Raw genomic sequence first — 55,881 nt, forward strand, 5'->3', positions numbered from 1 at the left:
CGGATCCGGAACGCACACGCCGGAATCCAGGGTCCTCCCCCGGCACCACCCGAACCAGTCTCGCCATCGTCCAGCCTCCTTCATCTGCGTGAGACCGAGGATGCCGATACTGGCGACAATGCGGAAGGGAGTGGCGTGCGGGCGCCCTCGCGTGCTATCCCACACACGCGATGCCCAGTCCCCTTGACAACGAAGGCGAGTCATGGTCTCCTCTATTCATTCAATAGAACCCTGCGTTTCACCAGACGAAACATACAAGGGGAATCGTGTCGGCACGATCACCCCGTGAGGAGCTCGCAATGAAGCAGTCCCGCCGCACGACGCTCACCCTGGCCACGGTCCTCACTCTCGGCGCGGGACTCCTCGTATCCGCGGGTCCGGCGACCGCCGCCTCCGACCCGGGCCTGGTGGTGAGCGACGCCTGGAACGTGACCTCCCCATCGACGTTTCCGGAACTCGGCGGCGGCGTCCTCCCCGCCTATCGCCCAGCCATCACCCAAGCTCCGAACGGCGACCTTCTCGTCGGTTTCAACACCACGACAGATGCTCAGCCGGGCGGACAGCTCCGTTTGATCCGGTCGACAGATGAAGGCGCGACCTGGAGCGCATCCGAGGTCCTTGCCGAACCGACGCTCTTCCCGGGCGGGAGCATCCATCTGCAGCGCGGCATGACCACCCTGGACGACGGCACGATCCTGCTCCCCTACAACGACTCCGTCAACAACGTGACCTACACCGACCGTGAAGCAGCTCTCTTCGTCGCCCGGTCGACCGACAACGGCGTGACCTGGGACGGCACCGACGATCCGATCGCCCTGCCCGTCCCCTTCAGAGAACTGTGGGGAGGCGGAGGGCGGATCCTCGAGCTCCAGGACGGCACGCTCGTGCAGAGCGTCTGGGGCATCCGCGAACTCACACCCGACTGGGCGACGGATCCCGACCGGTACGAAGCGGGTGTGTTGATCTCCCACGACGGGGGCGAAACCTGGCCCGACTATCGTCAGGTACTGAAGGACCCGCATTCACCGCCTTACGACGCATGGGGGTCGCTTTTCCCCGGCGGAGCGAACGAGAGCACCATCGAACTGCTTCCCGACGGCACACTTCAGTCCTTCGTGAGGTTCGAGACGGCGGTGGGCGGAGCCGTGGGCCGTTTCTACATGTCCCGGTCCGTCGATGGGGGTCAGACCTGGAGTCGCGCGGTGACGAGCACCATGGTCGGGTCGACGCTCTCTGCGACGAGCTCTCCGTGCACAGCGCACCTCGACGGCAGCGCGTCGAAACTCATCCTCGGCTACCGCGGCCCCGGCAGCATCGCCACCGTGAGCGTCTCTTTCGACGAGGGGACGACATTCGCATCGCCTGTCAGACTCAGGGATCCCAACACGGGCGGGACGACCTCGCAGTCCGCCGAACCCGACTATCAGCACCTCGCTGACGGACGCATCCTCACGGTGTTCCAGCTTCAGACCGGGACTGCGCCGTTCCGCCTCGTCGCGAACATCCTCGAGGACACGGACGACCCGAACGAGTGCCAGGCTCAGGCGACCGCAGCCGCGGCCGCCGCGACGTCGACCCCCACGATCGTCGTCCAGCGCGAAGACCGCGACAGCTGGTTCCTGCCCATGTCGAATGTGCGTGCAGCACACCCGGCGACGAGGACGGTGGCCCAGGTGATCGCCGCACACGCGCAGCAGCTCGTATGCCTCCCGACGGACTCACTCGTCCTGAAGGACGCCGGCGGAAGTGTGCTCTCGCCGTCGTCGACGCTGGCGCAGGCCGGCGTCGAGCACGGGGACACACTCACCCTGTCCGGGACGCCCGGCGGAGCGAACGGCTTCGAGTTCGGATACACCGAACTCGACATCGCTCCGACCGACCGCCACATCGCGAACTGGGACGATGCGTGCGCGCCTGCCCGCATGGCCTTCGACTACCGGAACCGCAGCCTGGGCCTGAAGCTGCTTCCGCCGGTGGGCGAGGTGGCCACCGCGATCGAACTCAGAGACGAGGATGCGTCGAGCAGGCTGGATGCGTCGAGCTACACCCTCCTGACCAGCACAGACAACGTGACCTACACTCCGGTCACCGGGTGGACGCTCGTGTCGCGATTGGAGTCCGGTCGACTCATCCATCGCTTCGAGGGACTGGCGGTGAGCGCTCCCTACCTCAAGATCGCGCAGAAATTCTCAGACAGCAGCTTCAGTTTCGTCCTCGCCAACCCTCGCAACGACGTCAGCGTCGAGTTCGCGCCCTAAGCGACAGCCGCCGAACCCGGCGGCTGTCCACAGAGTTCGGCGACGAACGAAGAAACCCCCGCCTGAGCGGGGGTTTTCTTTATGCTGGGGTACCTGGACTCGAACCAAGAATAACGGAACCAGAAACCGTCGTGTTGCCAATTACACCATACCCCAAGGGCGAAACCAGGGCCTCGCACCGAGAATCAAGCCTACCCGAGCGGCGGCGGATCACCAAAACCGCCGGCGCGCGCCGCCGCCCGGGCGCGTCGCGCCTCAGTCCGCGAGGAACGCGGAAAGAGCACGCAGGCGACGCAGCGATTCGTCCTTGCCGAGCAGCTCCATCGACTCGAACAGCGGCGGCGAGACCCGACGCCCGGTGATCGCGACACGCGGCGGACCGTAGGCGACCCGCGGCTTCAGCTCGAGCTTCTCGACCAGCTCGGCAGCCAGCGCCTCCTGGATCTTGTCGGGGGTGAACTCCGCCAACGGCTCGAGCGCGCGGACACAGGCATCCAGCACCTCGGCGCCATTCGCCGGCAGACCCTTGAGCGCATCCTCGGCGTATGAGACCTCGTCGGCGAACAGGAAGCCGACCATTCCCGGCACCTCGCCGAGCAGCTGCACGCGCTCCTGCACGAGGGGCGCGACACGGAAGGCCATCACGAGCTGCTCGTGCGTGGGCTCGTCGAAGAGCCCCGCCGCAGCGAGGTACGGGATGGTCCGCTCGGCGAAGTCCTTCTCCCCCAGCATCCGGATGTGGTCGCCGTTGATCGACTCGGCCTTCTTCTGGTCGAAGCGAGCCGGGTTCGGGTTCACATTCACGATGTCGAACGCCGCGGTGAACTCCTCCAGCGAGAACACGTCGCGGTCGGGGCCGATCGACCAGCCGAGGAGGGCGAGGTAGTTCAGGAGCCCTTCGTGGATGAAGCCGCGATCCCGGTGCAGGAAGAGGTCGGCCTGCGGGTCGCGCTTGGAGAGCTTCTTGTTGCCGGTCTCACCGAGCACCAGCGGCATGTGCGCGAAACGCGGGACGAACGTCGTGACACCCGCCTCGATCAGTGCCGCGTACAGCGAGAGCTGACGAGCGGTCGACGGCATCAGGTCTTCGCCGCGGAGCACATGCGTGATGCCCATGAGCGCATCGTCGACGGGGTTCACGAACGTGTACAGCGGCACACCGTTCGGGCGGACGACCACGAAGTCGGGGAACGAGCCGGCGGGGAAGGTGACCTCGCCGCGGATGAGGTCGACGTACGTGAGGTCCTCATCGGGTACGCGCAGGCGAAGGGCGGGCTGACGACCCTCGGCACGGAAGGCCGCCTTCTGCTCGTCCGTGAGCTCGCGGTCGAAGTTGTCGTAGCCGAGCTGCTTGGCGCGGCCCGCGGCCTCGTTGCGGGCGTCGATCTCCTCGGCCGTCGAGTAGCTCTCGTACAGCGCGCCGGTGGCGATGAGCTTGTCGATCACGCCGCGGTAGATGTCATGACGCTCCGACTGGCGGTATGGCGCGTGCGGCCCGCCGACCTCGACGCCCTCGTCCCAGTCGATCTCGAGCCAGGTGAGCGCGTCGATCAGCTGGCGGAAGCTCTCTTCGCTGTCGCGGGCGGCATCGGTGTCTTCGATGCGGAACACCATCTTCCCGCCGTTGTGGCGGGCATAGGCCCAGTTGTAGAGGGCCGTGCGGACCATGCCGACATGCGGCAGACCGGTCGGCGAAGGGCAGAAGCGGACGCGGACATCGGCACCATCGGCCGTCGTGGTGAGGGGGTGAGGGGTAGCCATAGCCCTTCGATTCTACGGGGACGACCGCGCCGCGCCTTGCGAAGAGCGGCGGTCTTCAGGGAGCAGCACTCACTCCGACGGCGGCGCGATGTTCGAGCGGCAGCACGCCGCCGACGCTGCGCTCATCGACCACGAGCTCGAACGCGGCGCGGAAGCGCTGGCGTCCCCTCTCATCGAGTCCGCTGTACAGGGCGCCAGCTCCGGCCACTCCTCCTTCGACGGAGCGCCAGAGGGCCTCCGGCCGAGCGGACCAGACCCACTCGACCTCGGTCACGACGAGACGATGCAGACCGGCTTGTCGCAGCATCCGCTCGAAGCCGTCCGCCGTCCGCTCGAAGTCCTCGTCGGCAGGGAGCCGCTCACCCGCGAAGGGCGGGACGCCTGACCGATCGGTGATCTCGGCCCAGAGCCACGAGGGCGACAGCGTCCAGGTCGTCGCGACGACCGCTCCGCGACTGACCCGCCCTAGTTCCGCGGCAGACGAGCGAGGAGACGCGACGTGGTTCAGCACGAAGTTGGCGGCGGCGACATCGAAGGATCCGTCCGCGAACGGGAGCTCCGGCAGCCCTCCGGCGACCACCGCGATCTCGGGATGCCGCCGATGGGAGGCCGCCCGCATGCTCGGCTCCGGTTCGCACGCCGTCACGCTCCACCCCTCGCTCGCCCAGGCGGCCGCGAGGGTCCCGTCCCCCGCGCCGACATCGACCAGGCTCCGCCCTCGTGCGCCACCCAGTGCATCCCGCAGCGCGGGCAAGGTCCCGGCACACAGCGGGGCGTACGACGACGCGTACGCCTCGCCGACCCCCGCCCAGTCCTTCATCGCGTTCCGGAGCGCGCCAGCGGAGACAGCACCACGATCGCGATCACCAGTATGAACGCCGCGACACCGAGCCCCGAGTACTGGAAGTTCGACAGCACCACCCCGGCCAGGACCGACCCCGCCGCAGCGGACAGGCTCATCAGGGAGTCGCTGCGCCCTTGCCTGCGTGTGCGCAACTCGGGCGCCGATGCCTCGGTCAGCAGCGCGGCACCGGCCACCGTCGCCGCGCTCCACCCCAGACCGAGCAGGATGAGGGCGACCACGACGCCCCACGCCTCCGTGCCGGTGAAGACCGCGAAGGCGAGCGCTCCCGCGAGCAACGCCTGTCCGAGCAGGACGACCTTGAGCCGACCCCAGCGGTCCGCGAGCACGCCGAACAAGGGCGATAGCGCGTACATGCCGCCGACGTGGAGCGCGATCGTGATCCCCACCAGCGCGGAGACATCGGCCGGGGTCGCCGCCATCCCGTGGGAACCATGCGCCATATGCGACAAGTGCACAGGAGTCATCGCCATGACCGAGGCCATCACCACGTGAGAGCCGGCGATGGCGAAGATCGCGTAGCGTGCGACTCTCGGCCGGTCCACGACAGCGGTCCCCACGGCAGCGGCGGTCGCCTTCGCCAGCCGCTGCGCCGCCAGCAGTGGGTCCGGACGCAGCGCGACGATGTAGAGCAGGAGCGCCGCGCACTGGGCGACGAACGAGAACAGATAGGACCCGGTCTGCGGCGGCATCCCGACGGCCTGCCCGACGACCTCGCCTGGCCCGAGGAGCAGGGGTCCCGCGACGCCTCCGATGGTGGTCGACCACACGACGATCGAGAGATCGCGCCCGCGATGCTGTGGGGCGGCGAGATCCGTGGCCGCGAACCGTGACTGGAGGTTGCCGGCGTTGCCCGCGCCGATCATCAGGATGCCCGCGAGCAGGAGCGGGAAGACCCGCAGCGAAGCCGCGAGGATGACGACGGCGATGCCGACCAGCGCGAAGAGGTTGCCCAACGTGAGAGCACGACGACGTCCGACCCGCGCGGCGAGACGCGCGAGCGGGATGGCGCAGGCTGCCGCTCCCAGAGTGACCGAAGCCGTCGCCAGGCCCGAGAGCGCCTCGTTCCCCGAGATGTCGGCTGCCAGAAGCGCACCGAGTGAGACCGTGGCTCCAAACGCGATGCCGCCCAGCACCTGCCCGAGTGAAAGCACCAGGACCGTGCGTCGCTGGACGGCTGTCTGCTGTGCCGCCGTCAGGGCGACGTCGGTCATGACACGGGTGCGGCGTCGCGCGCGGTGTTGCGCAGGATCCCGAGTCCGGAGATCTCGACCTCGATGATGTCGCCCGCCTCGAAAGCGCCGACGCCTGCCGGGGTGCCCGTCATGATGACGTCGCCGGGAAGAAGCGTGAACACCGCGGAGGCGTACTCGATGATCGACGCCACCGAGTGGATCATGTCAGTCAACGGCGCATGCTGGCGCACCTCGCCGTTGACCCGCGTCTCGATGGTCGCCGTCGACGGGTCGAAGTCGGTCTCGATCACGGGTCCGAGCGGGCAGAAGGTGTCGAAACCCTTGGCTCGCGACCACTGACCGTCCTTGCGCTGCAGGTCGCGTGCGGTCACGTCGTTCCCGATCGTGTACCCCAGCACGTAGTCGAGAGCGTTCTCCGCCTTCACGTTCTTCGCGATCTTCCCGATCACGACGACGAGCTCGCCCTCGTACTCGGTGCGCTCGGAGAGGGTCGGGCGCACGATCGTGTCGCCGGGCCCGATCACCGCGGTGTTGGGCTTGAGGAACAGCAGGGGTTCTTCCGGAGCCACTCCCCCCATCTCGGCCGCGTGATCGTGATAGTTCTTGCCGACGCACACCACCTTCGAGCGAGGGATCACCGGCGCGAGCAGCGCGGCATCCGCGAGGGGCACCCGTGCGCCGGTGGTCTCGTATCCCGCGAACATCGGATCACCGGCGAGCACCACGAGCTCGCGCTCGTCGATGATCCCGTACATGATGGCTTCGTCGTGGCTGAACCGGGCGATCTTCATGGAATCCAGCCTAGCGAGCGCAGAAGACCCCGAGCAGATGGTCTGCTCGGGGTCTCGCCGGAAGACGGTCTCGACATGACGTCGAGCGCCGGGACGATCAGGCGTCGAGGCGCAGGAGCCAGCCGTGCTTGTCCTCGCGGCGGCCGTACTGGATGTCGGTGAGTTCCTCGCGGAGGGACAGCGCGAGCTCACCCAGCGGCTGCGGCTCGTCGAAGCCCTCGCCGACGAGTGCGCCGATCGGGGTCACGACCGCGGCCGTGCCGCACGCGAACACCTCGACGATGTCGCCCGAGGCGACGCCCTCACGCCACTCGTCGATCGAGATCGGGCGCTTCTCGACCGTGTAGCCGCGGTCCTCGGCGAGCTGCAGCAGCGAGTCGCGTGTGATGCCCTCGAGGATGCTGTCGGACTCCGGGGTCACGACACGGCCGTCCTTGAAGACGAACACGACGTTCATGCCGCCGAGCTCCTCCACGTCGCGCTTCTCGTTCAGGAAGACGACCTGGTCGCACCCCTTCGCGCTGGCCTCGGCCTGCGGCAGGAGGCTGGAGGCGTAGTTGCCGCCGGTCTTCGCCTTGCCGGTGCCGCCGCGACCCGCGCGGGCGTAGTCCTCGGAGAGCCAGATCCGGACCGGCTTCACACCGCCGGTGAAGTAGGCGCCGGCGGGGCTCGCGATCACGTAGTAGGCGACCTTCTGCGCCGCCCGCACGCCGAGGAAGGCCTCCTTGGCGAACATGAACGGCCGCAGGTACAGGCTCTGGTCGGCGCCGGACGGGACCCAGCGGCCGTCGACGGCGATGAGCTCACGCAGCGACTGGATGAAGTACTCGGTGGGAAGCTCCGGCAGCGCCAGGCGGCGGGCGCTCGCCTGCATGCGTGCGGCGTTGCGGTCGGGACGGAACGTGTGGATCGAGCCGTCGGCGTGCCGGTAGGCCTTGATGCCCTCGAAGATCTCCTGCGCGTAGTGCAGCACGGACGCCGCGGGGTCGAGCGGGATCGGTCCGTAAGGCTGCACGCGCGGACGGTGCCATCCCCCCTTGGCGGACCAGCAGATGTCGACCATGTGGTCGGTGAACACCACACCGAAGCCCGGGCTCTCCAGCACCTCGGCGACGCGGGCCGGGGAAGCCGCGTTCAGGTTCTTCGTCACGGCGAACTCCAGGGGAGCCACGCTCGTCTCGGCGTCGATCGTCGTCATGTCGTCAATCCATTCCTCGTGGGTGGGCGCATCCTCGCGCCCTGTCAGCCTACGCCCGCCGTTCAGAGACGGGCAGTGATCGCGGAGCCGATCTCCGCAGTGGTGCGGACGCCGCTGCGGCCGGCGATGTCCGCCTCGACCGCGGCGCTCACCCGCGCCGATTCGGCGGGAAGGCCGAGGTGGTCGAGCAGCAGCGCGATCGAGAGGATCGCGGCGGTCGGGTCGGCCTTCTGCTGACCCGCGATGTCCGGTGCCGAGCCGTGCACGGGCTCGAACATCGACGGGAAGACGCCATCGGGGTTGATGTTCCCGGAGGCGGCGAGGCCGATGCCGCCCGTGACGGCGCCGGCGAGGTCGGTGAGGATGTCACCGAAGAGGTTGTCGGTCACGATCACGTCGAAGCGCGAGGGATCGGTGACCAGGAAGATCGTGGCGGCGTCGACGTGCAGATAGTCGACTGTCACCTCGGGGTGCTCGGCGGCGACCTCGTTCACGATGCGCTGCCAGATCGCGCCCGCGTGCACGAGCACGTTGGTCTTGTGCACGAGCGTGAGCTTCTTACGACGGCGCTCGGCGAGGTCGAAGGCGTAACGCACGACGCGCTCGACACCGAAGGCGGTGTTCACCGAGGTCTCGTTCGCGACCTCGTGCGGCGTACCCGTGCGGATGGCACCGCCGTTGCCGACGTACGGCCCCTCTGTCCCCTCGCGCACCACGACGAAGTCGATCGCGCCCGGGTCGGCGAGCGGACCCGGAGCACCGACGAAGAGCTTCGACGGGCGGAGGTTCACGTAGTGGTCGAGGGTGAAACGCAGCTTCAGAAGCAGCCCGCGCTCGATGTTCGCGTTCTTCAGACGCGGGTCCCCCGGGGTGCCGCCGACGGCGCCGAGGAGGATCGCGTCGTGGGCCGAGATCGCTGCGAGGTCCTCGTCCGTGAGGGTGTCTCCCGTCTCGAGGAAACGCGCCGCGCCGAGGGAGAACCGGGTCTTGTCGAAGACCACGTCGCTGTCGGCCGTGACCGCGTCGAGCACCTTCTCCGCCTCGGCGACGACCTCGGGACCGATGCCATCTCCGGGGATGACGGCCAGCTTGACGACACGCGACATGACACTCCTTGCGCACTGCACGGGATGGACCGGCCCTGGCACGCCGCGCGGCGAGCGGACCGGTCCTTCCAGAGTACTGGTCAGTGCGAGGGTGCCTTGCGCAGTGTGACGGCCGCGATCACCGCAGCGACGACCACGAGGCCCGCGCCGATCAGGGAGGTCACCATCACCCCGGAGCCGAAGGCCGCGGCCGCGGCGTCCCACAGCGCCGTCCCGAGCTGACCCGGGAGCGCCTGCGCGGCGGTGTACGCACCTGCCAGGGTCTCCCCCGCCGCATGCGCGACGTCCGCGGGCAACCCATCGGGGAGCACGAGCGCCCCGCGGTAGAACGCCGTGATGATGCCGCCGAGCACCGCTGTACCCAGCACCGCCCCGAGCTCATAGGCGGTCTCCGAGACCGCGCTCGCTGCGCCCGCCTTGGCCGCGGGGGCGCTCGACAGGATCAGTTCGTTGGAGATGGTCTCCGCCGCGCCGATGCCGATGCCCAGCACGACGAACGCCACGATGAGCGGGAGCACCCCGTGCTCGTGGGTCGTGAACGCCACGATCAGGTATCCGGCCACGGAGAACGCGAGCGCAACGGGAATCACGATGTGCGGCGGGACGCGCCGCGATACCGGGACGACCGAGAGTCCTGCGACGATCATCGCGAGCATGCCCGGCACCAGTGCGATACCCGCCATCATGGGCGACAGGCCCAGAACGAGCTGCAGATGCTGCGACACGAAGTAGAGGAAGCCGACCAGGGCGACGACGCTGAGCAGGTTCACCAGGATGGCTCCGGAGAAGGATCCGCGACGGAACAGCGCCATTTCGAGCATGGGCGTCTCGGCGCGCAGCTGGCGCCGCACGAACAGGTATCCCATCGCGAGCCCGAGCAGCGCCCATGCGCCGGCCGTGAGGCTCGGTCCGTCGACGGCGAGCGACTTGATCGCATAGACGATCGGGATCATCGTCGCCATCGACAGCACGATGCTGATGATGTCGATACGGCCAGGCCTCGGGTCGCGGCTCTCCGGAACGAGCAGGGGCGCTGCCACGAACAGCGGGATGAGCACGGGTACGGCGATGAGGAAGACGGAACCCCATGCGAAGTGCTCGAGAAGGAACCCGCCGACGATCGGTCCGAGTGCGGAACCGGCGGAGAATGCCGACGCCCACACCGCGATCGCCATGCGTCGCTGGTCCCGGTTCTGGAAGATCGAACGCAGCAGCGAGAGGGTCGAGGGCATCAGCATGGCGCCGAAGAACCCCAGGAGCGCTCGGGCCGCGATGAGCAGCCCGGCCGTCGGGGCGAACGCGGCGAGTGCCGAGACCGCCGCGAAGCCCGTGGCGCCGATGAGGAGCAGCTTGCGACGACCGAACCGGTCGCCGAGCGTGCCCATCGTCACGAGGAGTCCGGCGAGCACGAGGGGGTACACGTCGATGATCCACAGCTGCTCGGCGCCGGTGGGCGCGAGCGCGATGGAGATCTCCGGGAGCGCGAAGCTCAGCACCGTGTTGTCCACCGACACCAGCAGCACCGGCAGCATGAGGACGATGAGCGCCGCCCAGCCGCGCGCCCCGACGCGGGGAGCATCCGTCTCTGTCGTCGGGATCGACGCAGTACGGGTCATGGAACACCTCTCAGGATCGTGATGGCACGGTTAGTGAACCGTCCGGATGGTATAGTAACAGCATCCGACCCGTTCCGGCTGTGCAGAGGATCCACGATGCCCCGACCTCCCCTCGCCCGCGAGAAGGTGCTCGACGCCTTCGAAGCGATCCTCATCGCCGATGGCGAGCGGGCAGCGACGCTCGATGCGACAGCCAAAGCCGCAGGCGTGTCGAAGGGTGGGCTGCTCTACCACTTCGGGTCGAAGGAGGAGCTCGAAGCCGGTCTGGTGGAGCGCCTCGACCGTCTCACGACTCTCGACCTGGAGCGGATGGCCGCCGCCGAGGAGGGCCCCGTGTCGTACTACGTGCGAACCTCGGTGATGGAGGACGACGCTCTCGATCGTGTACTCATCGCGACGACGAGGCTCGCCCAGGGCGGCTCGATCCCTGCCGCCGACATGCTGCGCGACACGAGGCGCCGCTGGGCGGAGACGATCCGACCCCACGTGCGCGACAACGCGAGCCTCGACCTGGTGATGCTGGTCAGCGACGGCCTGTACTTCAACAACTCGCTCGACGTGCACGGGCCGGAACGTCTCGTCCCTCGCAGCCACGAGCTCGCCGATCTGATCGCCCTGGTGCTGAAGGCGACAGCCTGACCCACCGATGCGAAGGAGGGCGGGAGCATCGCGCTCCCGCCCTCCTTCGCATCGCAGTCGGTCAGACCTCGGTGATCTCGATCTGACGGAACAGGTCGGCGTCGATGGCGTCGCGGACATCGTCGAGCAGCTCATCGGAGACCGGCGAGTCGAGCGTGAGAACGCTGAGCGCCTGTGCGCCGGCCGCCTGTCGGGCGATCTGCATCCCGGCGATGTTGATGCCCGCCTCGCCAAACTTCTGCCCGTACACGGCCACGATGCCCGGCCGGTCGGTGTAGAGCATCACGACGTGGTGCTTCTCGATCGGCAGCTCCAGCGTGTGGTCGTTGATGCCGACCAGCTTCTCGGCCTGCTTCGGACCCGTCAGGGTGCCGGAGACCGAGAGCTGCGTGCCGTCGGACAGTGCGCCGGTGAGGGTGATCACGTTCCGGTACTCATCGCTCACGTCGTCCTTGAGCAGACGCACCGCGATGCCGCGCTGCTCCGCGAGCAGCGGAGCGTTCACGTAGGAGACCGTCTCGCTGACGATGTTGGTGAAGACGCCCTTGAGCGCTGCCAGCTTGAGCACGCTCACGTCGTAGTCGTTGAGCTCGCCGTGCACCTCGACGTCGAGGCTGGTGAGCGGCGACGTGGCGAGAGCGGCGAAGATCTGACCGAGCTTCTCCACGAGGGAGATGCCAGGACGCACGTAGGGGTCGATCACACCGCCCGCGACGTTGACCGCGTCGGGCACGAGGTCGCCCCCGAGGGCCAGACGCACGGAACGCGCGACCGAGACACCGGCCTTCTCCTGCGCCTCTTCGGTGCTCGCGCCGAGGTGCGGCGTGACGACGACGTTGGGCAGCTCGAGGAGCGGACGGGCCGTGCCGCCTTCCGCGGGGGGCTCGGACGTGAAGACGTCGAGCCCGGCGCCGGCGATCTCGCCAGCGACGAGCGCCGCGTGGAGGGCCTCCTCGTCGATCAGTCCGCCACGGGCGACGTTCACGACGAACGCGGTCGGCTTCATGGCCTTGAACTGCTCGGCGCCGATCATGCCGGTGGTCTCCGGCGTCTTCGGCATGTGGATCGTGAGGAAGTCGGACTCCGCGACGAGTTCGTCGAGCGAGAGCAGCTGCACGCCCAGCTGCTGCGCACGCGCGGATGTCACGTAGGGGTCGTAGGCCACCACACGCATGTCGAACGCGGCGAGGCGCGCGGCGACCAGCGCGCCGATGCGGCCGAGGCCGACGATACCCACGGTCTTCTCGAAGAGCTCGGCGCCGGTGAAGGAGCTGCGCTTCCACGCGCCGGAGGACAGCGACGCGTGCGCGGCGGGGATACGACGGGCGAGGCTCAGGATGTGACCGACCGTGAGCTCCGCGGCCGAGACGATGTTCGACGTCGGCGCATTGACCACCATGACCCCGGCGGCCGTGGCGGCCTTGATGTCGACGTTGTCGAGACCGACGCCCGCGCGGGCGACGACCTTCAGCTTCGGGGCGTGGCCCAGCGCCTCCTCGTCGATGCGGGTCGCCGAGCGGACCAGCACGGCATCGGCGTCTGCGAGAGCCGCGAACAGCGCCTCACGGTCGGTGCCGTCGACGTTGCGGACGTCGAAGTCGGGGCCGAGGGCCTCGATCGTGGCGGGAGAGAGTACTTCGGCGATGAGCACGACAGGCTTCGGCACAGTGGATCCTTCGGGGCAGCGCGGCAGGCGGGAGGGGCCGATGCGCCGCACACCATGGGGGCGCGATCGCGTCAACTCTACCCGAGCGCTCGATGCTCTCCGTGACGTGTGACCGTGTGCGACTCAGGCGCTCGGCATCGTCAGGCTCAGCGCGATCAGGCTCATCCAGAACACCGCGACGACGCCGAGACCCGCGAGGAACACCAGTGCGAGCTCGCCCACCCTGCGCCGGCGGCCGATCACGTAGGCGAAGGCGAAGACGATGGCGGGGAACGCGACGCCGAACAGCAGCGTGACCCACCCGCCGCCGGTGAGGCCGGTCTGCGCCATGGTGATGAGGTGCGCGACGGCGTTCCACACGGCGTACGCGTAGAACAGCCCCGCCAGTCCGATGACGAGTCCGACGAGCCACCGGGGCGAGTCCGCCGCGATGGGCTGAGTGGCCTGCGGCGCGCTCATGATCCGATCACCCCCACCGTGACGAAGGGCCACGGAACCAGCAGCACGACACCGGCCAGCAGCACGGCGACGCGGATCCACGCGGGCCTCGCGCGCGTGAGCACCCAGCCGGTGAGGAACCAGAGCGCAGGAGCGGCGATCGCGAGGACGAACCAGGGCAGGAACATCGCGTCGGTGACGAGGAAGGTTGCCAACGGCTTGAGCCGCAACCCGCCGACGATCCAGCCGACCGTGTAGAGGAGGTACACGCCGCCGACCACTCCGAGGATCAACAGCATCGGGGTGCTCAGCCCCGCCGGTTCGTCGGAGCCGACGGGGGTGACCATGCCGTCGTCCTCGATCGTTCCGACGTCTTCGCTCCCCTTTCCGACGGCGTTCCAGCCGCGCGGAAGAGAGGGATCCTTCTGTGTCGGGGTGTCGTCGCCCTCCCACGTGAGGGCGTCGTCGGGGTCGGAGGTCATGTCCCCAGCGTAGGACACGCCGTCCACTAGGCTCAGGGTTGCCCTGAGCCGGATAGGCGGGCATCGGAGGGAAAGGGAGCACCGTGGCCGAGAGCGACAAGACGAACGCCGGCGTCGACCGGCCCACGCAGGGCGGCGCGACCACGGAGCCGCCCGCGGGGTGGGTGCCCACCCCCGAGGCGAAGGCGAAGGCGACGCGCTTCCGCTGGATCGCCGGGGTGCTCTGGGCACTCGCGATCATCGGCGAAGCCGTCGGGATCTTCTGGCTCCTGCGGCAGCGGGTGTATGTGGGCGAAGACGGGAAGCTCGTCCGCGACCCCGACACGGGTCTCCTCGAGGAGACCGGCGTCACCGCGCAGTTCCCGCAGTGGGCGTTCATCGCCCTCCTCGTGCTCCTCGTCGTGATCGCCGCGCTGTCGATCACCGGCTCGGTCCTGTGGAAGAAGGCCAACCGCCTCGACCCCGCACGCCGATCGGACAAGGCACGGTTCTTCGTCCAGAACCAGCTCGGCGCGATCATCGCGATCGTCGCGTTCCTTCCGCTGGTCATCCTCATCTTCCTCAACAAGGACATGGACAAGGGACAGAAGACGACCGCCGGCATCGTGGGCGTCGTCCTCGCGGGCCTCGCGGTTGTGCTCGGCATCGACTTCGCCCCGGCATCCGTCGAGCAGTACACCGCCGACCAGTCCGCGGTCATCCAGCTCCTGGGCAAGGACGAGGTCGTCTGGGTCGACGGAGGCAAGGTCTATCACGTGTGCGACGAGGTCTCCGCGATCCAGACCGGAAGCGAGATCCGCACCGGGACGACCGCTCAAGCCGTCGAAGCGGGCAAGATCCGCCTGACGTTGCAGTTCGCCTCGGAACTGCGCGCGTGCGACCTTCCGGTACCTGAGAACGACGAAGAGATCGCCGAGGCACTGCGGCAGATCCAGGCGGGCCAGGTCGACACGGTCCTGCCTGCGCCCGAGTGGGCCGACTCCACCGAGGCGCCCATCGTGGTCGAGGAGGCCCCGGCCGAGTGAGGCTAGTCCGCGTCGAGCGCTTCCACGAGGCGTTCCTCCGCCGACGAGAGGTGCGCTTCGAGAAGAGCCGCCGCCTGCTGCGCTTCTCCTGACGCGATCGCCTCGAGGATGTCGGCGTGCTGGGCGGCGATCTCCGAAGCGTCGAGCAATCGTCTCCCCTGCACCTGAGCCATGCACAACCGCACCTCGTCGAGGACGCTGCGGTACATGCGACTCGTCCGTTCGCTGTGGAGCGCGTCGATGAGAGCGGTGTGGAATCGCAGATCGGGGTCGACGGTCGCGGGATCCGGTCCCGGTGGCATCGCCAGGATCTCGGCATTGGCCGCGCGCGCGAGGTCGGGGACGCTCCTGGTACGGGCGAGATCCCGAAGGGCTGCGCTCTCGAGGCGCGTTCTCGTCCGGTAGACGTCGCGCACGGTGTCGGCATCGATCCCCACGACGCGCGCGCTCCGGTGCGCAGTCCGCACGAGGATCCCGCTCGCGACGAGCTGCTCGATCGCCGCTTTCGCGCTGGGCCGCGCCACCCCGAACGTGTGCGACACCGCAGCCTCGGTGAGCGGCGATCCCGAGCGGATGTCTCCGCTGAGGATGCGCGCCCGCAGCTGCGCTGTCACGGCATCCACGACGCCGACGATCCCGAGCGTCGGTTCGCTGGTCGTGATCATGGGCACAGCCTATCGAAACCGCCGGGTCTCGGTACACTTGTCAGACAATCTCGACGGAGCAGAGGAGCACCGTGCCGACCACACTCGCCGAACCGCTGGACCCCGCCCTGCTGGGGCCGACCACGGAGGTGCACTCCCGCTCGATCGACCGGTTCGCCCGCGCACATGATGCCTCGCACTATCTGCTGATTCCGGATGCGGTGCTGTCCCCGGTCGATGCCGAGGGGGTCGCGCGAGCCTTCGGCGCGGTTCGCAGTGCCGGTCGCACGCTCACCTTCCGCTCCGGCGGCACCAGCCTCTCCGGGCAGAGCGTCAGCGGCGACATCCTCGTCGACACGCGCAGCCACTTCCGAGACATCGCGGTGGAGGAGGACGGCGCCTTCGTCCGGGTCGGCCCCGGCGCGACGGTGCGACAGGTCAACACCCGACTCGCCCGCCATCGCCGCAAGCTCGGTCCTGACCCGGCAAGCGAGATCGCCTGCACCATCGGCGGCGTCGTGGCCAACAACTCCAGCGGGATGGCATGCGGCATCACCGAGAACTCCTACCAGACCATCGACTCGATGACGATCGTGCTCCCGAGCGGCACGATCCTCGACACCGGACGACCGGACGCGAACGAAGTGCTCCGTGCCGCCGAGCCCGCGATCGCCGACGGTCTCCTCGCGCTGCGCACCCGCCTCCTCGACTCGACTGATCACGTCGCCTTCCTCCGCCAGCAGTTCTCGATGAAGAACACCATGGGCTACGGGCTGAACGCGTTGCTCGACTTCGACGACCCGGTGCGCATCCTCGAGCACCTGATGATCGGCTCCGAAGGAACCCTCGGGTTCGTCGCAGAAGCCCGCTTCCGCACGATCGAGGTGCGGCCGGCGATCGCGACCGGTCTGCTCGTGTTCGAGACACTGTCCGCCGCGATGACCGCACTCCCCGACCTGACCCGCCTCGGCCTCGCCACGATCGAGCTCATGGATGCCGCATCCCTGCGGGTCGCACAGGGACTGAGCGACGTGCCGGCGGCGATCGCGGAGATCGAGGTCCAGGGGCACGCCGCACTGCTGGTCGAGGTCCACGCCCCCGACGCCGAGGCGCTGGCGGCCTCGAGCGCGGCGGCACAGGCACACTTCGAAGCGCTGCCGCTCGCCGTGGCACCGCGCCTCACGACGGATGCCGCCGAGCGCGCCGGTCTCTGGCATGTGCGCAAGGGCCTCTACACCGCGGTCGCCGGCGCACGCCCCTCGGGGACGACCGCGCTGCTCGAGGACATCGTGGTGCCCGTCCCCCGACTCCTCGCCACGTGCGAGCGCCTGATCGAGCTGTTCGCGGAGCACGGCTACGAGGGTTCGGTCATCTTCGGCCACGCCAAGGACGGCAACGTGCACTTCCTGCTCAACGAGCGCTTCGACGATGCGGACAGCGTCGCACGGTACCGCCGCTTCACCGACGACCTGGTCGACCTGGTGCTGTCCCAGCAGGGCTCGCTCAAGGCGGAGCACGGGACGGGACGGATCATGGCGCCGTTCGTGCGCAGGCAGTACGGGGACGACCTCACCGACATGATGTGGGAGATCAAGCGCCTGCTCGACCCCGAGGGCATCCTCAACCCCGGCGTCGTCCTCTCCGACGACCCCGACTCGTACCTGCACGACCTCAAGCGCGTGCCCACCGTCGAGAAGGAGGTCGACCGCTGCGTCGAGTGCGGATACTGCGAGCCGACCTGTCCCAGCAAGAGCATCACCCTCACACCACGGCAGCGCATCGTGATCCGCCGTGACATGGCGTGGGCCGAGGAGCAGGGCGACACCGAGCTGCTGCGCGACCTGCAGAAGGACTACGACTACGACGGCGTGCAGACCTGTGCGGTCGACGGCATGTGCGGCGTGGCGTGCCCTGTCGACATCAACACCGGAGACCTCGTCCGCCGTCTGCGCGCCGAGCAGTCGAACGCGGTCGAGGGAGCGCTCTGGGGCACGGCGGCGAAGCACTGGGGCACGGTGACGCGCGCAGGTGGTGTCGCGCTGACCGTCGCCGATGTGCTCCCGGCGCCTCTGGTGCGCGGAGTGACGCACCTCGGCCGGGCCGTGCTCGGCGCCGACACGGTACCGCTCTACGACGGCGGACTCCCCCGCGGCGGTACGACGCCCCCGCGCGCGGGAGGGCCCGATGATGCCGAGGTCGTCTTCTTCGGCGCCTGCATCGGCACGATGTTCGGCGCCGAGGGCGACGGTCAGGGATCGCGTGATGCGCTGCGTGACCTGCTCGACCGCGCGGGGATCCCCGTCGTCGTCCCCGAGGAGAACGGCGGCCTGTGCTGCGGCACCCCCTGGAAGTCGAAAGGTCACCTCGACGGATACCGGCGGATGTCCGCGCGTGTCCTCGACTCGCTGTGGGAGGCGAGCCGCTACGGTGAACTGCCCGTGGTGTGCGACGCCGCGTCCTGCACGGAGGGCCTCGACGTGATGCTCGCCCAGTCCGTGGCGGAGAATCCGAAGTACCGGGGACTCCGCATCGAGGATGCGACCACGTTCGTCGCCCGAGAGGTGCTCCCCCGGTTGTCTGTGCAGGCGAAGCTCTCGACAGTGGCCGTGCACCCGACGTGCTCGACGACCGCGCTGGGGGCGACGGGGGCGCTGACGGCCATCGCCGAGGCCGTCGCGGAAGAGGTGTTCATCCCGGAGGGCTGGGGCTGCTGCGCCTTCGCCGGAGACCGCGGGATGCTGCATCCGGAGCTCACCGCCAGCGCGACGGCGCAGGAGTCCGCGGAGATCGCCGCCGCGGATGGCGAACGGGGCGGCTTCGATGCCTTCGTCTCCGCGAACCGCACGTGCGAGATCGGGATGACGCGGGCGACCGGCCGTCCGTACCGTCATGTCATCGAGGTCCTCGAGGAGCTGACCCGCCCCTGACCGGTCGAGAACGAAAGAACGGGCGCCCCGGAAGGGACGCCCGTTCTTTGCTCGATGAGCGGATCAGCGCGCGGCGCTGCCGTCGACGTAGTCCTCGTCCTGCTGCTTCCAGGCGAAGAGCGAACGCAGCTCCTTGCCGGTGACCTCGATGGGGTGCTGCTCCTCCTTGGCACGCAGCGCCAGGAACTCCTCGGCCCCGTTGTCCTGGTCGTCGATGAAGCGCTTGGCGAAGGCACCCGACTGAATGTCGGCCAGCACGCCCTTCATGCTCTCCTTGACGCGCTCGTCGATGACGCGCGGGCCCGAGACGTAGTCGCCGAACTCAGCCGTGTCGGAGATCGACCAGCGCTGCTTGGCGATGCCACCCTCCCACATCAGGTCGACGATGAGCTTGAGCTCGTGCAGCACCTCGAAGTACGCGATCTGCGGCTGGTAGCCCGCCTCGGTCAGCGTCTCGAAACCGGCCTGCACGAGGTGGCTCACACCACCGCAGAGCACGGCCTGCTCGCCGAACAGGTCGGTCTCGGTCTCTTCGGTGAACGTCGTCTTGATGACGCCGGCACGGGTGCCGCCGATGGCCTTCGCGTACGAGAGCGCCAGGTCCCAGGCATGACCCGATGCGTCGCGCTCGACGGCGATGATGTCCGGGATGCCGCGGCCGGCGACGAACTCGCGACGGACCGTGTGACCAGGCGCCTTCGGGGCGACCAGGATCACGTCGACGCCCTCGGGAGCGTCGATGTAGCCGAAGCGGATGTTGAAGCCGTGCGCGAAGGCGAGGGTCTTGCCCGCCGTCAGGTTCGGCGCGATGGACTCGCTGTAGATGATGCGCTGGTGCTGGTCCGGCGCGAGGATCATGATCACGTCGGCCCACTCGGTGGCCTCGGCGACCGTCTTGACCGGGAAGCCGGCCTCCTCCGCCTTGGCTGCGGACTTGGAGCCCTCCTTGAGCGCGATGGCGACCTCGACGCCCGAGTCGCGCAGGTTCTGCGCGTGGGCGTGGCCCTGCGAGCCGTAACCGACGATCGCGACCTTCTTGCCCTGGATCAGGGACAGGTCTGCGTCGGCGTCGTAGAAGATCTCGGTGCTCACTTTGTGTTTCTCCTTGTTCGTTGCGATTCGTGTCTTATCGGGTCCCACGACAGCGCGGTACCCGGTGAGTTTGTCGGTTCAGCCGCGCAGGACGCGCTCGGTGATGCTCTTGCCGCCGCGGCCGATCGCGAGGAGACCGGACTGCGCGATCTCCTTGATCCCGAAGGGCTCGAGTGCGCGGAGCATCGCGTCGACCTTGCCCTTGTCGCCGGTGACCTCGATCACCAGGGCGTCGGCGGCGTAGTCCACGACCGACGCGCGGAAGAGGTTCACGACCTCGATCACGTTCGACCGCGTGGCGTTGTCGGTCCGCACCTTGACGAGCATGTGCTCGCGCTGGACGGAGGTCGAGAAGTCGAGCTCGACGATCTTGATCACGTTGATCAGCTTGTTGAGCTGCTTCGTGACCTGCTCGAGCGGGAGCTCGTCGACGTCGACGACGACGGTGATGCGCGAGATCCCCGGCACCTCGGTCACCCCGACGGCGAGGGAGTCGATGTTGAAGCCGCGGCGGGCGAAGAGCCCGGCGACGCGGGTGAGAAGACCGGGAGTGTTCTCCACCAGCAGGCTCAGCACGTGGGTCGACATGGCTCAGTCCTCCTCGTCGAATGCGGGCGCGTGGTCGCGGGCGTACTGGACGTAGCTGTTGCTCACGCCCTGCGGCACCATCGGCCACACCATGGAATCGGCACTCACCACGAAATCGATCACCACGGGGCGGTCGTTCGTCTCCAGTGCGAGCTTGATGGCGGCGTCGACCTCCTCCTCCTTCTCCACACGGATCGCGAGGCAGCCGTAGGCTTCGGCGAGCTTCACGAAGTCGGGGATGCGGATCGTTCCGTGCCCGGTGTTAAGGTCGGTGTTCGAGTGACGTCCGTCGTAGAACAGCGTCTGCCACTGGCGCACCATGCCCAGAGACGAGTTGTTGATGATCGCGACCTTGATCGGGATGTCGTTGATCGTGCAGGTCGCGAGCTCCTGATTGGTCATCTGGAAGCAGCCGTCGCCGTCGATCGCCCAGACCGGACGCTCGGGCTCGGCGACCTTCGCCCCCATCGCGGCGGGCACCGAGTACCCCATCGTGCCGGCACCGCCCGAGTTCAGCCAGGCATTCGGACGCTCGTACTTGATGAACTGCGCGGCCCACATCTGGTGCTGCCCGACGCCCGAGGCGAAGATGCCCTCGGGACCCGTCAGCTCGCCGATCCGCTGGATCACGTACTGCGGGGCGAGGAGTCCGTCTGTCGTCGGTGCATACCCGAGCGGGAACTCGGTGCGCAGCCCATCGAGGTACGACCACCACTCCTCGATGTCGGGCTTGGCACCGGCGGCCGCCCCGCGGAACGCGGCATCGAGGTCGATCAGCACATCGCGGACGTCGCCGACGATCGGGACATCGGCGGTGCGGATCTTGGAGATCTCGGCCGGATCGATGTCGACGTGCACGACCTTCGCGTTGGGAGCGAACAGCGCCGCCTTGCCCGTGACGCGGTCGTCGAAGCGAGCCCCGAGCGAGACCAGGAGATCGGCCTCCTGGAGCGCCAGCACCGCGGGCACCGTGCCGTGCATGCCGGGCATGCCGAGGTGCTGCGGGTGCGAGTCGGGGAAGGCACCGCGCGCCATGAGCGTGGTGACCACCGGTGCACCGGTCGACTCGGCGAGCTCGAGCAGCTCCGCCGACGCCTTGCCGCGGATCACACCGCCGCCGACGTACAGCACCGGCTTCTTGGCCTCGGCGAGCAGAGCCGCCGCGGCCTGGATCTGCTTCCCGTGCGCCTTGGTCACCGGACGGTAGCCGGGCAGATCGATCTTGGGCGGCCACACGAAGGGTGCCGTCGCCTGCTGGGCGTCCTTCGTGATGTCCACGAGCACGGGGCCGGGCCGGCCCGTGCCAGCGATCTCATAGGCTGCGGCGATGGCACCGGGGATGTCTGCGGCGTCCTTCACCAGGAACGAGTGCTTGGTGATCGGCATCGTGATACCCACGATGTCGGCCTCCTGGAACGCATCCGTCCCCATCAGCGTCGAGAACACCTGGCCGGTGATGGCCAGCATCGGCACCGAGTCCATGTAGGCGTCGGCGATCGCGGTCACGAGGTTGGTGGCCCCGGGGCCCGAGGTCGCGATGCACACGCCGACCTTGCCGGATGCCGATGCGTAGCCCTCGGCCGCGTGTCCTGCACCCTGCTCGTGGCGCACGAGGATGTGGCGCAGCTCGGAGGCGTCCATGAGCGGGTCGTAGACGGGGAGGATCGCTCCCCCGGGAAGCCCGAACACGTCGGTGACGCCGAGCAGCTCGAGGGAACGGACGACGGCCTCGGCGCCGGTGATCTCCGGCGCAGACGATTGACGGGCGGGCGGCCGCGGCACGGCCGGGGCGGAGTCAGCAGTCATGACTTTCCTTCTGGTGATCTGTGGAGGACGCCGGATGACGGGGCGTCCTGGTCAGCCGGTGGTCGCTCCCTCGGCGGCGGACCGCACGAGGCGCGAGTACTTGGCAAGAACGCCTCGGGTATAGCGCGGGGGAAGCGGCTCCCAGCCAGAGCGGCGGGAGGCGAGCTCTGCCTCATCGACGAGTAGATCGAGAGAGCGAGCTGCGATATCGACCCGTATCAGATCACCATCGCGCACGAAGGCGATAGGACCTGCGTCCACCGCTTCGGGTGCTATGTGGCCGATGCACAGGCCGGTTGTGCCGCCTGAGAATCGTCCGTCAGTCAAGAGTAGTACATCTTTTCCGAGCCCCGCGCCCTTGATGGCCGCGGTGATCGCGAGCATCTCGCGCATGCCGGGTCCGCCCTTCGGACCCTCGTAGCGGATCACGATGACCGTGCCAGGCTCGATCTCGCCCTCGGCGACGGCATCCATCGCGGCACGCTCGCGCTCGAACACGCGAGCGGGCCCTTCGAAGACGGCCGCATCGAACCCGGCGGTCTTGACGACGGCTCCCTCCGGGGCCAGCGAGCCGTGCAGGATCGTGAGGCCGCCGGTCGCGTGGATGGGGTTGTCGAACGTGTGGATGACCTCGCCGTCGATCGGCTGCGGGTCGAGGTCTGCGAGGTTCTCGGCGAGCGTCTTGCCCGTGACGGTGAGCGCGTCACCGTGCAGCAGCCCCTCGTCGAGCATCGCCTTCATGATCACGGGGATGCCCCCGTGGCGATCGACGTCGTTCATGACGTACTTGCCGAACGGCTTCATGTCGGCGACGTGCGGCACCTTGTCGCCGATGCGGTTGAAGTCGTGCAGGCTCAGCTCGACGTCGGCCTCACGGGCGATCGCGAGCAGGTGCAGCACCACGTTCGTCGAGCCGCCGAGGGCCATCGCCAGCGCGATCGCGTTCTCGAACGCCTCCCTGGTGAGGATGTCGCGGGTCGTGATGCCCTGACGCAGGAGGTTCACGACGGCCTCGCCCGAACGGTGGGCGTAGTAGTCGCGGCGGCGGTCGGCTGCGGGCGGGGCGGCCGAACCCGGGAGGCTGAGCCCGAGGGCCTCCGCCACGGAGGCCATGGTGTTCGCGGTGTACATGCCGCCGCACGCGCCCTCACCGGGAGCGATGGCGCACTCGATGCGCTTGAGGTCCTCCTCGCTCATGAGGCCGGCACGGCAGGCGCCGACCGCCTCGAACGAGTCGATGATCGTGACGTCCTTCTCGGTGCCGTCGGAGAGCTTGACCCAGCCGGGGGCGATCGAGCCGGCGTAGAGGAACACGCTCGACAGGTCGAGGCGCGCGCTCGCCATGAGCATCCCGGGGATCGACTTGTCGCACCCGGCGAGCAGCACGGACCCATCCAGGCGCTCGGCCATCATGACGGTCTCGACCGAGTCGGCGATCACCTCTCGTGACACGAGGGAGAAGTGCATGCCCTCGTGGCCCATCGAGATGCCGTCGGACACCGAGATCGTTCCGAACTGCAGCGGGTAGCCCCCGCCGGAGTGCACGCCCTCCTTCGCGCCCTGCGCGAGCCGGTCGAGGCTCAGGTTGCAGGGAGTGATCTCGTTCCAGCTGGACGCGATGCCGATCTGCGGTTTGTCCCAGTCCGCGTCCCCCATGCCGACGGCGCGGAGCATGCCTCGGGAGGTCGTGGCCTCGATGCCGTCGGTGACGACGCGGCTGCGGGGCTTGATGTCGATGGGCGCGCGGGTGGAGGGATCATGCGAGGACATGACGAGAGTCTATTGCTGTGCGGAGGTGCGTTCGTCCGCGAGCGCCTCCAGAAGCGCAGCGATCTGTTGTGGACTGTCCACACGGAGTGTCGCGGCGCTCTCCCCCGGACCCACGCGGACGCCGAGGTCGCCGGCTCCGAGCACGCGCATCGCGTCCTCGTCGGTGACATCATCGCCGGCGAACAGGATGCCGGTCGCGTCGAACCGCTGCCGGAGGGCTCTCATCGCCGCGTCCTTGCCCTCGGCGCGGGAGGAGAACTCGAGCACACGGTGTCCTGCACGTCGTCGCCAATGCGGGAACCGCTCGCGCACCAGCGCGTCGATCTCCGCGAAGACACGCTCCTCGGTCTCGGGGTCCGCCCGACGCGTGTGCACACCCATGCCGAAGGTCTTGGGTTCGAACTCCGCGCCCTCGTAGCGGTCGATGATCGGCTTCGCGGCGGCCCAGAGCTCTTCGCGCGTGCCGTCCTCCTCGGCCTGACCTCCCGCGTCGGTGTCACCCTCGCCGGGGAACCAGTATTGGACGCCGTGCGATCCCGCCAGGGCGATCGCCGAGTCGTCGGTGTGCTCGGTGATCACCCGGAGGTCGTGCATGCTGCGCCCAGACACGTAGGCGACGACGGTGTCGGGCAGCGCAGCGAGTCGTTCGACCTGGGCGGTGACCTCCGGCAGCGCCCGCGCCGCCATCGGTTCGGGGACGAGCGGGGATGCGGTGCCGTCGAAGTCGAGCGCGACCACCAGGCGCGGTGTCGCGGCCAGCGCTTCGAGATCGGCGTCAGCGGTTCCGGGGGTCCAAGGGCGCGTCACGGCGTCTCCAATCACAGCGGGGTGAACCGCGTATCGCGGGGGTCGGGGGATGTCAGCGGGCCCGCACTTCGGCGAGTGCGGCGAGGAACGAGGAGGACCAGGCGTCGACGTCGTTGTCCAGGACACGTCGGCGCAGAGATCGCATGCGACGCCCCTGTTCGGCTGGGGGCATCTCCACCGCCGTCATGATCGCGTCCTTGAGACCCTCGATGTCGTGCGGGTTGACGCGCACGGCCTGGCGCAGCTCGTCCGCGGCCCCGGTGAACTCGCTCAGCACGAGCACACCACGGTCGTCGACGCGGGTGGCGACGTACTCCTTGGCGACGAGGTTCATCCCGTCCCGGAGCGCGGTCACCAGCATCACATCCGCAGCGAGGTAGAGCGCGACCATCTCCTCGCGGGGATAGCCCTGGTGAAGGTAGCGGATGGCGGAGTGGCCCATCGTGTCGGTGTCGCCGTTGATCCGGCTGACCGCGAGTTCGATCTCGTCCCGCAGATGCACGTAGGCGTCGACGCGTTCACGGCTGGGGCTCGCGACCTGGACGAGGGTCACGTCCTCGACCTTGAGTCGTCCTTCCGCGAGCAGTTCGCCGTACGCCTTGATACGGTGCCGGATCCCCTTGGTGTAGTCGAGCCGGTCGACTCCGAGCAGGATGCGCTTCGGGTTGCCGAGGCTCGCGCGGATCTCGGCGGCGCGCGCACGCACGTCCTCGCGCGCAGCGAGTTCGAGGTACGGCGTGGTGTCGATGGAGATCGGGAAGGCGCGCGCCAGCGCGGTGCGCACACCGTCGCCCTCCGGGACGGCGATGTTCGGTCCTTTGACCTCGTAACGGAGTCGACGGCGGACGGCCGTGAGGAAGTACGTCGCGTCCTGCGCCCGCTGGAAGCCGATGACGTCCGCCCCGAGCAGGCCTCGCAGCACCTGGTCGCGCCAGGGCAGTTGCGCGTAGAGACCATGTGCGGGGAACGGGATGTGGTGGAAGTACCCGATCGTGACGTCGGGGCGGAGTTCGCGGACCATCTGCGGCACGAGCTGCAGCTGATAGTCGTGCACCCAGACGGTGCCCTCTTCGGCCACGACAGCGGCCGCCGCCTCGGCGAACCGGCGGTTCACCGTGACATACGCCTCCCACCACTCGCGGTGGTACTGCGGCGGAGCGATCACATCGTGATACAGGGGCCAGATCGTGTCGTTCGCGAAGCCTTCGTAGTACTCCGCCACCTCCTGGGCGCTCAACGCGACCGGAACGAGGTCGATCCCGTCGGCTTCGAACGGAGCGAGGTCGACATCGGCCTGCCCCGGCCAGCCCACCCAGGCGCCGTTCGCGGTGCGCATCATCGGCTCGAGAGCCGCCACCAGCCCCCCGGGGGACGTGCGCCAGATCTCCTCGCCGTCAGGTCCCTCCACCCGGTCGACGGGCAGCCGGTTTGCGACGACGACGAAATCTGCAGCGGTCAAGTGGGGGCTCCTCACGCCAGCGGTTGACTCCAACCTATCGAGGAAGGCGCGATAGTGCCGCCGTGGCCTCAGCCCTTGACAGGTCGGCCGGCGGGATGCTGTGCGCTGAGGAACCAGTTCGCCACGCCGGCGGCGAAGGCGATGAGAGCCGCGACCATCGGCAGGACGAGTGCCGCGGAGGTACCGATGCTCTCCGCGATCTCCCCCGCGACGGCCGCACCGATCGACTGCCCGACGACGACTCCCGAGCCGAGCATCGTCATCACGGTCGCCGAACGGCCGCGCGGGCTGCGCGCGGCGCCGAAGCTGTACTGGGTCACCAGGGTCGGGCCGATGCCGATCCCCATGATCGCGAGCGCGACCATCATGGTGCCGGGAGAGTCGACGAAGCCGAGCAGCAGCGTGCCCGCCAGCAGGATGCCCGCGAAGACGAGCCACCGAGCGCGCATCGAGAACCGGGCGGGCAGCCAGGCGACACCCAAGGCGAGAAGCGCCGAGCCGACGCCCATGACCCCGTAGAGGAGACCGGCCTGCTCCGGCGCACCTCGGTCCGCCATGAACGACGTGAGCGAGGTGAGCATCGTGCCGAAGAAGATCCCCACCCCCAGTATCCCGAGGACGACGATCAGCACCGCGGGTCGGAACAGCTCGGAGACGGCCGACGGCGCGTGGCCGTGCGCGTCCCGATCCTGCGAGACGTGGCGGCCACTGGGGTGCAATGCGAAGGCACCGACGAACACCACAGTGAGCGCCGCGGCTCCCACCAGAGGTGCCCATGGCGCGATCGCGGACGCGAGGATGCCGACCAGGAACGGCCCGAACACGAACACCGTCTCGTCCGCAGCGGACTCGTACGCCATCGTCCCCGAGACGGTCTTGTCACGTCGGGATTCGGGCATCCGCTCGCCGATGATCGTGACCAGGCGCGACCGCGAGAGCGGGGCCACCTGCGGGGCTGTCGCACCGATGCCCACCGCCGCCAGAAGCACGAAGCCGTCCGACGTCGCGCCGTAGACGACGGCGGTGAACAGCAGGAGCATCGCGCCGTTCGCGAGAGCGAGCACCACGAGTACGACCCGCTGGCCGAAGCGGTCCGCCGCGGCGCCGAGGAGCGGACCGAAGCACGCGGTCCCCAGCCCGACAGCGGCCGAGGTGAGTCCGCCGAGCGAGAGGGAGCCGCGCGCCGAGACCACCACGGTCAGGACGCCGACGACCATCATGGCGAACGGGAGCCGCGCGATGAAGGCGATGAGGAAGTAGGGCAATCCCGCGAGACGGAGAAGGCTCGGTTCGGAGGTGCGCTGAGGTGCTGTTGCGTGTGTCATGGCTCTCACGCGTCGACGACGCGGTGTCGGGTGCCGCCGCTGTCCGTCGGATCGCCGACGGCCGGTAGATACACGGTGTGCGGCCGCGGGCGAGCCGCGACGGTCCCAGGATAGCGGACGCTCCCGAGAGCCGGCCCTGAGACGATCGATGCGCGACGGGTCTAGTCTGGCGTCACCCCGCACCCACGCGTTCCGAGGAGGATCCCCGTGCCCACAGCGCCGCAGGCCGCCGTCCCGACCCTCGATCTTCCCGCGCGGTCGCAGCGCGTGGGGAGTGCGAAGACCTCTCCGGTGCGGGACCTGCTGGCACTCACGCAGCGTCCAGAGGTCATCTCGTTCGCCGGAGGACTCCCCGCACCCGAGCTGTTCGACCTCGAGGGGATCCGGAGCGCGTTCGATGCGGCACTGAAAGCCCCCGGTGCGCTCCAGTACTCCACCTCGGAGGGAGACCCGCGCCTGCGGGACGAGATCGCAAGGCGCTACACCGCCGGCGGGCTTCCCACGGAGGCCTCCGACCTGATCGTCACGACCGGCTCGCAACAGGGTCTCGGACTCATCTCGACGGCGCTGATAGATCCGGGCGACATCGTGCTGGTGGAAGAGCCCTGTTACCTCGCAGCGCTGCAGACCTTCGCGCTGGCGGGTGCTCGGGTGATCGGTGTTCCCTATGTGGACGACGAACTCGATCTCGACGCCCTGGAGCAGCTCGCCGCCGAGCACCGGCCGCGGTTCTTCTACTCCGTGCCCACGTTCCAGAACCCCACCGGCCGGACGCACGATGTCGCGGCCCGCAGCGGGATCGCGGACATCGCTCGACGCCGGGGGTTCCGCATCGTCGAAGACGAGCCCTATCGCGAGCTGCGTTACTCGGGCGATCCGCTGCCGTCGCTCGCCGAGTACGCGCCGGAGCACGTCATCAGTCTCGGGAGCTTCTCGAAGGTGATCGCCCCCGGCCTGCGCATCGGCTGGGTCAGGGCGACTCCGGACATCCGCCCCTCGATCACGATCGCCAAGCAGGCTGCGGATCTCCACACCTCGACCGTCGACCAGGCGGCTGCAGCGCACTACCTCGCCTCCGGCCGCAGCGATTCCGCGCTCGCACGCATCCGGGAGGCGTACGCGGCTCGACGTGATGCGATGCTCGATGCCCTCCCCGAAGCACTGCCTCCCGGGAGCACGTGGAACCGACCGGACGGGGGCATGTTCGTCTGGGCGCGACTGCCGGAGGGGCTCGATGCCGCGGAGTCGCTCTCGCGTGCGTTGACCAACGACGTCGCCTACGTCCCCGGCCTCTCGTTCTACTCCGGAACCCCGGATCCGCGGACGCTCCGTCTGTCGTTCACGACGTACACCCCTGCCAGGATCACCGCGGGCTTGTCAAGGCTCGGTGCGAGCTGGGGTACGGGAAGGTAGCGTTGGGGAATGCGCTACCTCTTCAGCACCGGACTCGTCGCTGCGATCTCCGCAGGGATCTCGCTGTTGCGGGGCAGCCGCGAACAGCCCATCACGTGGCGCGCCATCCTCTCGTGGGTGAGTTGGGGCATCACGATGGCGCTGGCCGTGGGTGCCGTGGTCGATATGAACCGCGAACGACGCGGCGTGCTCGTCGATGCCGACTCCCCGCAGTCCGTCAAGAAGGCGAAGAAGGCCCAGCGACTCCAGTTCCGCTCGCAGAAGGCGCTTGCCGACACTCAGGACCACGCCAAGGACGCTCGGCGCTGACACCGGGCGCCCTCGGCCTAGGACTCACCGCGTGAGGATCAGCGCTTCTCCCTGACCTCCGCCACCGCACAGCCCGACCGCCGCGGTCCCGCTCCCTCGGCGCACGAGTTCGTGGACGGCGTGCACGACGAGGCGATTGCCCGATGCACCGATCGGATGTCCGATCGCGATGCCCCCGCCGTGCACGTTCACGATTGCGTCGTCGAGGCCGAGTTCGACCTGTGACCGCGCCACGACGGCGCCGAAGGCCTCGTTGATCTCCACGACGTCGAGCTCAGACGGAGCGATCCCCTGCTTCTCGCACGCGCGCTCGATCGCCCTCGCCGGCTGGGCCTGCAGCGAGTTGTCGGGTCCGGCGGTCTGACCGCTCGCCCCGATCGTCGCGAGGACCGGCCAGTTCCTGCTCTCGGCGGTGCGCCGCGTCGTCACGACCACGGCGGAGGCGCCGTCGGAGATCTGAGAGGAGTTTCCCGCCGTGATCGAGCCTCCCTCGGTGAAGGCCGCTCGAAGCCCGGCGAGGGTCTCTTCAGTCGTGTCGGGGCGGACGCCCTCGTCCTTCGTCACACGCACGGGCTCGCCGCGCCGCTGCGGCACCTCGACGGGGACGATCTCCGCGTCGAACACTCCGGCTTCCTGTGCCGCGGCCGCGCGTCGGTGCGACAGCGCCGCGACCCGGTCCTGGGCCTCGCGCGTGAGCTCGTACCGCGCGTTGTGCCGCTCGGTCGAGGCGCCCATGCTCTCCCGGTCATAGGCATCCGTGAGTCCGTCGTACGCCATGTGGTCGAGGACCTCCACGCTGCCGTATGTCCAGCCGTCCCGCGATCCGATCAGCATGTGCGGGGCGCGGGTCATCGACTCCATGCCCGCAGCGACGACGACCTCGGCATCGCCCGTGCGGATCATCCGTGCCGCGTCGATGATCGCGGTCAGGCCCGAGAGACAGACCTTGTTCACGGAGTGCGCCGGCACGTCCCAGCCGATACCGGCGCCGATCGCCGCCTGACGCGCCGCGTTCTGTCCAGAGCCGGCGGCGAGCACCTGCCCGACGATGACGGCGTCCACCGCCGCCGGGTCGACGGCACCCTGCGCGAGGGCTCCGCGGATCGCGAGAGCTCCGAGCTGCGGGGCCGTGAAGGCGGCGAGCTGGCCCTTCAGCCGCCCCTGCGGGGTGCGCGCCGCAGCGACGACGACGACATCGTTCTCCGTCATGATTCCTGGGTCCTTCCGTTGAGTAGAGCGGGGTCGAGGGCGAGCGGCGGCTCCGTGGCGGTGATGACCTCTTCCACGGTGACTCCCGGCGCGGTCTCGACGAGCACGAGTCCTGCGGCCGTGACGTCGATCACGGCGAGGTCTGTGATGATCCGGTCGACCACTCCCCGACCGGTCAACGGCAGGGAGCACTCGTCCACGATCTTCGCGGTGCCGTCCTTCGCGACGTGCTCCATGAGCACGATGACCCGACCGGCTCCGTGCACGAGGTCCATGGCGCCGCCCGGTCCCTTGACCATCTTGCCGGGGATCATCCAGTTCGCGAGGTCGCCCGTCGCGGACACCTGCATCGCACCGAGGATCGCGGCATCGATCTTGCCGCCGCGGATCATGCCGAAGCTCGTCGCCGAGTCGAAGAACGCGGCGCCTGGCAGCGTCGTGACCGTCTCCTTGCCCGCGTTGATGAGGTCCGGGTCGACGGCGTCCTCCCGCGGGTATGGGCCGACCCCGAGTATGCCGTTCTCCGACTGGAGCACGACCGTCACATCGCTCGGCACATGGTTCGGCACGAGCGTCGGAAGGCCGATGCCGAGGTTGACGTACGAGCCGTCCAGGAGCTCCGCGGCCGCCCGCGCGGCCATCTGGTCTCGGGTGAGTGCCATCTCAGACTCCTTCCGTGGCGACGGTGCGCCGTTCGATGCGCTTCGGGATGTCGACACCGACCTCGACGATGCGATGCACGAACACACCTGGCAGGTGGATCGCGTCGGGGTCGAGTTCGCCAGGCTCGACGAGCTGCTCCACCTGGGCGATGCAGATGCGTCCGGCCATGGCCGCGAGCGGGTTGAAGTTCCGGGCGGATTTGTTGAACACGAGGTTGCCGTGCCGGTCGCCGCGAAGCGCGTGCACGAGCGAGAAGTCGGTCGTGATGGCCTCTTCGAGAACGAAGTCACGCGGAGTGCCGTCGACATCGAAGGTCCGCACGTCCTTCACCGGCGACGCGACCGCGACGCTGCCGTCAGGGTTGTATCTGCGCGGCAGTCCTCCCTCGGCGACCTGGGTCCCCACTCCTGTCTGCGTGTAGAACGCGGCGATGCCGGAGCCTCCTGCTCGGAGCTTCTCCGCGAGGGTGCCCTGCGGCGTGAGCTCGAGTTCGAGTTCGCCACTCAGGAACTGCCTCTCGAACTCCTTGTTTTCCCCCACGTACGACGACGTCATCTTGCGGATGCGCTGCGCGGCGAGCAGAACGCCCAGCCCCCAGTCGTCGACGCCGCAGTTGTTGCTCACCACGCTGAGGTCCTTGGTCCCCTGCGCGAGCAGCGCCTCGATAAGGGCGATCGGGTTTCCGGAGAGCCCGAACCCGCCGACTGCCAGCGAGGAGCCGTCCGGGATGTCGGAGACGGCTTCGGCGGGAGAGCCCCATTGCTTGTCGATCACGTCTGCTCCTTCGGAATCGTGTCTTCTCCCAGCATCCGCCCTCCGCGACCACCCGCCCCCGTCCGATCTTGCGATGTGGGCAGATCCGGACATAGGGTCCACGATATGGAACCGACCTCCCGCTCCGTGCCCGGTGCGCAGGCGATCGCCCGCGCGGCGCGACTGCTCCGCCTCGTGACCGCCGCCGGCGCCGACGGAGCGACGTTGCAGGAGCTCGCCCGTGCAGCCGACCTGTCGCGCTCGACCGCCCACCGGCTGCTGAGCGCCTTGAAGCTCGAAGGACTCGTCGACCGGGAGGACGAAAGCACCAGGTGGATGCCCGGCCCCGAACTCTTCCTCATGGGATCCGTGGCAGCCGCACGATATGACGTGACGGCACTCGCGCGCGATGTGGTGCGCTCTCTCGCCGTCAAGACCGAGGAGAGCGCGTTCTTCTCGGTGAGGAGGGCGGACGAGACGGTGTGCCTTCTCCGCGAAGAGGGTTCCTTCCCGATCCGCTCGTTCGTCCTGAGCGAAGGCGTCAGGTTCCCCCTGGGCGTCGCCAGCGCCGGCCTGGCGATCCTGTCGTTCCTTCCCGACCACGATGTGGACAGCTATCTGGAGGGACACCCTGAACTCGAGGGCCGGTGGGGACGCTCACACCGTCCATCCGCTCTGCGCGCGCGCCTCGCCGAGACCAAGGAGCGCGGATATGCGGTGAACCCCGGCTTGATCGTGGAGGGCAGCTGGGGAATCGGGGCCGCGGTGTTCGATCGTTCCGGGCGCCCGGAGTGGGCGCTGAGCCTGACCGGAGTCGAGTTCCGGTTCGGGCCCGATCGCATGGCAGACCTCGGACGCACCCTCCTCGCCCACGCGCACCAGCTCTCGGCCCGGATCGCCGGCACCCGACGATAGGCCAAAATGCATACCATCGGGTATATACTTGTTGGTATGAATCGCTCGGAGGTCATCTCGTCCCTGGTCCTCTCGGGGTACGCACTGGGCCGCATCGCCGCGCAGGACGCCGGCAACGAGGCCCCGGCCGCCCAATGGCGCGTCCTGAGTCTGCTGGAGCAGGCGGGGTCTCGCCGAGTGGGCGAGCTCGCCCTGGCCGCCCGCACCACGCAGCCCGGCATGACGCGCCTCCTCGGCGGTCTCGAGCGCGAAGGACTCGTCCTCCGCTCCCCCGACCCCGACGATTCTCGAGCGACGGTCGTCGACATCACACCCGGGGGCGCTTCGGCACTCGCGGAGTGGCGCACGGAGTTCCGCGAGACACTCGCCCCGAGGTTCGCCGCGCTCACCGATGACGACTGGTCGGCCCTCACCCGCGCTGCGGAGATCCTCGCCGCGCACACCACTGATCGAACAGGAGAACCCCGGTGAACACCCCCGCCACCCCCTCGGTGTGGAAGCAGCCGGCGCAGGTGTGGGCGGTCGCCTTCGCCTGCGTCGTCGCCTTCATGGGAATCGGCCTCGTCGACCCGATCCTCCCCGCCATCGCGGAGTCCCTTCAGGCGTCACCCGTCGAGACGGAGCTGCTGTTCACCAGCTACCTCCTCGTGACGGGGCTGGCCATGCTCGTGACCAGCTGGATCTCGAGTCGCATCGGTGCGAAGGCCACACTGCTCATCGGCCTCGCACTGATCGTCGTCTTCGCGCTGCTCTGCGCGCTGAGCGGCAGCGTGGACGCGGTGATCGGTTTCCGCGCAGGCTGGGGACTCGGCAACGCCCTCTTCATCTCCACCGCCCTCGCGACCATCGTCGGGGCGGCGTCCGGCGGAAGCAGCGCGGCGATCATCCTGTACGAAGCGGCGCTCGGTCTCGGCATCGCTGTCGGCCCGTTGCTGGGTGGCCTCCTCGGTGAGCAGAGCTGGCGCGGGCCGTTCTTCGCGGTCGTCGCCCTGATGGCGATCGCCTTCATCGCCGTGCTCGTTCTCCTCCGCGGCCCTGGCGAGAAGCGCACGCCCGTCCCGTTCTCGGCGCCGTTCGTCGCTCTTCGCCGACCGGCTCTCGCGATCCTCGCCGTCACGGCACTGTTCTACAACATCGGCTTCTTCGTGCTTCTCGCGTTCTCCCCGTTCCCCCTCGGCTTCGGCGCAATGGGCATCGGGTTCACGTTCTTCGGCTGGGGCGTGGCACTGGCGGTCACGAGCGTCTGGGTGGCGCCGGTCCTGATGCGCCGGATGGCCCGCACGCGCATCATCCTCGGCGTACTGCCGCTCCTCGCCGTCGACCTCATCGCCGCTGGACTCGTAGTGGGCAGCCCCGCGGCACTCGTGACGTGCATCGTCATCGGCGGCCTACTCCTCGGCGTGATGAACACCGTGCTCACGGAGGCCGTCATGGAGGCGACCGACCTTCCGCGCTCCGTCGCATCCTCTGCCTATTCCGCGGTGCGCTTCCTCGGCGGCGCGATGGCTCCTCCGATCGCCGCACTGCTGTGGCACGCGTTCAACGCCACGGTGCCCTACCTGTTCGCCGCGGCTTCGGTGCTGCTCGCCGCGCTGACGATCTTCCTCGGGCGGCGTGTGCTCGCTCACATCGACGATGCTCCGGCAGATCCGACCACCGAGGATGCGGCAGCGATCCTCATCGGCGACGCGGCCTGACTTCTCCGCCAGAGACCGGACCGGATCATCGCGATCCGGTCCGGTCTTCGCTGTCAGCGGTGGGTATCGTGGGGCGATGAGCGACGACGTACTCCTCCCCGAACGCAGCCGACTCGTGCGCGCGCACCTGGCCGAAGCCGGGATCGAGGCCGCCATCCGTGTTCTGCCCGATTCGGCACGGACGGCAGCCGAGGCAGCGACCGCCGTCGGGTGCGATGTAGCGGCGATCGCGAACAGTCTGGTGTTCCTCGCCGACGGCGAGCCCGTGCTCGTGATGACCAGCGGAGGACACCGCGCGGACCTCACCGTCCTCGCCGCGAGCATCGGCGCCGCGGAGGTGTCGATGGCGCCGGCGTCTGTCGTCCGCGCCGCCACGGGGCAGGCGATCGGCGGCGTCGCCCCCGTCGGGCACCCGTCTCCGCTGCGCACCTACCTCGATGACGCGCTTCAGGATCACGACACGCTATGGGCAGCCGCCGGACACCCGCACACCGTCATGCCGTTGACGTTCGCCCAGCTGCAGCGGCTGACCGACGGGACGATCATCGCGGTCGCGTGACCTCGCGGACTTCTGGACCCGGCTGAAGAACACGACGCCGCAGGCACGGGCAGGCCCTGGAGCGGTCTACACCGTGGCCAGGAGCCCGGCGATGCCATCGAGAGAGCCCGGCACGAGCCGGTAATACGCCCAGGTGCCACGCTTCGACCGCGTGAGGAATCCCGCCTCGGCGAGGACGCGGAGGTGATGCGACACTGTGGGCTGCGAAAGCCCCAGGGGTTCCGTGAGGTCGCATACGCACGCCTCGCCACCCTCGTGCGCCGAGACCATCGAGATCAGCCGCAGTCTCGCGGGATCCGCCAGAGCTCGCAGCGTGCGCGCCAGGGACTCCGCGTTGTCCTGCGCTATCGGTTCCCGCGTCAACGGAGCACAGCACGCTTGAAGATCGCGGACAGGGAGCAGTTCACCGACGGGCATGAATATAGACTCTCATGAATATTGACAGTCGTCTATGTTTATCGCACACTGGCTCATGCATCGATAGACATCGATGAAAGGAGGTGAGCATGATGGATACCGACACCCTCTGCATCGAGCTGGGCTGCCCGCCCGAACTCGACCAGGAGTGCTGCCCGCCGGGCTGCTGCTGACATCGCCGGTCGTCCCTGAGTGCACCAGGGACGACTGCACACGCCTCGACCAGAAAGAGACCGAAATGCGCGAGACCCCGACCGTGCTGTTCGTGTGCGTCCACAACGCCGGCCGTTCGCAGATGGCCGCAGCGTACCTCCGTGAGCTCGCAGGCGAACGGGTGCGCGTCCTCTCCGCAGGCAGCGAGCCCGCCGACCGGATCAACCCGGTCGCGGTAGCGGCGATGACCGAGGACGGCATCGACATCACCGAGAACACCCCGCAGATCCTCACGACCGACGACGTGCGGGTCTCCGACGTCGTCATCACGATGGGGTGCGGCGACGCCTGCCCGATCTTCCCCGGCACGCGCTACGAAGACTGGCAGCTGGACGACCCGGCCGGCCTCGACCTGCCCGCCGTGCGCCCCATCCGCGACGACATCAAGCTCCGCGTCACCGCCCTTCTGGACGACCTCATCTGACCGTTCCCAGTGAGGCCTCGATAGACGCAGAAAAGCCTCGGAGACTGGCGAGAGTCTCCGAGGCTTATCCGTGCACCCCCTGGGACTTGAACCCAGAACCCACTGATTAAGAGTCAGTTGCTCTGCCGATTGAGCTAGAGGTGCCTGGCCCGGGATAACCCCGACCGAGGAATTACATTACCAGCCGCGCGGCCCCACACGAAATCGTGGCGCCCCCGGGCGCGCCTCACCGGCGCTGACGTCGAATCCTGGCCTTTAGGCTCTCCGACGCCGTGATGGCGACGACTATTCTGAGAGGGTGACCGCCTCCCCCCTCACCGATGACCTGCGCCACGATCTCGATCTCGCGCTCCGCCTCGCGGATGCCGCCGACGCGCAGTCGCTCCCCCGGTTCGAAGCGGCCGACCTCGAGATATCGACCAAGGCCGACAACTCCCACGTCACCGACGCGGACCTCGCGACCGAACGGGCCATCCGCAGCATTCTCGAGGCCGAACGGCCCGATGACGGGATCTTCGGCGAGGAATTCGGCGCGCAGGGAAGCACACACCGGCAGTGGATCGTCGACCCGATCGACGGGACGGCCAACTTCCTGCGCGGAGTCCCCTTGTGGGGAACGATGATCGCCCTGGCTGTCGACGGCGTGCCGCAGGTCGGCGTCGTCAGCATGCCCGCGCTCGGGCGTCGTTGGTGGGCGGCCACGGGCGCCGGGGCGTGGACAACCGTCGGAGCCGAACCCCGTCGAATCCAGGCCTCCGCGGTGTCGTCCCTCGACGATGCGAGCGTGAGCTTCCAGAGCATCGCACAGTGGTCGGATGCCGGGCGGCTCGACTCCCTGCTGAAGGTGGCCGGTCACGTCTGGCGCGATCGCGCCTACGGAGATGTGTATTCGTACATGCTCCTCGCCGAAGGTCGACTCGAGATGGTCGCGGAGTTCGATGTCAAGGAGTACGACATCGCCGCCGCCGTGCCGATCGTCCGGGAGGCGGGCGGCAGGATGACCGCGGCCGACGGGACTGAGACGATCTCGGCGCGCTCGACGCTGGCGACCAACGGCCGTCTCCACGACGACTTCCTGCAGCTCATGAACGACTGATCCGAACCACGAGGCCCGCGATGATCCCCCGCATCACATCCGCCGCCGCGGGCGTCCTGCTGATCATCGTCGTGCTCGCAGGGTGCGGTGCACCCGCAGATCCATCCGCGACCCCGACGCCCGACGGGATCGTCCGAACGCCCGCGCCGACGCCCGCCCCTGTGATCTCGAGCGCCCCTGAGATACCCGCGGCAGAACTCACCTGCGAATCCATGATCTCCGACGGAACGGTCGCCGCCCTCACGGAAGCCGGGTGGACATCGCAGCCCAAGGAGTTCATCGTCGGCGGCGTCGAGCTCACGGACGGCATGCTGTGCTTCTGGGCCGACTACAGCGTCGCCTCCGATCACGGTCAGCTCTATGGGTGGTCGGCGTTGAGCGCGGATGATGCCGCGGACGCTCAAGCAGGTCTCCTCGCCGAGGGCTGGAAGCGCGAGGACGGTCCGGATGGGGTGTATTTCACCGAGGACCCGCAGTACGCCATGGGCCTGGATGACGACGGGTACGGGATGACGTACCTGTTCGGAGACGGTTGGGTGAAGTTCGCAGACACACGGCAAGGTCTGATCCTCGTCGAGTGGGCGGGCTGACGGCACGCGAACCCCCGGCCCTGATACTCTCTCCTCGCACCGAGACGTCACGCTGACGGGGCGCCCCATCCACCGAAGGATCCCCATTGTCTGAAGACCGCGCGCTCGCCGAGCGTTCCGCCATCTCTCGCCGCACCCTCCTCGGCGCAGCCGCCTGGTCCGTTCCCGTTGTCGCTCTCACGGTGGCCGCTCCAGCACGCGCCGCCAGCGGAGGCCTACTCGACGCCGACGAGGTCGTGCTGACCTTCACCGGCCCGCAGTGGAGCTCCGAGTTCGCGTTGAGCGGGCAGCTCTCGATGTCTCCGGCTGCGTCGTCCCCCACAGACGTGACGGCGACCATCACGTGGCAGGGCACGGGCGCGAACGCCGGTGCCGAAGGGCTGTACCTCTACAAGGGCAACATCCCCGGTGGAGACGCCGGCATCATCGGATGGACCGTTCTGTAGGGGGCACCAGACGATCAGCTTCATCGCACGTTCGTGTTCGGCACCACCGTCGCCCCGGACGCTGCGGCGGTACCGACGGTGTCGAGCTATGACGGGGACACCGCCAGCGCTTTCATGTTCGGGGCCGAGACCGCGAACGGCGGAAGTGCCTTCTGGGACGGCATCATCACGATCCGGTTCTCCGCGCCGGGGTATGCCGACGCGGTGCTCACCGCGGCCTATACCCAGGACGTCTGAGCCGGGTCAGCCGACAGGTCAGGAAGGCTCGCCGAGCTTCATATGGAGCAGCGGATAGGGACGGCCGGCTTCGTCGGTCTCGCTCCGGTCGACGACCTCGAATCCGCGGTGGAGATAGAAGCCGACGGCTGAGTCGTTCTGCTCGTTCACATCCACCTTGGTGACTCCGTGCTCGGTGATCGCATGACGCAGAAGGGCTGTGCCGATGCCGCCGCCGCGCTGTGCCGCGTCGACGAAGAGCATCTCAAGATTCCCGTTCAGGACTCCGGAGAATCCCGCCGGTCGACCATCGAGGTCTGCGACCGAGAGAGTGACAGCCGGGAAGTAGTCGGACTGCAGGTGGCTCTGGATCTCGTCGCGGTGAGCATCCGTGAGGAAGGGGTGTGTCGCATCCACGGCGCTGCGCCAGATCGCAACGAGTGCCGGATACTCCGCAGCTCCGATGGAGGGCCGGATACTCACTGCGGTCATGATGCGTTCCCTCCCGGGCGCAGAGTGGTCATCCATTCAGTCTGGCATCGTTCGCGGGTCGTTCACACACGGCAGCGACCCGATGCCAGACCCCGCCAGATCGCGAGCAAGACACACCCCGCCCGAAATCAATCGCCCTTCAGCGACGCGCGGCGTCAGCCGACGCACCATCGTCAAGGGAGCGGCGTGGTCCGCGCCGGTGATCGCCGTCGCGATCGCGACCCCGCTGACAGCCGCTTCCGTCGGCGTTGCGGGGCCGGCGGTCATCGCGACATCGGGGAGCCCGACCGACACCGTCACCCTCACGACGCCGTGAAGAATCTCTCTGTGATGCATGACCTGGGGGCGGGTGTCGAAACGGGGCTACCCGAAGCGGTCCGCACCATGGTCGCTCCCGCGATCATTCCCTGAACCGGTGCCCTCAGCAGACACGAGACCTCCGAAGGCGTTCGACGTCACCGGGGAGGCCGCGACTGCAGATCGGGGACGCAGCGGCCGGGTCCCGTGACCGTGGACCTCGGCTACCCGTGGCAGAAGACCCCCGCGCGGCGTTGCCGGCGGGGGTCTTCTGTTCATTCCATGTATCGCTAGGGAACCCGCGAGCCGGAGGTCTTCTCGCTGAGGAACTCCGACGACAGCGACGTGTTCACGTACGTGGGAGTCAAAGCTCCGCCGCCCGAGGGGTACAGCCACACGACCGGAAGCGGCACGGTGTTCGCCGCTCCGTTGAGGATGCCGGCGTACGTGTACTCGACCAATCCAGAGGTGCCCTCGGCGGGAGGTGCGCCGACCCGCACCCAACCGTTCAGAGCGCGCTCCTCCAGCCGGTAGCTGGTCGGATCGGAGACGCCGTTGCCGGCACCCCACTGCACCGTCACCGTCACCGTTCCGGAGCGGTACGTGCCTGCGGGCACGGAATCGCCGGTGTCTGGATCGAACGCGTCGAACCCGACGTTCTGGCCGGTGTTGACCTGGACGCGGTTCGGCTGAGTCAGCGTCCACGTCTGCACGGATGTGCCACCCTGCCACACGGACAGTCCGCCGCCGGGAGCCGGCTGCGGCTCCGGGACGCTGGCCGCTGCGAGCGGTGTGGCCACGACGGCCGCGACGACCGGCACCGACCATGCGGCGGCCTTGACGACCGTGCGGCGGTTCACGCGCACGGGCGTGGTCGCGCTGCGGATCTCCTCTGTCATTGGTTCTCCCCTGAGTGCATCGCGTGGACGTTTCCGCGCGTCGTGCTCAGTGTGTCGACCGATGCAGGTGACGTTCCGTGTCCACGTGAGAGACGTCGTCTTCGGTGCGCATCTCGTCGAGTTCGGTATGGGAACGACCGGCTTCCTGAGCGACGCGTCGTACTCGACCCGGAGAAGCAAACCCTTCCTGAGCGAAGGCTCGCGCGAGACTCGAGTCGTTCGAGAACCCCGAATGCTCGGCGATCGCAGAGACCGTCATGACGTCATACGCCCGGTCGGTGAGGAGCCCCGCAGCGTGCTCGACCCGTTTCCGGCGGATCTGTCGGCCCACGGTGGTAGAACGGGCAGCGAACGCACGTTCCAATTGCCTCAGCGAGATGCGCACGTCTCTTGCCACCACGCGAGGAGACAGCTCGAAGTCGGACAGACGCGCCTCGATGACTGCGACAGCGTCGGCGAAGTGGTCACGGGTGCGCGCTCTTGGCCGGGCTTCGCCGCCTTCGACAGAGACTCCGATCACCATCTCGATCAGCAGCCGCTCCAGGTAATACGTCTCGAAGCTGCCGAGCGCATCCGGGGACGTCGTCGCTTGGCGGGCGAACGCGAGCGTGGCCTTCAGCAACGCGCTGTCGGGACGTACCGGTCGGACCTCGCTCGGCGCGGGAGCAGCAGTCGCAAGCCCTTCTGCGGGCACGAGCACAGAGAAGAGTTCGAGGTTTGCTCCCACGGCGGTCGGTGGAAGAATCTCATGCCTGACCAAGAAGGCATCTCCAGGCGCGAATCGACGCGCCCCACCCGCCGAGGCGACGTCGATGCTCCCGCTCTCGACCATATGCAGGCCGACCAGCTCTGAATCGCCGGGAAGCGGCGCTGAATGAAGATCGACAGACGCGACGAACTCGCGGACCTTGATCGCGCCGAACGTCGCGATGGTCCGCTGGCTTCTCAACGGCATGTCGCATTCCCCCACGCGCGCTTATCGAGCGTGCTCCCCTGATCCCCAGATGCGAAACCGTCCTCGACTCCACTTCAACTGATCGTAGGGGTAATAGTGACAAAAGACATCTCACCCTTGGACCAAAGTCCATTTCGGGGAAGCATGCCTCGCCGGGCCCATCCCGCGCGACTTGCGCCACAGTCGTCCACAACGCAAGAAAGGCCCGCCTCCCTAGTGATCACTAGGGAGGCGGGCCTCTTGTTGAGTGACAACGGCTTGGTGGAGCTGGGGGGAATCGAACCCCCGTCCAACGCTGAGTCTCCACGCCTTCTCCGGGCGCAGTCTGTGAATGCGTTCTGCTCGGCTCCAACCTTTGTCACAGACACCTAAGTCGACGAGCCCAGCCTGGGAAAAGTCCCACGTGACGTCCAGACGCCGTCACGCAGCAAGATTCCTAGATGACGCCAGGATCCGTATCGGAATCACATACGGCCTGACGGACTATCGGGCTCGCTTATGCAGCGAGGGCGAAGTCGTTGCGCTTGGTTTCGGCAACTATTTTTTTGCAGAGAGCGTTTACGAGATAACTCTGCATCCTCGGCCCGCTTCTCGTGGATTCACAGGCGCTGTCGAAACCGATCAGCCCCGTGGTCCTTCTCTCGAAGGAGCCGCTGTCACACTGTGGAATTGTCATCTCGAGCGTGAAACACCCGAGCATCACAGACTACAACGTTCGACGCCGCTGCGCCATTCCGCGCTGCTCCTACGGCAGGCGTAGAGTCGCCCCATGAGCGAAGTCACAATCACCGTCCGAGGAGAACACGAAGCTCGCGTCGCCCCCGAACGCGCCACGGTCCGCGTGAGTGTGCGGACCGAAGGCGCCGGGCGCCAGGAGGTCGTCTCGAGCGTGATGCAGCTCGCCGAACCGATCCGCAACAGCATCACCGAACGTGCGGACGGCGGCGGCGTCGTCGAGTGGAGCAGCACGCAGCTGGCCGTGCGGGCGGAGCGCCCGTGGAACAGCGAGGGCAAACGCCTCGCGCCCGTCCACCACGCGAGTATCGACTTCACGGCGACTTTCGCGGATGCGTCCGAACTCTCGCTCTGGGTGACGGACGTCTCCGCGTCGGACGGAGTCGAGGTGGGCTGGGTCGACTGGCACCTCACCGCGGCGACTCGCACGCGCGTCGAGCAGGAGGTTGCGGCCGAGGCTGTCCGCGTTGCCGCGATCCGCGCCAGAGCGTACGCGGGGGCTATCGGACTGAAAGACATCATTCCCGTCGAGATCGCCGATGTCGGGTTGATCTCGACGGGTCAGCCGTCGCAGGGGGCGCCTCTGATGAAGGCTCGTGGCGGAGTCGCATTCGCGGCCGATGCCGCACCGGCGATGGAATACGAGCCACAGGAGATCGTCATCTCCGCGACAGTCGAGGCGCGGTTCCTCGCGCGTTGAGGGGTCAGGCCGGCGTCGCGAAGGGCGCGAGCTCGGCAGCGAGACGCTCGGACACACGAGCGTGCACAGCCGTACCCGCTTCGCGATGATCCACCGAGAGCAGCATGCCCGTCTCGTGGATCGCGGCGACAAGGTCGCCTCGGTCGTACGGGATCACCGCGTGGACTTCGACGGCGGGCTTCGGAAGCGCCTCCTCGATCACGGCTCGCAGTTCGGCGATGCCCTCGCCCGACCGGGATGACACGAAGTGGGCGTGCGGCTGAAGGCCACGGAGCACCAACCGCTCATCGTCGTCGATCAGGTCGGCCTTGTTGAAGACCACGATCTCCGGGAGGTCTCGCACGCCGACGTCGCCGAGGACATCGCGGACCGTCTGCAGCTGGCCCGCCGGGTCGGGGTGAGATCCGTCCACGACGTGGAGGACGACATCGGCGTCTCCGACCTCCTCCAGCGTCGAGCGGAACGCCTCGACGAGTTGGTGAGGAAGGTTGCGCACGAAGCCGACGGTGTCGGTCAGCGTGTAGACGCGACCGTCCTCCGTCTCGGAACGCCGCACGGTCGCATCCAACGTCGCGAACAGCGCGTTCTCGACCAGGACGCCGGCGCTGGTGAGGGCGTTGAGAAGACTCGACTTGCCGGCGTTCGTGTATCCCGCGATCGCCACGGAAGGGATCGTGTTGCGCTTGCGCTCTGCACGCTTGGCCTCGCGCGCAGGACCGAAGTCGCGGATCTGTCGCCGGAGCAGCGCCATCTTCGTGCGGATCCGCCGACGGTCGAGTTCGATCTTGGTCTCACCGGGACCGCGGGATCCCATTCCCGCACCACCCGCGCCGACCTGGCCACCGGCCTGGCGGCTCATAGAGTCACCCCAACCGCGCAGTCGCGGCAGCAGATACTCGAGCTGGGCGAGTTCGACCTGAGCCTTGCCCTCTCGGCTCTTCGCGTGCTGGCTGAAGATGTCGAGGATCACAGTGGTCCGGTCGATGACCTTGACCTTGACCACGTCTTCGAGAGCGCGACGCTGGCTGGGGGCGAGTTCGGTGTCGGCGATCACGGTATCGGCACCCACCGCGGCGACGATGTCCTTGAGCTCCTGCGCCTTTCCTCGTCCGAGATACGTCGCGGCATCGGGGTGCGGCCGGCGCTGAAGAACACCGTCGAGCACCACAGCTCCCGCCGTCTCCGCCAGTGCAGCGAGTTCACGCAGGGAGTTCTCCGCGTCTTCCTGCGCGCCCTGGGGATACACACCCACGAGGACGACGTTCTCGAGACGCAGCTGCCGGTACTCGACCTCTGTGACGTCCTCGAGTTCCGTCGAGAGTCCACCCACGCGGCGGAGCGCGTGGCGATCCTCGAGATCCCATTGCACGCCGTCCGTGTCGCCGTGAGAAGCGGTGGACTCGTCCTGCAGCGCCTGAGCTGCGCCGAACACGTGGACGTCCGAACGCTTCTCTGCGTTGGCGAGCACGCGATCGACAGTGTGGTCGTCGGTGGAGGGGGTTGTGGTCTCCGTCATCCGTTCCTTGTCTCTGGGTTTCATAGCGAGCCTTAACCTTAGCCCGCGCAGTCCGGTACGCTCGCCGTATGGGGTCCGATCACTACTTCACTGCGGCCCCGGCAAGCCCCGAGAATCTGCGTAGGATCCGCGTCACGCTCGCGGGTCGTGAGCTGGAAGTCACCACCGCCGGTGGCGTCTTCAGCCCGGATCGTCTGGACGCCGGCACTGCAGTGCTCCTTGCCAACATGCCCCCGGTGCCCCCGGGCGGCGACCTTCTGGACCTCGGCAGCGGCTGGGGACCGGTCAGTCTCTCGATGGCCCTCGCCGCACCACATGCGACGGTATGGGCCGTCGATGTGAACGAGCGAGCCCTCGATCTCGTCCGTCGCAACGCGGCGGCTCTCGGGCTCACCAATATCAACGCATCACTTCCCGACGATGTTCCCGAACACATCTCATTTCGCACGATCCGCTCCAACCCGCCCATCCGTGTCGGCAAGAACGAGCTGCACAGCCTGTTGGAGAGGTGGATCCCTCGACTCGATGAGCGCAGTGACGCCTGGCTCGTCGTACAGCGGAACCTCGGCGCGGATTCGCTGCAACGCTGGATCGGTTCCACGTTCCACCCCGGGTACAGCGTCTTCCGCACCGCGACGGGCAAGGGCTATCGGATCCTCAAGGTCCGCAAGCACGGGACGCCGCCCACGGAGCCGATCGCTCTCTCAGGACTCTGACCGCAGTCGGGCCCCAGCCTCGCCCGCCGAGCTCGCCTCGATCAGAGCAGATCGATCTCTCCGCTGAAGACGAGCTGAGCCGGCCCGGACAGGGCCACGTGCTCACCGTCCTCAGCAGGGAACATGCGCACTCCGAGCGTTCCGCCCGGCACCTCGACCTGCCAGTTGTTCGGGGCGCTTTCGCCCGCCCAATAGCGGACGGCGAGTGCGGTCGCCGCGACGCCCGTGCCGCAGCTGAGCGTCTCGCCCACCCCGCGTTCGAAGACGCGCATGCGCACATGCCCGACGCCATCGCGCACCAGGGGCTCGCCGGGCACGACGAACTCGACGTTGGCGCCCGCCGGCAACGACGGGTCGAGTTCCGGCGCACGGTGAAGCTCCAGCGAAGCGAGCTCGAACTCGGACGCGAGCGCCACGACGACATGCGGGTTGCCCACGTCGATCCCCAGGCCAGGGCGCGTGACCGAGAGTCCGTCGACCCGCACGAGCGGGTCGTCGCCGGAGAGCTTCCACCGCCCGAGGTCGACCTGGTAGCCGGTCGCGCTCCGCGTCACATCGCGCACGCCGGCCCGAGTGCCGATCGAGAGCGTCGAGCCGGGCTCGATGGTCGCCAGGCCCGCGCGCACGAGATAGTGCGCGAAGACACGGATACCGTTGCCGCACATCTCCGCGATGGATCCATCGGCATTCCGGTAGTCCATGAACCACTCCGCCGCAGGCTCTTCCGCCAACGCGGCGGCACCATCGGCGATCGCCGAAGAGCGCACGACACGGAGGATCCCATCCGCGCCGATACCGAAGTGGCGGTCGCAGAGCACCGCGACCTGCTCGACAGAGAGGTCGAATGCCCCGTCAGGGTCGGCGATGATGATGAAGTCGTTGCCCGTACCGTGACCCTTGGTGAATGCGACCATGCCCCCAGTCTAGAGAGCGCCACTACCCCTGGGAGACGACGGCGTAGCGCCCGCACAGGAAGTTGCGGTTCTGCGCCACCTCGAGCAGCTCCAGGTCGAGCCGCCGCGGCAGCAGCGGAGCCCCGGCTCCCAGAGTGACCGGCGCATACTGCACCCAGACCTCGTCGAGCAGCCCGGCATCGGCGAACTGGCCGGCGAGGTCTCCCCCGCCCACGACCCAGATGTCCCGCTCCCCCGCGGCCGTGAGCATCTCGGTGTGCACGCTCTGCACGGCACCCTGAGTGAGACGCACATTCGCGCTCTCGGGAAGCTCGAGCGCACGATGCGTGAAGACCCAGGTGGGTTGACTGTAGCCCCAGCGCCCCTCTTCATGCCTCATCACCCACTCGTACGTCGAAGCCCCCATCGCCAGCGCGCCGATGTCCTTCTCGAAGGCGTTGTATCCCATCGGTCCGTCGGGATCGACATCCTGTGTCAACAACCAGTCGAGCGAGTGCTCTTCGGTCGCGATGAAGCCGTCGAGGCTGGAGGCCGTGAAGAAGTGAGTGCTCATGCGACCAGCGTGCCACCGGCCTCCGACACCCGGTCGCGCCGGGAGCGGGGTGAGGTCAGGCCTGCAGAAGGGTGTGCGCGTCGGCGGGCGCATCCCACCAGCGCAGTTCCGGATACCGCTTGAACCACGACACCTGCCGCCGCGCATAGCGACGCGTGAGCGCCTGGGTCTGTGCGATGGCCTCGGCCGCGCTGAGAGTTCCGTCGAGCTGGCCGAGCGCCTGCGCGTAGCCGATGGCCCGCGGAGCCGTCGCGCCCCGTTCGAGGCCCTGCTGGCGGAGTTCAGCGACCTCGTCGATGAGGCCGGACTCCCACATCCGCTCCACCCGGGCGTCGAGCCGTGCCACGAGGTCGGCGCGGTCGACGTGGAGGCCGATCAATCGCGTGCGCGGATGCCACAGGACAGGGCGCTCGGGCAGTGCCGCGCCGTGTGTGCTGCTCCCCTGCTCCAGGACCTCGAGCGCCCGGATGACCCTCCGGCTGTTGCGCGGGTCGACCTTCGCCGCGGCCTCAGGATCCTGCGCTCGAAGGCGGGCGAGCAGATCGGGAAGACCGACCGATTCCAGCTCCTGTTCGAGCCGCCGACGGATCTCCGGGTCGCGGGGCGGGAAATGGAACTCGTACACGACGCTCGAGACGTAGAGGCCGGAGCCGCCGACCAGGATCGCGTCTCCCCCGCGTTCATGGATCGCCTTGATCGCCGCACGCGCCTCGGGCTGGTACCAGGCGACGGCAGCCTCTTCGTGAACCTCTCGGACGTCGAAGAGGTGGTGGGGTATGCCGCGCCGCTCGGCGACGGGCAACTTAGCCGTGCCGATGTCCATGCCGCGATACAGCTGCATCGCATCGGCGTTCACGATCTCCACCGGGTTGCCTCGCGCCCTCAGTGCGTCGGCGAGATCGAGCGCGAGATCGCTCTTCCCAGTGCCGGTCGCGCCGACTATCGCCCAGAGGCGCGGCTCGCTCACACTCCGACGCGAAGAGTCGGAAGACCGAGGGACACAGCTCGGGATCCACCCTCGGCCGAGGGACTCGGCACCGCACAGGAGTCGGCCTGCGAGCGATCCCAGGCGTCTCCTCCGCGCGTGCGACGAATCCGCAACGGAGCCCCGGTGGGGTCGTCGGCGAGCAGATGGAACGGGGCGCCGTGCGTCACGGTCACCGTGACGACGTCGCCTGGTCGCGGAAGGTCCGAGTTCTCGGGGACCTGGAAATGCACCAGTCGATTGTCTTCGGCGCGGCCCGTCAGCCGGTGGGTCTCGGCGTCCTTCTTGCCCTCACCGGTCGACACCAGCACCTCGATCTCGCGGCCGACCTGCTTCTGATTCTCCTCCAGCGAGATCCGCTCCTGAAGTGCGATCAGACGGTTGTACCGCGCCTGGACGACCTCCTTCGGCACCTGGTCTTCCATCGTCGCTGCAGGTGTTCCCTCGCGGATGGAGTACTGGAAGGTGAACGCCGCAGAGAAGCGCGCCTGCTCGACGACACGCATCGTATCGTCGAAGTCCTCCTCGGTCTCGCCCGGGAAACCCACGATGATGTCGGTCGTGATCGCGGCGTTCGGGATGCGGGCACGCACCCGATCCAGGATCCCGAGGAATCGCTCGCTGCGATAGGAGCGCCGCATCGCCTTGAGGATGCGGTCGCTGCCGGATTGCAGCGGCATGTGCAGTTGTGGCATCACGCTCGGCGTCTCGGCCATGGCGTCGATCACATCGTCGGTGAAGGCCGCCGGGTGCGGGCTGGTGAAGCGGATGCGCTCCAGCCCGTCGATCTCACCGGCTGCGCGCAGCAGCTTGCCGAATGCCTGACGATCTCCGAACTCGACACCGTAGGAGTTGACGTTCTGCCCGAGGAGCGTGACCTCGATCGCGCCATCGTCCACCAGCAGGCGTATCTCGTTCAGGATGTCTCCGGGGCGACGGTCCTTCTCCTTGCCGCGCAGGCTCGGCACGATGCAGAACGTGCACGTGTTGTTGCACCCGACGGAGATCGACACCCACCCGCTGTGCGCGGAATCACGTTTGGTCGGAAGCGTCGAAGGGAAGACCTCGAGCGACTCGAGGATCTCGAGCTCAGCGTCGCCGTTGTGCCGCGCACGCTCCAGCAGCCCCGGCAGCGAGCCCATGTTGTGCGTGCCGAAGACGACATCGACCCACGGCGCCTTGTCGAGCACGGCCTGCTTGTCCATCTGAGCGAGACAGCCGCCGACGGCGATCTGCATCCCCTCTTTGCGGCGCTTGACCGAGGCGAGGTGCCCGAGAGTGCCGTAAAGCTTGCCGGCCGCATTGTCGCGCACCGCACAGGTGTTGATGATCACCACGTCGGCTTCAGCGCCGTCCAGTGCCCGAACGTAGCCGGCGCTCTCCAGGGAACCGGAAAGACGTTCGGAGTCGTGCACGTTCATCTGGCACCCGAAGGTGCGCACTTCGTACGATCGCTGTCGGCCATCGACGTCGACGGCCGCCGACGAAGCGCTGATGATCGTCGGTTCGCTGCGCGGAATAGTCATGATTGATCCATTGTACGAGCCGCCTCCGGCCACAGCCGCGCCGTTCTCTCAGTCGGAATCGACGAAACGGACGCCGGAGGTCGAACTGCCGAACGTCGTCTCCCGCAGCGCTGTCTTCGCCGCCTTCATGGCCACCGCACCGTTGTATCCGCGCCGCGACAACTGCCCCACCAGACGCCGAAGCGCGGTGTCATGGTCGAGCCGACTCAGGGAGCGCGCTTTTCCACGGACGAAGTCGAGCGCTCGCTCGTCGTCGTCATCCGGTAACTCGTCGAGCGCCCTGTCGATCACATCTCGAGGGATGCCGCGTTGGGCGAGCGCGCGCGACAGGGCGACTCTCCCCTGCCCCTTCCGCTCGACTCCCGACGCCACCAGGACACCGGCGAGGGCCTCGTCGTCGAGGTAGCCCCGACGACAGAAATCGTCGATGACGTCGTCGACGGTCCCCGATTCGAGTTCGAAACCGCGCAAGACCTGCCGGGCCTCCGAGACGGAGAGCGAGCGAGCGCGCAACTTGCGCACGAGAGACTCTTCAGCCGCGACGCGTGCCTCGTCAAGAGACTCCCCGTCGTCAGGCGCCGCATCCTGTCCACTCAGCGCCCGAAGACGAGAAGCCTCGGCCACAGTCGAGTGCGGCGACTCCGACCCGGGCCTGCGGGACCCCCCGCGCGCCGGATGACGGTCGCTGGGGCTGCCCCCATCGACCGCACCGGACGGGTGCACTGCGCTGGACGGGGTGTCCCACGTCGAGCGCCAGACGCCGGCATCTCCGGCCCGAGGCGATGAGACGTCTGCAGCACGCTCTTCCTCGACGTGAGAACTCTCGGGCTTGCGGTCATTCCTCCTCGAGGAGCCACCGAAAAGGGGGGTGATGGGGGCGATCCGATCAGGATCGCCCCCACGCTCGTCGTTCATCAGGCCGGACGACGCTCTGCGAGCTCGTCAGCGGCCGCGGGAGCCGCGACCTGTGCACCGATGCCGAGCTTCTGCTTGATCTGCGTCTCGATCGCCAGTGCGATGTCCGGGTTGTTCAGCAGGAACGTACGTGCGTTCTCCTTGCCCTGACCCAGCTGATCGCCGTCGTAGGTGTACCACGAGCCCGACTTCTTCACGATGGCGTGCTCGACACCGAAGTCGATCAGGCTGCCCTCGCGCGAGATCCCGACCCCGTAGAGGATGTCGAACTCGGCCTGCTTGAAAGGCGGAGCCATCTTGTTCTTGACGACCTTCACCCTCGTGCGGTTTCCGACGGCGTCGGTACCGTCCTTGAGCGTCTCGATACGACGGATGTCCATGCGGACGGACGCGTAGAACTTGAGCGCCTTGCCACCCGCGGTGGTCTCGGGCGACCCGAAGAACACGCCGATCTTCTCGCGGAGCTGGTTGATGAAGATCATGGTGGTGTTCGTCTGGTTCAGACCACCGGTCAGCTTTCGCAGTGCCTGCGACATGAGTCGGGCCTGCAGGCCCACGTGCGAGTCACCCATCTCGCCCTCGATCTCGGCTCGCGGTACGAGCGCCGCGACGGAGTCGATCACGATGAGGTCGATCGCACCGGACCGGACGAGCATGTCGGCGATCTCGAGGGCCTGCTCACCTGTATCGGGCTGCGACACGAGAAGTGCGTCGATGTCGACGCCGAGCTTCGCCGCGTAGTCGGGGTCGAGCGCGTGCTCGGCGTCGATGAACGCTGCGATGCCACCGGCGCGCTGCGCATTTGCGATCGCGTGCAGAGTCAGTGTCGTCTTACCCGAGGACTCAGGTCCGTAGATCTCGACGATTCGGCCACGCGGGAGGCCTCCGACGCCGAGGGCGACATCGAGGGCGATGGAGCCGGTGGGGATGACGGCCACGGGGGCGCGCTCATCGCTGCCCAGCCGCATGACCGAGCCCTTTCCGAACTGGCGGTCGATCTGGGCGAGGGCGGTCTCGAGGGACTTCTCGCGGTCGGCGGGTGATGGCATGATGTGCTCCTTCTGCGCGCGTGGTGCCGCCTGTAGGCTGTCGCGGCGCTCCCGGCTGGGAGCAACTCTCCGACAAGGCGTATGGCTCTTCGGCCTGCTCTCCACCGTAGGAGGGGCCACCGACAACGACTCGGCGATCCCACCGGAAGTGCAGATCGGCTTCTCTGAACCACTTGTGTAGAAGACTACGCTCGTTTCGAACACATCTTCGACGACACGCCGAAATCATCTCGCGCTGTACCGTACGTTGCGGACGTGACGCGAATCGGCTCAGCGCTTGCGAGGCTCCTGCCGGCCCACGCCGTAGCGGCGATCCTCGGGGACATCCATCTCGGTGCAGAGAGCGAGCCAGATCTCCCTGGGTGGGGTCCCGTCGGCGAGAGCCTCCACCGCAGTCCGGCCCCGGAGTGCCGTCAGCCCGAGATCGTTCACCAGCGAAGTGGCTCGCGCCTGGAACTCCGTATCCACGGCACGAAGGAACTCGCTACGACGCATCGATTCCCCTGGTGGGAGGTCAGTGCAGCGAGAGCTGCGGCTCGACCGAGGCGACGAGATCGTCGGGAACCACGTCGGGGAACACCTGGATGCCCTCGAGCACGGAGATGCGGTCTCCGACCTCGCGCATGATCGTGGAGATGGGCACATCGAGCGCATCGGCGACGGATGCGAGGATCTCGCTCGACGCCTCTTTCTGACCTCGCTCCACCTCACTGAGGTAGCCGAGCGCAACCGATGCCTTGCTTGCGACCTGCCGGAGCGTGCGCCCCTTCTGCAGGCGGAAGTCCCTCAGCACATCGCCGATTTCCTGTCGTACAAGAATCATCGGAACCTCCTCCCCAAGTGATCGATCGAGGTCTCCCCCGATGAGACAGCCAGTCTAATACCCCTGGCATGCACAGAATCTACCCCTGCACTCTGTGGTTTGAATGTGAGCACATCTGAGATAACCCCGGCGATGCCCACACTATTCCGCAAGAGTCTCGAGCACCGCGTCGAGCGCGGCATCCACCGTCTGCGCGCGTATCTCTTCACGATCTCCGTGGAAGAGGAACGCCTTCGTCCGCGAGGTGAACGGCGTCACGACACCGATGTGCACAGTCCCCACCGGCTGGCCGTCGGGCGAATCGGGACCCGCGATCCCGGTGGTGGAAACGCCGACGTCGGCGCTCCTTCCCTGCACCCGCACGACGCGGCGCACACCGTCGGCCATCTGCTCGGCCACCCTGGGATGCACCGGTCCGTGCGCCGCCAGGAGCTGCCCCTCGACGCCGAGAACTGCGGCCTTGACCTCCGTCGCGTATGCCACGACTCCGCCGAGCAGCACAGACGATGCGCCGGGGACCGAGACGATCTCCGCGCACAGCGCACCTCCGGTGAGCGACTCCGCGACGCCCATCGTCCAGCCGCGCCCGCGCAACGCCGACAGCACGGCGTCGGCGACGCTCATGCCCGCTTCTGTCGGGATCCGCGCACCTGGGCGACGATGTAGTCGACACCGCTGGCCACTGTGAGCAGCAGCACGATGATCATCAGGACGAACGTGACCAGCGTCCAGGCCTCGAGTCCGATCAGGACATGGAGCGGAAGCAGCGCCCAGCCGAGGGCGACGCCCTGGAAGGCCGTCTTGATCTTGCCCATCCAGGCGGCGGCGACGACGTGCTCACTAGCGACCATGAGGCGATGAACGGTGATCCCCCACTCACGCACCAGGATGATCGCGACGATCCACCAGTTCACCTCGCCGAGAATCGCCAACCCGATGAACCCCGCACCCGTGAGCAGCTTGTCGGCTATCGGATCCCAGAGCTTGCCGAAGTCGCTGACGATGTCGTACTTACGCGCCAGGTACCCGTCGACCCAGTCGGTGGAGATGCCGACGATGAAGAGGACCGCTGCGGTCCAGCGCAGTGCGGGTGCGACGTCCCCATACGTTCCACCGAGCAGCAGGAGCACGAAGAAGATGACCGCGAGCGGGATGCGCGCAACCGTGATGGCGTTGGGCAGCTGCCGGGGAATGGCCATCAGTCGCGTCCCGTCAGACCCCAGGCGTCTTCGTCGCCCTCGGTTTCGACCTCGGGGAGACCCTCGTACTGCGCGGCGATCGGATCGTGCGCAGCGGGCAGAGGCGGGACGGGAGGGGCTGCTGGCGACGCGGAGCCGGACGGAGCCGCGGGGACGTCCTCACCACGCAACTTCGCCATCACCTGCGGCAGCTGTTCCGCTGTCGCGAGCACGTCTCGCGCCTTCGACCCCTCGGAGGGTCCCACGATCTCGCGGGACTCCAGCAGGTCCATCAGCCGGCCCGCCTTCGCGAATCCGACACGCAGTTTGCGCTGAAGCATCGACGTCGAGCCGAACTGGGACGAGACGATTAGCTCGGCGGCCGCGAGCAGCAGCTCCAGGTCGTCTCCGATGTCCTCGTCGACTTCCTTCTTCTTGGTCGGTTCCAGAGCCTCCTGCACGTCGGGACGATAGTCGGGACGGGCCTGACGCGTGACGTGCTTGACGACCGCGTCGATCTCCTTCTCGTCGACCCATGCACCCTGCAAGCGGAACGGCTTGGAGGAACCCATCGGCGAGAACAACGCATCACCCTGACCGATGAGCTTGTCGGCTCCCGGACTGTCGAGGATGACGCGGCTGTCGGTGACGCTGGTCACAGCGAACGCGAGTCGGGACGGGACGTTGGCCTTGATGAGGCCGGTGACGACATCGACGCTGGGGCGCTGCGTCGCGAGGACCAAATGGATGCCGGACGCGCGCGCGAGCTGGGTGATGCGGACGATCGAGTCCTCGACATCACGCGGGGCGACCATCATGAGGTCGGCGAGCTCGTCGACCACCACCAGCAGATAGGGGTACGGCTTGAGCACCCGCTCACTGCCGACCGGCACCTCGACCTCGCCGGCACGCACCGCGCGATTGAAGTCGTCGATGTGGCGGAACCCGAACGACGCGAGGTCGTCGTACCGCATGTCCATCTCCTTCACGACCCACTGCAGCGCCTCGGCGGCCTTCTTCGGGTTCGTGATGATGGGCGTGATCAGATGCGGAACGCCCGCGTAACTCGTCAGCTCGACGCGCTTGGGGTCGATCAGGACCATGCGCACATCGGCCGGCCGCGCCCGCATCAGCAAGCTCGTGATCATGGAGTTCACGAAGCTCGACTTACCCGAGCCCGTCGAACCCGCCACCAGCAGGTGGGGCATCTTGGCGAGATTCGCGATCACGATGTTGCCGCCGACGTCCTTGCCGACGCCGATCGTCATCGGGTGGGTGCTCTTCTGCGCCGCGGGCGAGCGGAGCACATCGCCGAGGGCGACCATCTCCTTGTCGGCGTTGGGAATCTCGATCCCGATCGCGCTCTTGCCGGGGATGGGCGAGAGGATACGCACGTCGTTCGACGCCACAGCGTAGGCGAAGTTGTTGCTCAGCTGGAGGATCTTCTCCACCTTGACCCCGTGCCCGACCTCGACCTCGTACTGCGTGACCGTCGGACCGCGGGAGAAACCGGTCACCTTCGCGTCCACCTTGAACTGCGTGAGCACGCTGGTGATCTGCTCGATCACCTTGTCTGTGGCTTCGGACCGCAGGACAGGGGGCGGACCTTCGACCAGGAGACCCGGAGAGGGCAGGATGTACGGAGCGACCGGCGCCTGCGGGCCCCGGTCGCCGGGACCTTCGGTGCCGAACCCGTCGAGGCCGGGGAGCTCCGGCACCTCGCCGGTGTCGGATGAATCATCGAGGAGGGCGGTGGTCTGCTGCTCGGCGAGCGAGTCGGCGACCGAGCGGACGTCGGACAGCACCTCGGTCGCGGCGTCATACGGGTTCTCGACCACGACCGCCTGGTCATACGCGGGCGTCGGCTCCGATGTGGTGAGCAGCGCGGTGATGTCGTCGGACCCGAGCGTGCCCTCGTCGGGATCCTCTTCGCGTCCCGTCTTGTTCCGGCGCCACCAGGGCAGCACGTCGGGGTCATCGACCTTGTCGGCGTCGTCGATCGCCGTCGCGTCCGCCGAAGGCTTCTGGGGGCGCTCCGCGTCGAACATCCACGCGTAAAGGTCGCCGAGTCGAGAGCCGATGCGATTCGGGGGCGTCTTCGTCAGGATGAGAATGCTGAGCACTGCGAGGAGGGACAGGATGACGTACGCGGGGATGTCCGTCAGGTACGTCAACGGCTGACCGACCAACCACCCCAGCAGACCTCCGGCCTCACTGAGCGCGGGCATGCCCTGGTTCGGATGCGGACGGGGCCCTGCGACGTGGAAGATGCCCGACAGGGCGAGGACGAACAGCCCGAAGCCGATACCGATGCGCCCGTTGTCGTGCACGGAAGAGGGATGGCGGAACAGCCACCCCGCGAGGAGCAGAAGCAGCACCGGCATGATGAAGGCGACGCGCCCGACGAAGAGGCCGACGGAGTAGGCGCTGATGTTCGCGGCGACCTCGTTGCCGATGAAGAACCACTCGTTCACCGCACCGAGCGCGGCGAGCAGCACCAGCAGGAAGGGGAACCCGTCTCGGCGGTCGTCCTTGTCGAGGGTCTCCGGTCCGAACGCCCGGAAGAGCCCGCCGACACCGTGTGCGAGTCCGGCCCAGGCACGGACAGCGACGGAGGGCTTGTCGGCCTCGTCGATGTACTTCTTCGGAGCGGGCTGGGCCTTGGGAGCCGTCTGCCGCTTGGGGCGCGACGGTGCGCTGGTCGACGCGCGCTCAGTCTTCGTGGAACTCCTGGCCATGCTCTCACGTTACGGCCAACACCCGACATCCCCGCGCAATGACGCGGCTTTCCGCGGATCCGACGTGCTCGATCAGGCCGTCCGGCGCGCCATTGTGTCGCGGGTTGCGCCCTCGGCCACCACGGCGAATCCCTCGGCGCGATACAAGTTGCGAGCGAAGTTGTCGCGCTCGACGCTCAGACTGATCCGCGCGTGCCCCTGCGAGGCGGCGAGCTGGATGAGACCACGTAAGAGGGAGCGGCCGACCCCGCGTGCTCGCCAGAGCGGATGCACACCGATGATCAGTTCGGGCACCGCGACTCCAACGAATCCGAAACCCGGCGCGTTCTGCGGGAGCATCCGATACCACGCTGCGCCTACAGGAACGCCACCGAGCTCGGTCGCCACGAGACCGTCGTCAGCCGCTCGCTGCCACCCCGCGAGATACCGCCGATGCTCCGACGACATCAGCACCTCGTGCCGCGGTCGCAGTCCCCCGGCGCGCCAGTTCGCCGCCTCGACGAGCATGTCGCCG

The 55,881-nt window shown here is 67.9% G+C and carries 56 protein-coding genes, 2 tRNA genes and 1 other RNA gene (2 of these 59 running past the window's edge); 17 read left to right on the forward strand and 42 right to left on the reverse strand.

The genetic code is table 11. From position 1 onward, the window contains the following. On the reverse strand, nt 1-67 hold the 5' portion of the coding sequence (locus AB0E56_RS12140; RefSeq protein ID WP_359799230.1) for a DNA topoisomerase IB. The gene continues 947 nt to the left of window position 1, outside the view; only the first 67 of its 1,014 coding nucleotides appear in the window; its start codon is at nt 65-67; its stop codon lies beyond the left edge, outside the window. Between the two features lie 232 nt (nt 68-299). Between AB0E56_RS12140 and AB0E56_RS12145 the strand changes: the two genes are divergently transcribed. Next, on the forward strand, nt 300-2,258 hold the full coding sequence (locus AB0E56_RS12145; protein ID WP_359799231.1) for an exo-alpha-sialidase: 1,959 nt from the start codon (nt 300-302) through the stop codon (nt 2,256-2,258). An 84-nt stretch (nt 2,259-2,342) separates the two neighbouring features. Here the strand turns inward: AB0E56_RS12145 and AB0E56_RS12150 are convergent. From AB0E56_RS12150 to AB0E56_RS12185, 8 genes are all read right to left on the reverse strand, one after another. Then, nucleotides 2,343-2,414 (reverse strand) — tRNA-Gln (locus AB0E56_RS12150). A 99-nt stretch (nt 2,415-2,513) separates the two neighbouring features. Further along, the gene (gene gltX, locus AB0E56_RS12155; protein ID WP_359799234.1) at nt 2,514-4,019 is read right to left on the reverse strand and encodes a glutamate--tRNA ligase; all 1,506 of its coding nucleotides are present in this window, start codon (nt 4,017-4,019) and stop codon (nt 2,514-2,516) included. A 55-nt stretch (nt 4,020-4,074) separates the two neighbouring features. Continuing rightward, a complete protein-coding gene (locus tag AB0E56_RS12160; RefSeq protein WP_359799235.1) occupies nt 4,075-4,839 on the reverse strand; it encodes a class I SAM-dependent methyltransferase in 765 nt (254 codons plus the stop codon). Continuing rightward, entirely contained in the window at nt 4,836-6,095 is a 1,260-nt protein-coding gene (locus AB0E56_RS12165) for an MFS transporter (protein ID WP_359799236.1), read from the reverse strand. Before AB0E56_RS12165 ends, AB0E56_RS12160 begins: the two co-directional genes overlap by 4 nt. After that, the gene (locus AB0E56_RS12170; RefSeq protein ID WP_359799238.1) at nt 6,092-6,868 is read right to left on the reverse strand and encodes a fumarylacetoacetate hydrolase family protein; all 777 of its coding nucleotides are present in this window, start codon (nt 6,866-6,868) and stop codon (nt 6,092-6,094) included. The genes AB0E56_RS12165 and AB0E56_RS12170 overlap by 4 nt, the downstream gene beginning before the upstream one ends. 97 nt (nt 6,869-6,965) lie before the next feature. Next, entirely contained in the window at nt 6,966-8,066 is a 1,101-nt protein-coding gene (locus tag AB0E56_RS12175) for a branched-chain amino acid aminotransferase (RefSeq protein ID WP_359799240.1), read from the reverse strand. A 62-nt stretch (nt 8,067-8,128) separates the two neighbouring features. Continuing rightward, nucleotides 8,129-9,172, reverse strand: coding sequence for a 3-isopropylmalate dehydrogenase (locus AB0E56_RS12180; RefSeq protein ID WP_359799242.1), 1,044 nt, complete (start codon nt 9,170-9,172; stop codon nt 8,129-8,131). Nucleotides 9,173-9,252: 80 nt separating this feature from the next. After that, the gene (locus AB0E56_RS12185; RefSeq protein ID WP_359799244.1) at nt 9,253-10,788 is read right to left on the reverse strand and encodes an MFS transporter; all 1,536 of its coding nucleotides are present in this window, start codon (nt 10,786-10,788) and stop codon (nt 9,253-9,255) included. A gap of 96 nt (nt 10,789-10,884) precedes the next feature. Here AB0E56_RS12185 and AB0E56_RS12190 point away from each other — a divergent pair, with 96 nt between their 5' ends. Next, a complete protein-coding gene (locus AB0E56_RS12190; RefSeq protein ID WP_359799245.1) occupies nt 10,885-11,427 on the forward strand; it encodes a helix-turn-helix domain-containing protein in 543 nt (180 codons plus the stop codon). Nucleotides 11,428-11,488: 61 nt separating this feature from the next. Here the strand turns inward: AB0E56_RS12190 and serA are convergent, their stop codons facing one another. The 3 genes from serA to AB0E56_RS12205 all read right to left on the reverse strand — a co-directional run bounded on the left by serA (nt 11,489) and on the right by AB0E56_RS12205 (nt 14,013). Continuing rightward, complete coding sequence (gene serA / locus AB0E56_RS12195; RefSeq protein WP_359799246.1) at nt 11,489-13,093, reverse strand: phosphoglycerate dehydrogenase; 1,605 nt, start codon at nt 13,091-13,093, stop codon at nt 11,489-11,491. Nucleotides 13,094-13,216: 123 nt separating this feature from the next. Beyond that, entirely contained in the window at nt 13,217-13,552 is a 336-nt protein-coding gene (locus AB0E56_RS12200; RefSeq protein ID WP_359799248.1) for a hypothetical protein, read from the reverse strand. Then, nucleotides 13,549-14,013: a hypothetical protein gene (locus AB0E56_RS12205; RefSeq protein WP_359799251.1), complete on the reverse strand. Its 465-nt coding sequence runs from the start codon at nt 14,011-14,013 to the stop codon at nt 13,549-13,551. The genes AB0E56_RS12200 and AB0E56_RS12205 overlap by 4 nt, the downstream gene beginning before the upstream one ends. A gap of 83 nt (nt 14,014-14,096) precedes the next feature. Here AB0E56_RS12205 and AB0E56_RS12210 point away from each other — a divergent pair, with 83 nt between their 5' ends. Continuing rightward, complete coding sequence (locus AB0E56_RS12210; RefSeq protein WP_359799252.1) at nt 14,097-15,038, forward strand: hypothetical protein; 942 nt, start codon at nt 14,097-14,099, stop codon at nt 15,036-15,038. A 2-nt stretch (nt 15,039-15,040) separates the two neighbouring features. Here the strand turns inward: AB0E56_RS12210 and AB0E56_RS12215 are convergent, their stop codons facing one another. Beyond that, nucleotides 15,041-15,703: a GntR family transcriptional regulator gene (locus tag AB0E56_RS12215; RefSeq protein WP_359799254.1), complete on the reverse strand. Its 663-nt coding sequence runs from the start codon at nt 15,701-15,703 to the stop codon at nt 15,041-15,043. 71 nt (nt 15,704-15,774) lie between these two features. On the opposite strand from AB0E56_RS12215, the gene AB0E56_RS12220 reads away from it, so the two are divergent. Beyond that, nucleotides 15,775-18,609, forward strand: a complete 2,835-nt coding sequence (locus tag AB0E56_RS12220; protein ID WP_359799257.1) for an FAD-binding and (Fe-S)-binding domain-containing protein — start codon at nt 15,775-15,777, stop codon at nt 18,607-18,609. 63 nt (nt 18,610-18,672) lie between these two features. Here the strand turns inward: AB0E56_RS12220 and ilvC are convergent, their stop codons facing one another. From ilvC to AB0E56_RS12255, 7 genes are all read right to left on the reverse strand, one after another. Then, on the reverse strand, nt 18,673-19,701 hold the full coding sequence (gene ilvC / locus AB0E56_RS12225) for a ketol-acid reductoisomerase (RefSeq protein ID WP_047519233.1): 1,029 nt from the start codon (nt 19,699-19,701) through the stop codon (nt 18,673-18,675). Between the two features lie 78 nt (nt 19,702-19,779). Next, nucleotides 19,780-20,289: an acetolactate synthase small subunit gene (gene ilvN / locus AB0E56_RS12230; RefSeq protein WP_183152560.1), complete on the reverse strand. Its 510-nt coding sequence runs from the start codon at nt 20,287-20,289 to the stop codon at nt 19,780-19,782. 3 nt (nt 20,290-20,292) lie between these two features. Then, nucleotides 20,293-22,095, reverse strand: coding sequence for an acetolactate synthase large subunit (locus AB0E56_RS12235; protein ID WP_359799259.1), 1,803 nt, complete (start codon nt 22,093-22,095; stop codon nt 20,293-20,295). A 51-nt stretch (nt 22,096-22,146) separates the two neighbouring features. Further along, the gene (gene ilvD / locus AB0E56_RS12240) at nt 22,147-23,865 is read right to left on the reverse strand and encodes a dihydroxy-acid dehydratase (RefSeq protein ID WP_359799261.1); all 1,719 of its coding nucleotides are present in this window, start codon (nt 23,863-23,865) and stop codon (nt 22,147-22,149) included. A 9-nt stretch (nt 23,866-23,874) separates the two neighbouring features. Beyond that, nucleotides 23,875-24,672: a trehalose-phosphatase gene (gene otsB / locus AB0E56_RS12245; protein WP_359799263.1), complete on the reverse strand. Its 798-nt coding sequence runs from the start codon at nt 24,670-24,672 to the stop codon at nt 23,875-23,877. Nucleotides 24,673-24,724: 52 nt separating this feature from the next. Beyond that, complete coding sequence (locus AB0E56_RS12250) at nt 24,725-26,131, reverse strand: trehalose-6-phosphate synthase (protein ID WP_359799264.1); 1,407 nt, start codon at nt 26,129-26,131, stop codon at nt 24,725-24,727. Nucleotides 26,132-26,199: 68 nt separating this feature from the next. Further along, on the reverse strand, nt 26,200-27,456 hold the full coding sequence (locus tag AB0E56_RS12255; protein WP_359799266.1) for an MFS transporter: 1,257 nt from the start codon (nt 27,454-27,456) through the stop codon (nt 26,200-26,202). A gap of 207 nt (nt 27,457-27,663) precedes the next feature. Between AB0E56_RS12255 and AB0E56_RS12260 the strand changes: the two genes are divergently transcribed. Together AB0E56_RS12260 and AB0E56_RS12265 are read left to right on the forward strand one after the other, a co-directional pair. Beyond that, complete coding sequence (locus tag AB0E56_RS12260; protein WP_359799268.1) at nt 27,664-28,869, forward strand: PLP-dependent aminotransferase family protein; 1,206 nt, start codon at nt 27,664-27,666, stop codon at nt 28,867-28,869. Nucleotides 28,870-28,878: 9 nt separating this feature from the next. After that, a complete protein-coding gene (locus AB0E56_RS12265) occupies nt 28,879-29,178 on the forward strand; it encodes a hypothetical protein (protein ID WP_359799270.1) in 300 nt (99 codons plus the stop codon). A 24-nt stretch (nt 29,179-29,202) separates the two neighbouring features. On the opposite strand, the gene AB0E56_RS12270 is transcribed toward AB0E56_RS12265, so the two are convergent. Genes AB0E56_RS12270 through AB0E56_RS12280 form a run of 3 tightly spaced genes read right to left on the reverse strand, consistent with a single transcriptional unit; the run spans nt 29,203 to nt 31,824 of the window. Beyond that, the gene (locus AB0E56_RS12270) at nt 29,203-30,387 is read right to left on the reverse strand and encodes an acetyl-CoA C-acetyltransferase (RefSeq protein WP_359799271.1); all 1,185 of its coding nucleotides are present in this window, start codon (nt 30,385-30,387) and stop codon (nt 29,203-29,205) included. Then, nucleotides 30,384-31,049, reverse strand: coding sequence for a CoA transferase subunit B (locus tag AB0E56_RS12275; RefSeq protein ID WP_359799273.1), 666 nt, complete (start codon nt 31,047-31,049; stop codon nt 30,384-30,386). Before AB0E56_RS12275 ends, AB0E56_RS12270 begins: the two co-directional genes overlap by 4 nt. Nucleotide 31,050: 1 nt before the next feature. Further along, the gene (locus AB0E56_RS12280; RefSeq protein ID WP_359799274.1) at nt 31,051-31,824 is read right to left on the reverse strand and encodes a CoA transferase subunit A; all 774 of its coding nucleotides are present in this window, start codon (nt 31,822-31,824) and stop codon (nt 31,051-31,053) included. A gap of 105 nt (nt 31,825-31,929) precedes the next feature. Between AB0E56_RS12280 and AB0E56_RS12285 the strand changes: the two genes are divergently transcribed. The 4 genes from AB0E56_RS12285 to AB0E56_RS12300 all read left to right on the forward strand — a co-directional run bounded on the left by AB0E56_RS12285 (nt 31,930) and on the right by AB0E56_RS12300 (nt 34,974). After that, nucleotides 31,930-32,718, forward strand: coding sequence for an IclR family transcriptional regulator (locus tag AB0E56_RS12285; RefSeq protein ID WP_359799276.1), 789 nt, complete (start codon nt 31,930-31,932; stop codon nt 32,716-32,718). Between the two features lie 36 nt (nt 32,719-32,754). Beyond that, nucleotides 32,755-33,189, forward strand: coding sequence for a MarR family transcriptional regulator (locus AB0E56_RS12290; RefSeq protein ID WP_359799277.1), 435 nt, complete (start codon nt 32,755-32,757; stop codon nt 33,187-33,189). After that, nucleotides 33,186-34,415 (forward strand): MFS transporter, encoded by a 1,230-nt coding sequence (locus tag AB0E56_RS12295; RefSeq protein ID WP_359799278.1) that lies wholly within the window; start codon nt 33,186-33,188, stop codon nt 34,413-34,415. The genes AB0E56_RS12290 and AB0E56_RS12295 overlap by 4 nt, the downstream gene beginning before the upstream one ends. A gap of 76 nt (nt 34,416-34,491) precedes the next feature. After that, on the forward strand, nt 34,492-34,974 hold the full coding sequence (locus AB0E56_RS12300; protein WP_359799280.1) for a YbaK/EbsC family protein: 483 nt from the start codon (nt 34,492-34,494) through the stop codon (nt 34,972-34,974). Between the two features lie 66 nt (nt 34,975-35,040). Here the strand turns inward: AB0E56_RS12300 and AB0E56_RS12305 are convergent, their stop codons facing one another. Beyond that, nucleotides 35,041-35,391, reverse strand: coding sequence for a metalloregulator ArsR/SmtB family transcription factor (locus AB0E56_RS12305; RefSeq protein ID WP_359799282.1), 351 nt, complete (start codon nt 35,389-35,391; stop codon nt 35,041-35,043). A gap of 238 nt (nt 35,392-35,629) precedes the next feature. On the opposite strand from AB0E56_RS12305, the gene AB0E56_RS12310 reads away from it, so the two are divergent. Further along, nucleotides 35,630-36,028, forward strand: coding sequence for an arsenate reductase ArsC (locus AB0E56_RS12310; RefSeq protein ID WP_359799283.1), 399 nt, complete (start codon nt 35,630-35,632; stop codon nt 36,026-36,028). 71 nt (nt 36,029-36,099) lie between these two features. Here the strand turns inward: AB0E56_RS12310 and AB0E56_RS12315 are convergent. Beyond that, nucleotides 36,100-36,172 (reverse strand) — tRNA-Lys (locus AB0E56_RS12315). Between the two features lie 154 nt (nt 36,173-36,326). Between AB0E56_RS12315 and AB0E56_RS12320 the strand changes: the two genes are divergently transcribed. From AB0E56_RS12320 to AB0E56_RS12335, 4 genes are all read left to right on the forward strand, one after another. Then, complete coding sequence (locus AB0E56_RS12320) at nt 36,327-37,124, forward strand: inositol monophosphatase family protein (protein ID WP_359799284.1); 798 nt, start codon at nt 36,327-36,329, stop codon at nt 37,122-37,124. Nucleotides 37,125-37,144: 20 nt separating this feature from the next. Continuing rightward, complete coding sequence (locus AB0E56_RS12325; RefSeq protein WP_359799285.1) at nt 37,145-37,714, forward strand: hypothetical protein; 570 nt, start codon at nt 37,145-37,147, stop codon at nt 37,712-37,714. Nucleotides 37,715-37,800: 86 nt separating this feature from the next. After that, a complete protein-coding gene (locus tag AB0E56_RS12330) occupies nt 37,801-38,160 on the forward strand; it encodes a hypothetical protein (protein WP_359799288.1) in 360 nt (119 codons plus the stop codon). Nucleotides 38,161-38,193: 33 nt separating this feature from the next. Then, on the forward strand, nt 38,194-38,397 hold the full coding sequence (locus AB0E56_RS12335) for a hypothetical protein (protein ID WP_359799289.1): 204 nt from the start codon (nt 38,194-38,196) through the stop codon (nt 38,395-38,397). 18 nt (nt 38,398-38,415) lie between these two features. On the opposite strand, the gene AB0E56_RS12340 is transcribed toward AB0E56_RS12335, so the two are convergent. The 4 genes from AB0E56_RS12340 to ssrA form a co-directional block, all read right to left on the reverse strand. Next, complete coding sequence (locus AB0E56_RS12340; protein ID WP_359799291.1) at nt 38,416-38,868, reverse strand: acetyltransferase; 453 nt, start codon at nt 38,866-38,868, stop codon at nt 38,416-38,418. A gap of 587 nt (nt 38,869-39,455) precedes the next feature. Then, nucleotides 39,456-40,064, reverse strand: a complete 609-nt coding sequence (locus AB0E56_RS12345) for a hypothetical protein (RefSeq protein WP_359799292.1) — start codon at nt 40,062-40,064, stop codon at nt 39,456-39,458. Nucleotides 40,065-40,110: 46 nt separating this feature from the next. After that, a complete protein-coding gene (locus tag AB0E56_RS12350) occupies nt 40,111-41,019 on the reverse strand; it encodes an AraC family transcriptional regulator (RefSeq protein ID WP_359799294.1) in 909 nt (302 codons plus the stop codon). Between the two features lie 259 nt (nt 41,020-41,278). Beyond that, nucleotides 41,279-41,648: a transfer-messenger RNA gene (ssrA, locus tag AB0E56_RS12355) on the reverse strand. A 140-nt stretch (nt 41,649-41,788) separates the two neighbouring features. Between ssrA and AB0E56_RS12360 the strand changes: the two genes are divergently transcribed. Next, nucleotides 41,789-42,454, forward strand: coding sequence for an SIMPL domain-containing protein (locus AB0E56_RS12360; RefSeq protein ID WP_359799295.1), 666 nt, complete (start codon nt 41,789-41,791; stop codon nt 42,452-42,454). Nucleotides 42,455-42,458: 4 nt separating this feature from the next. Here the strand turns inward: AB0E56_RS12360 and hflX are convergent, their stop codons facing one another. Next, nucleotides 42,459-43,970 carry a GTPase HflX gene (hflX, locus tag AB0E56_RS12365; RefSeq protein ID WP_359799296.1) on the reverse strand — a complete coding sequence of 504 codons (1,512 nt, stop codon included), beginning with the start codon at nt 43,968-43,970 and terminating at the stop codon, nt 42,459-42,461. Between the two features lie 68 nt (nt 43,971-44,038). Here hflX and AB0E56_RS12370 point away from each other — a divergent pair, with 68 nt between their 5' ends. Further along, nucleotides 44,039-44,686, forward strand: a complete 648-nt coding sequence (locus AB0E56_RS12370) for a methyltransferase (protein ID WP_359799298.1) — start codon at nt 44,039-44,041, stop codon at nt 44,684-44,686. Nucleotides 44,687-44,727: 41 nt separating this feature from the next. Here the strand turns inward: AB0E56_RS12370 and dapF are convergent, their stop codons facing one another. The 12 genes from dapF to AB0E56_RS12430 all read right to left on the reverse strand — a co-directional run. Beyond that, nucleotides 44,728-45,600 (reverse strand): diaminopimelate epimerase, encoded by an 873-nt coding sequence (gene dapF / locus AB0E56_RS12375; protein WP_359799300.1) that lies wholly within the window; start codon nt 45,598-45,600, stop codon nt 44,728-44,730. A 22-nt stretch (nt 45,601-45,622) separates the two neighbouring features. Then, the gene (locus tag AB0E56_RS12380; RefSeq protein ID WP_359799302.1) at nt 45,623-46,153 is read right to left on the reverse strand and encodes a dihydrofolate reductase family protein; all 531 of its coding nucleotides are present in this window, start codon (nt 46,151-46,153) and stop codon (nt 45,623-45,625) included. Nucleotides 46,154-46,208: 55 nt separating this feature from the next. Further along, complete coding sequence (gene miaA / locus AB0E56_RS12385; protein ID WP_359799303.1) at nt 46,209-47,120, reverse strand: tRNA (adenosine(37)-N6)-dimethylallyltransferase MiaA; 912 nt, start codon at nt 47,118-47,120, stop codon at nt 46,209-46,211. Then, the gene (gene miaB, locus AB0E56_RS12390) at nt 47,117-48,664 is read right to left on the reverse strand and encodes a tRNA (N6-isopentenyl adenosine(37)-C2)-methylthiotransferase MiaB (protein WP_359799306.1); all 1,548 of its coding nucleotides are present in this window, start codon (nt 48,662-48,664) and stop codon (nt 47,117-47,119) included. The genes miaA and miaB overlap by 4 nt, the downstream gene beginning before the upstream one ends. Before the next feature lie 48 nt (nt 48,665-48,712). Continuing rightward, on the reverse strand, nt 48,713-49,186 hold the full coding sequence (locus tag AB0E56_RS12395; protein WP_359799309.1) for a regulatory protein RecX: 474 nt from the start codon (nt 49,184-49,186) through the stop codon (nt 48,713-48,715). Between the two features lie 392 nt (nt 49,187-49,578). Further along, nucleotides 49,579-50,628, reverse strand: coding sequence for a recombinase RecA (gene recA, locus AB0E56_RS12400; protein ID WP_183152792.1), 1,050 nt, complete (start codon nt 50,626-50,628; stop codon nt 49,579-49,581). A gap of 270 nt (nt 50,629-50,898) precedes the next feature. Further along, a complete protein-coding gene (locus tag AB0E56_RS12405; RefSeq protein WP_359799311.1) occupies nt 50,899-51,123 on the reverse strand; it encodes a DUF3046 domain-containing protein in 225 nt (74 codons plus the stop codon). Nucleotides 51,124-51,142: 19 nt separating this feature from the next. Continuing rightward, a complete protein-coding gene (locus AB0E56_RS12410; protein ID WP_026049981.1) occupies nt 51,143-51,451 on the reverse strand; it encodes a helix-turn-helix transcriptional regulator in 309 nt (102 codons plus the stop codon). Between the two features lie 141 nt (nt 51,452-51,592). Next, the gene (locus AB0E56_RS12415; RefSeq protein WP_359799313.1) at nt 51,593-52,075 is read right to left on the reverse strand and encodes a CinA family protein; all 483 of its coding nucleotides are present in this window, start codon (nt 52,073-52,075) and stop codon (nt 51,593-51,595) included. After that, the gene (gene pgsA, locus AB0E56_RS12420) at nt 52,072-52,650 is read right to left on the reverse strand and encodes a CDP-diacylglycerol--glycerol-3-phosphate 3-phosphatidyltransferase (RefSeq protein ID WP_359799316.1); all 579 of its coding nucleotides are present in this window, start codon (nt 52,648-52,650) and stop codon (nt 52,072-52,074) included. Before pgsA ends, AB0E56_RS12415 begins: the two co-directional genes overlap by 4 nt. Further along, nucleotides 52,650-55,367, reverse strand: coding sequence for a DNA translocase FtsK 4TM domain-containing protein (locus tag AB0E56_RS12425; protein WP_359799319.1), 2,718 nt, complete (start codon nt 55,365-55,367; stop codon nt 52,650-52,652). Before AB0E56_RS12425 ends, pgsA begins: the two co-directional genes overlap by 1 nt. 72 nt (nt 55,368-55,439) lie before the next feature. Further along, a protein-coding gene (locus tag AB0E56_RS12430) for a GNAT family N-acetyltransferase (RefSeq protein ID WP_359799321.1) crosses the window boundary here: on the reverse strand, nt 55,440-55,881 show its 3' portion. It continues 53 nt past the right edge of the window; the window shows 442 of its 495 coding nt (coding positions 54-495); its start codon lies off the right edge, out of view; its stop codon occupies nt 55,440-55,442.

Source organism: Microbacterium sp. NPDC028030, from assembly GCF_040637855.1.
In the GTDB taxonomy this organism is placed as follows: Bacteria; Actinomycetota; Actinomycetes; order Actinomycetales; family Microbacteriaceae; genus Microbacterium.

What these genes read in the sequence shown, in the direction of transcription:
- AB0E56_RS12325 (WP_359799285.1), top strand. Translation starts at nt 37,145, where the DNA reads ATGATCCCCCGCATCACATCCGCCGCCGCGGGCGTCCTGCTGATCATC.
- AB0E56_RS12300 (WP_359799280.1), top strand. Translation starts at nt 34,492, where the DNA reads ATGAGCGACGACGTACTCCTCCCCGAACGCAGCCGACTCGTGCGCGCG.
- AB0E56_RS12170 (WP_359799238.1), bottom strand. Translation starts at nt 6,868, where the DNA reads ATGAAGATCGCCCGGTTCAGCCACGACGAAGCCATCATGTACGGGATC.
- AB0E56_RS12285 (WP_359799276.1), top strand. Translation starts at nt 31,930, where the DNA reads ATGGAACCGACCTCCCGCTCCGTGCCCGGTGCGCAGGCGATCGCCCGC.
- AB0E56_RS12425 (WP_359799319.1), bottom strand. Translation starts at nt 55,367, where the DNA reads ATGGCCAGGAGTTCCACGAAGACTGAGCGCGCGTCGACCAGCGCACCG.
- gltX (WP_359799234.1), bottom strand. Translation starts at nt 4,019, where the DNA reads ATGGCTACCCCTCACCCCCTCACCACGACGGCCGATGGTGCCGATGTC.
- AB0E56_RS12175 (WP_359799240.1), bottom strand. Translation starts at nt 8,066, where the DNA reads ATGACGACGATCGACGCCGAGACGAGCGTGGCTCCCCTGGAGTTCGCC.
- AB0E56_RS12180 (WP_359799242.1), bottom strand. Translation starts at nt 9,172, where the DNA reads ATGTCGCGTGTCGTCAAGCTGGCCGTCATCCCCGGAGATGGCATCGGT.
- AB0E56_RS12190 (WP_359799245.1), top strand. Translation starts at nt 10,885, where the DNA reads ATGCCCCGACCTCCCCTCGCCCGCGAGAAGGTGCTCGACGCCTTCGAA.
- AB0E56_RS12255 (WP_359799266.1), bottom strand. Translation starts at nt 27,456, where the DNA reads ATGACACACGCAACAGCACCTCAGCGCACCTCCGAACCGAGCCTTCTC.
- AB0E56_RS12415 (WP_359799313.1), bottom strand. Translation starts at nt 52,075, where the DNA reads ATGAGCGTCGCCGACGCCGTGCTGTCGGCGTTGCGCGGGCGCGGCTGG.
- recA (WP_183152792.1), bottom strand. Translation starts at nt 50,628, where the DNA reads ATGCCATCACCCGCCGACCGCGAGAAGTCCCTCGAGACCGCCCTCGCC.
- AB0E56_RS12340 (WP_359799291.1), bottom strand. Translation starts at nt 38,868, where the DNA reads ATGACCGCAGTGAGTATCCGGCCCTCCATCGGAGCTGCGGAGTATCCG.
- AB0E56_RS12370 (WP_359799298.1), top strand. Translation starts at nt 44,039, where the DNA reads ATGGGGTCCGATCACTACTTCACTGCGGCCCCGGCAAGCCCCGAGAAT.
- AB0E56_RS12275 (WP_359799273.1), bottom strand. Translation starts at nt 31,049, where the DNA reads ATGGCACTCACCCGAGACCAGATGGCCGCGCGGGCGGCCGCGGAGCTC.
- ilvD (WP_359799261.1), bottom strand. Translation starts at nt 23,865, where the DNA reads ATGTCCTCGCATGATCCCTCCACCCGCGCGCCCATCGACATCAAGCCC.
- AB0E56_RS12405 (WP_359799311.1), bottom strand. Translation starts at nt 51,123, where the DNA reads ATGCGTCGTAGCGAGTTCCTTCGTGCCGTGGATACGGAGTTCCAGGCG.
- AB0E56_RS12235 (WP_359799259.1), bottom strand. Translation starts at nt 22,095, where the DNA reads ATGACTGCTGACTCCGCCCCGGCCGTGCCGCGGCCGCCCGCCCGTCAA.
- AB0E56_RS12160 (WP_359799235.1), bottom strand. Translation starts at nt 4,839, where the DNA reads ATGAAGGACTGGGCGGGGGTCGGCGAGGCGTACGCGTCGTCGTACGCC.
- AB0E56_RS12290 (WP_359799277.1), top strand. Translation starts at nt 32,755, where the DNA reads ATGAATCGCTCGGAGGTCATCTCGTCCCTGGTCCTCTCGGGGTACGCA.
- AB0E56_RS12310 (WP_359799283.1), top strand. Translation starts at nt 35,630, where the DNA reads ATGCGCGAGACCCCGACCGTGCTGTTCGTGTGCGTCCACAACGCCGGC.
- AB0E56_RS12185 (WP_359799244.1), bottom strand. Translation starts at nt 10,788, where the DNA reads ATGACCCGTACTGCGTCGATCCCGACGACAGAGACGGATGCTCCCCGC.
- AB0E56_RS12350 (WP_359799294.1), bottom strand. Translation starts at nt 41,019, where the DNA reads ATGCCGTTGAGAAGCCAGCGGACCATCGCGACGTTCGGCGCGATCAAG.
- AB0E56_RS12265 (WP_359799270.1), top strand. Translation starts at nt 28,879, where the DNA reads ATGCGCTACCTCTTCAGCACCGGACTCGTCGCTGCGATCTCCGCAGGG.
- AB0E56_RS12270 (WP_359799271.1), bottom strand. Translation starts at nt 30,387, where the DNA reads ATGACGGAGAACGATGTCGTCGTCGTCGCTGCGGCGCGCACCCCGCAG.
- AB0E56_RS12380 (WP_359799302.1), bottom strand. Translation starts at nt 46,153, where the DNA reads ATGAGCACTCACTTCTTCACGGCCTCCAGCCTCGACGGCTTCATCGCG.
- AB0E56_RS12215 (WP_359799254.1), bottom strand. Translation starts at nt 15,703, where the DNA reads ATGATCACGACCAGCGAACCGACGCTCGGGATCGTCGGCGTCGTGGAT.
- pgsA (WP_359799316.1), bottom strand. Translation starts at nt 52,650, where the DNA reads ATGGCCATTCCCCGGCAGCTGCCCAACGCCATCACGGTTGCGCGCATC.
- ilvN (WP_183152560.1), bottom strand. Translation starts at nt 20,289, where the DNA reads ATGTCGACCCACGTGCTGAGCCTGCTGGTGGAGAACACTCCCGGTCTT.
- hflX (WP_359799296.1), bottom strand. Translation starts at nt 43,970, where the DNA reads ATGACGGAGACCACAACCCCCTCCACCGACGACCACACTGTCGATCGC.
- miaB (WP_359799306.1), bottom strand. Translation starts at nt 48,664, where the DNA reads ATGACTATTCCGCGCAGCGAACCGACGATCATCAGCGCTTCGTCGGCG.
- AB0E56_RS12305 (WP_359799282.1), bottom strand. Translation starts at nt 35,391, where the DNA reads ATGCCCGTCGGTGAACTGCTCCCTGTCCGCGATCTTCAAGCGTGCTGT.
- AB0E56_RS12165 (WP_359799236.1), bottom strand. Translation starts at nt 6,095, where the DNA reads ATGACCGACGTCGCCCTGACGGCGGCACAGCAGACAGCCGTCCAGCGA.
- AB0E56_RS12145 (WP_359799231.1), top strand. Translation starts at nt 300, where the DNA reads ATGAAGCAGTCCCGCCGCACGACGCTCACCCTGGCCACGGTCCTCACT.
- AB0E56_RS12200 (WP_359799248.1), bottom strand. Translation starts at nt 13,552, where the DNA reads ATGAGCGCGCCGCAGGCCACTCAGCCCATCGCGGCGGACTCGCCCCGG.
- AB0E56_RS12345 (WP_359799292.1), bottom strand. Translation starts at nt 40,064, where the DNA reads ATGACAGAGGAGATCCGCAGCGCGACCACGCCCGTGCGCGTGAACCGC.
- AB0E56_RS12205 (WP_359799251.1), bottom strand. Translation starts at nt 14,013, where the DNA reads ATGACCTCCGACCCCGACGACGCCCTCACGTGGGAGGGCGACGACACC.
- AB0E56_RS12410 (WP_026049981.1), bottom strand. Translation starts at nt 51,451, where the DNA reads ATGATTCTTGTACGACAGGAAATCGGCGATGTGCTGAGGGACTTCCGC.
- dapF (WP_359799300.1), bottom strand. Translation starts at nt 45,600, where the DNA reads ATGGTCGCATTCACCAAGGGTCACGGTACGGGCAACGACTTCATCATC.
- AB0E56_RS12360 (WP_359799295.1), top strand. Translation starts at nt 41,789, where the DNA reads ATGAGCGAAGTCACAATCACCGTCCGAGGAGAACACGAAGCTCGCGTC.